At 67.6% G+C, this 57671-nt stretch carries 41 protein-coding genes (1 of these 41 running past the window's edge); 25 read left to right on the forward strand and 16 right to left on the reverse strand.

The window, feature by feature from the left end:
- Positions 1-799 precede the first annotated feature (799 nt).
- Positions 800-1912, forward strand: coding sequence for a PEP-CTERM sorting domain-containing protein (locus FHS02_RS00005; protein WP_137312224.1), 1113 nt, complete (start codon positions 800-802; stop codon positions 1910-1912).
- 106 nt (positions 1913-2018) lie between these two features.
- Here FHS02_RS00005 and FHS02_RS00010 read toward each other — a convergent pair whose 3' ends face one another.
- From FHS02_RS00010 to FHS02_RS00045, 8 genes are all read right to left on the reverse strand, one after another.
- Positions 2019-4676: a WD40 domain-containing protein gene (locus FHS02_RS00010; RefSeq protein ID WP_183444241.1), complete on the reverse strand. Its 2658-nt coding sequence runs from the start codon at positions 4674-4676 to the stop codon at positions 2019-2021.
- A gap of 287 nt (positions 4677-4963) precedes the next feature.
- Positions 4964-6166 carry a pyrroloquinoline quinone biosynthesis protein PqqE gene (pqqE, locus tag FHS02_RS00015; RefSeq protein WP_137317210.1) on the reverse strand — a complete coding sequence of 401 codons (1203 nt, stop codon included), beginning with the start codon at positions 6164-6166 and terminating at the stop codon, positions 4964-4966.
- Positions 6123-6386 (reverse strand): pyrroloquinoline quinone biosynthesis peptide chaperone PqqD, encoded by a 264-nt coding sequence (gene pqqD, locus FHS02_RS00020; protein ID WP_137312226.1) that lies wholly within the window; start codon positions 6384-6386, stop codon positions 6123-6125. The genes pqqE and pqqD overlap by 44 nt, the downstream gene beginning before the upstream one ends.
- 14 nt (positions 6387-6400) lie before the next feature.
- Positions 6401-7093, reverse strand: a complete 693-nt coding sequence (gene pqqC, locus FHS02_RS00025) for a pyrroloquinoline-quinone synthase PqqC (protein WP_137312227.1) — start codon at positions 7091-7093, stop codon at positions 6401-6403.
- Positions 7090-8043 (reverse strand): pyrroloquinoline quinone biosynthesis protein PqqB, encoded by a 954-nt coding sequence (pqqB, locus tag FHS02_RS00030; RefSeq protein ID WP_137312228.1) that lies wholly within the window; start codon positions 8041-8043, stop codon positions 7090-7092. The genes pqqC and pqqB overlap by 4 nt, the downstream gene beginning before the upstream one ends.
- A 67-nt stretch (positions 8044-8110) precedes the next feature.
- Positions 8111-8185, reverse strand: a complete 75-nt coding sequence (gene pqqA, locus FHS02_RS00035) for a pyrroloquinoline quinone precursor peptide PqqA (RefSeq protein ID WP_131149146.1) — start codon at positions 8183-8185, stop codon at positions 8111-8113.
- 342 nt (positions 8186-8527) lie between these two features.
- Positions 8528-9970, reverse strand: coding sequence for a sensor histidine kinase (locus FHS02_RS00040; protein ID WP_137312229.1), 1443 nt, complete (start codon positions 9968-9970; stop codon positions 8528-8530).
- Positions 9970-10659 carry a response regulator gene (locus tag FHS02_RS00045; RefSeq protein WP_137312230.1) on the reverse strand — a complete coding sequence of 230 codons (690 nt, stop codon included), beginning with the start codon at positions 10657-10659 and terminating at the stop codon, positions 9970-9972. Before FHS02_RS00045 ends, FHS02_RS00040 begins: the two co-directional genes overlap by 1 nt.
- Positions 10660-10773: 114 nt before the next feature.
- On the opposite strand from FHS02_RS00045, the gene FHS02_RS00050 reads away from it, so the two are divergent.
- The 14 genes from FHS02_RS00050 (at position 10774) to FHS02_RS00115 (ending at position 32594) form a co-directional block, all read left to right on the forward strand.
- Positions 10774-12075, forward strand: coding sequence for an ABC transporter substrate-binding protein (locus FHS02_RS00050; RefSeq protein WP_137312231.1), 1302 nt, complete (start codon positions 10774-10776; stop codon positions 12073-12075).
- On the forward strand, positions 12072-13352 hold the full coding sequence (locus FHS02_RS00055; RefSeq protein WP_137312232.1) for an ABC transporter substrate-binding protein: 1281 nt from the start codon (positions 12072-12074) through the stop codon (positions 13350-13352). The genes FHS02_RS00050 and FHS02_RS00055 overlap by 4 nt, the downstream gene beginning before the upstream one ends.
- A gap of 328 nt (positions 13353-13680) precedes the next feature.
- Positions 13681-16674, forward strand: coding sequence for a TonB-dependent receptor (locus tag FHS02_RS00060; protein WP_137312233.1), 2994 nt, complete (start codon positions 13681-13683; stop codon positions 16672-16674).
- Between the two features lie 72 nt (positions 16675-16746).
- Positions 16747-18006 carry a glycoside hydrolase family 27 protein gene (locus FHS02_RS00065; protein ID WP_229422478.1) on the forward strand — a complete coding sequence of 420 codons (1260 nt, stop codon included), beginning with the start codon at positions 16747-16749 and terminating at the stop codon, positions 18004-18006.
- 102 nt (positions 18007-18108) lie between these two features.
- Entirely contained in the window at positions 18109-20973 is a 2865-nt protein-coding gene (gene galA / locus FHS02_RS00070) for a beta-galactosidase GalA (RefSeq protein WP_137312234.1), read from the forward strand.
- Positions 20974-21077: 104 nt separating this feature from the next.
- Positions 21078-21929, forward strand: a complete 852-nt coding sequence (locus FHS02_RS00075) for an SDR family oxidoreductase (protein WP_137312235.1) — start codon at positions 21078-21080, stop codon at positions 21927-21929.
- A gap of 231 nt (positions 21930-22160) precedes the next feature.
- Positions 22161-23381 (forward strand): DUF6136 family protein, encoded by a 1221-nt coding sequence (locus tag FHS02_RS00080; RefSeq protein WP_137312236.1) that lies wholly within the window; start codon positions 22161-22163, stop codon positions 23379-23381.
- Between the two features lie 8 nt (positions 23382-23389).
- Positions 23390-24019: an ATP-binding cassette domain-containing protein gene (locus FHS02_RS00085; RefSeq protein WP_137312237.1), complete on the forward strand. Its 630-nt coding sequence runs from the start codon at positions 23390-23392 to the stop codon at positions 24017-24019.
- Between the two features lie 255 nt (positions 24020-24274).
- Positions 24275-25984, forward strand: coding sequence for a lactate permease LctP family transporter (locus FHS02_RS00090; RefSeq protein WP_137312238.1), 1710 nt, complete (start codon positions 24275-24277; stop codon positions 25982-25984).
- An 83-nt stretch (positions 25985-26067) separates the two neighbouring features.
- Complete coding sequence (locus FHS02_RS00095) at positions 26068-26955, forward strand: LysR substrate-binding domain-containing protein (protein ID WP_137312239.1); 888 nt, start codon at positions 26068-26070, stop codon at positions 26953-26955.
- A gap of 115 nt (positions 26956-27070) precedes the next feature.
- Positions 27071-28591, forward strand: coding sequence for an FAD-linked oxidase C-terminal domain-containing protein (locus tag FHS02_RS00100; protein WP_137312240.1), 1521 nt, complete (start codon positions 27071-27073; stop codon positions 28589-28591).
- A gap of 20 nt (positions 28592-28611) precedes the next feature.
- On the forward strand, positions 28612-29679 hold the full coding sequence (gene glcE / locus FHS02_RS00105) for a glycolate oxidase subunit GlcE (protein ID WP_137312241.1): 1068 nt from the start codon (positions 28612-28614) through the stop codon (positions 29677-29679).
- A gap of 2 nt (positions 29680-29681) precedes the next feature.
- The gene (glcF, locus tag FHS02_RS00110; RefSeq protein ID WP_137312242.1) at positions 29682-30974 is read left to right on the forward strand and encodes a glycolate oxidase subunit GlcF; all 1293 of its coding nucleotides are present in this window, start codon (positions 29682-29684) and stop codon (positions 30972-30974) included.
- A 129-nt stretch (positions 30975-31103) separates the two neighbouring features.
- Complete coding sequence (locus FHS02_RS00115) at positions 31104-32594, forward strand: tyrosinase family protein (RefSeq protein ID WP_175424681.1); 1491 nt, start codon at positions 31104-31106, stop codon at positions 32592-32594.
- 44 nt (positions 32595-32638) lie between these two features.
- Here FHS02_RS00115 and FHS02_RS00120 read toward each other — a convergent pair whose 3' ends face one another.
- The 7 genes from FHS02_RS00120 to FHS02_RS00150 form a co-directional block, all read right to left on the reverse strand.
- The gene (locus FHS02_RS00120; RefSeq protein ID WP_137312244.1) at positions 32639-33286 is read right to left on the reverse strand and encodes an NUDIX domain-containing protein; all 648 of its coding nucleotides are present in this window, start codon (positions 33284-33286) and stop codon (positions 32639-32641) included.
- A gap of 303 nt (positions 33287-33589) precedes the next feature.
- The gene (locus FHS02_RS00125) at positions 33590-34363 is read right to left on the reverse strand and encodes a ThuA domain-containing protein (RefSeq protein WP_137312245.1); all 774 of its coding nucleotides are present in this window, start codon (positions 34361-34363) and stop codon (positions 33590-33592) included.
- A gap of 34 nt (positions 34364-34397) precedes the next feature.
- A complete protein-coding gene (locus FHS02_RS00130; RefSeq protein WP_137312246.1) occupies positions 34398-35279 on the reverse strand; it encodes an alpha/beta hydrolase in 882 nt (293 codons plus the stop codon).
- Between the two features lie 21 nt (positions 35280-35300).
- Positions 35301-38330, reverse strand: a complete 3030-nt coding sequence (locus FHS02_RS00135; RefSeq protein WP_229422479.1) for a glycosyl hydrolase family 28-related protein — start codon at positions 38328-38330, stop codon at positions 35301-35303.
- A 178-nt stretch (positions 38331-38508) separates the two neighbouring features.
- Positions 38509-39819, reverse strand: coding sequence for a gluconate:H+ symporter (locus FHS02_RS00140; protein ID WP_229422480.1), 1311 nt, complete (start codon positions 39817-39819; stop codon positions 38509-38511).
- Positions 39820-39831: 12 nt separating this feature from the next.
- Positions 39832-42972, reverse strand: coding sequence for a TonB-dependent receptor plug domain-containing protein (locus FHS02_RS00145; protein ID WP_221403752.1), 3141 nt, complete (start codon positions 42970-42972; stop codon positions 39832-39834).
- Between the two features lie 112 nt (positions 42973-43084).
- On the reverse strand, positions 43085-43618 hold the full coding sequence (locus FHS02_RS00150; RefSeq protein ID WP_229429994.1) for a gluconokinase: 534 nt from the start codon (positions 43616-43618) through the stop codon (positions 43085-43087).
- A gap of 356 nt (positions 43619-43974) precedes the next feature.
- Between FHS02_RS00150 and FHS02_RS00155 the strand changes: the two genes are divergently transcribed.
- The 10 genes from FHS02_RS00155 (at position 43975) to FHS02_RS00200 (ending at position 56106) form a co-directional block, all read left to right on the forward strand.
- Entirely contained in the window at positions 43975-44277 is a 303-nt protein-coding gene (locus FHS02_RS00155; protein WP_137312248.1) for a hypothetical protein, read from the forward strand.
- A 109-nt stretch (positions 44278-44386) separates the two neighbouring features.
- Positions 44387-45793 carry a GntP family permease gene (locus FHS02_RS00160; RefSeq protein ID WP_137312249.1) on the forward strand — a complete coding sequence of 469 codons (1407 nt, stop codon included), beginning with the start codon at positions 44387-44389 and terminating at the stop codon, positions 45791-45793.
- A gap of 120 nt (positions 45794-45913) precedes the next feature.
- Positions 45914-46846, forward strand: a complete 933-nt coding sequence (locus tag FHS02_RS00165; protein WP_137312250.1) for an AraC family transcriptional regulator — start codon at positions 45914-45916, stop codon at positions 46844-46846.
- A 172-nt stretch (positions 46847-47018) separates the two neighbouring features.
- Positions 47019-47573 carry a carboxymuconolactone decarboxylase family protein gene (locus FHS02_RS00170; protein ID WP_137312251.1) on the forward strand — a complete coding sequence of 185 codons (555 nt, stop codon included), beginning with the start codon at positions 47019-47021 and terminating at the stop codon, positions 47571-47573.
- A complete protein-coding gene (locus tag FHS02_RS00175) occupies positions 47573-48667 on the forward strand; it encodes an acyl-CoA dehydrogenase family protein (RefSeq protein ID WP_137312252.1) in 1095 nt (364 codons plus the stop codon). The genes FHS02_RS00170 and FHS02_RS00175 overlap by 1 nt, the downstream gene beginning before the upstream one ends.
- Entirely contained in the window at positions 48664-49449 is a 786-nt protein-coding gene (locus tag FHS02_RS00180) for an ABC transporter ATP-binding protein (RefSeq protein ID WP_137312253.1), read from the forward strand. The genes FHS02_RS00175 and FHS02_RS00180 overlap by 4 nt, the downstream gene beginning before the upstream one ends.
- 77 nt (positions 49450-49526) lie before the next feature.
- Positions 49527-50756 carry an ABC transporter substrate-binding protein gene (locus FHS02_RS00185; RefSeq protein WP_137312254.1) on the forward strand — a complete coding sequence of 410 codons (1230 nt, stop codon included), beginning with the start codon at positions 49527-49529 and terminating at the stop codon, positions 50754-50756.
- Positions 50757-50758: 2 nt separating this feature from the next.
- Positions 50759-51526 (forward strand): ABC transporter permease, encoded by a 768-nt coding sequence (locus FHS02_RS00190; protein WP_175424682.1) that lies wholly within the window; start codon positions 50759-50761, stop codon positions 51524-51526.
- Positions 51527-51725: 199 nt separating this feature from the next.
- Positions 51726-52838, forward strand: coding sequence for a Gfo/Idh/MocA family protein (locus tag FHS02_RS00195; RefSeq protein WP_137312255.1), 1113 nt, complete (start codon positions 51726-51728; stop codon positions 52836-52838).
- 139 nt (positions 52839-52977) lie between these two features.
- Positions 52978-56106: a glycoside hydrolase family 2 TIM barrel-domain containing protein gene (locus FHS02_RS00200; RefSeq protein ID WP_137312256.1), complete on the forward strand. Its 3129-nt coding sequence runs from the start codon at positions 52978-52980 to the stop codon at positions 56104-56106.
- An 18-nt stretch (positions 56107-56124) separates the two neighbouring features.
- Here FHS02_RS00200 and FHS02_RS31285 read toward each other — a convergent pair whose 3' ends face one another.
- Positions 56125-57671, reverse strand: the 3' portion of a protein-coding gene (locus tag FHS02_RS31285; RefSeq protein WP_217496883.1) for a glycoside hydrolase family 95 protein. Its footprint extends 943 nt past the window's final position; the window shows 1547 of its 2490 coding nt (coding positions 944-2490); the start codon falls outside the window, past its right edge — the gene reads right to left on this strand; the stop codon is at positions 56125-56127.

Here is a 57671-nt window from a genome sequence, read left to right on the forward strand (position 1 = left end):
CGATGATAGTGCTGCAACCAGTGTGAAAGTAGGTTATCGTCAGGCTGTTACATAGAAAAACCCCGCTAGCGTGTGCTGGCGGGGTTTTTTGCTTTGGAACGCATACTTAGCATTACGCCGGACCTGGCTCCAAGTCCTGGGTTTTAGTGCTCCGCCGGGCACTGCCCGACGTCGCTCGTCAGGCTGTTATATAGAAAAACCCCGCTAGCGTGTGATGGCGGGGTTTTTTGCTTTGAACTCAGGTTTTGCAATACGCTGCGGACCTGGCTCCAAGTCCCGGGTTTTAGTGCTCCGCCGGGCACTGCCCGACGTCGCTCGTCAGGCTGTTATATAGAAAAACCCCGCTAGCGTGTGCTGGCGGGGTTTTTTGCTTTTGGACCTCAGGTTTTGATGCTCGAAAACCGGCGACGAAAACCGGTGGCGCAGCGGGGACTTCGAGGAGCATCGCTCCTCGCCTGCGCGGCGGAGACGGCCTGCAGGCCGTCTCGCCTTCCAGGCACCGTTTTTTCGGAAACATTTCAAAATATCAGGTGCCTGTCACCGGTTTTGCGGAAACATTTCAAAATATCAGGTGCCTGTCACTGGTTTTGCCAAGCGTCGGCGGGAGCGGCGCGGCGGGTGCGGCAGCCATGAAACGACATGCAGCGCTATCCGTTTCAAACGACAAATAAAGATGTATTTGTAACAGTTTCAATCTTCGTTGACATCGAATTTTCAGTTAGCTAGAGTCGTTAGCATAAAAATATTAACTTGGAGACAACCACCCCACCACCGCTTGATCAACTTAAAGGCTCGACACATGAAGACTTCGGCTCGTTTTGCTTTCGCGGCAGCTGCTTTTGTTTGTAGCGTGACCATCCCTGGCGCTCACGCAGCAGGGAATTTCTGGGATCTTGGTTACGGCATCACGGTGTCGGGTTCTTCAGCTGACGGCAGCGTGATCGGCGCTTATGTCGCAAACGACTCGTATTACATGTGGACGGCTGCCACCGGCGTGACGGCCATCGGCGGGGCATGGCAAGGTGGGGTGGCCAGCGTGTCGGCTGATGGATCACGCATATCCGGCTCGGCCTTCGGAAGCGACGGCCTGAATTACGCGGGCTACTACTCGGTCGGCACCGGCCAGTGGACGACACTGGGTGGCGTTGGCGGCACCCTGGATACCTCGGCCAGCTCCGGCTGGAACATCTCCGGCGATGGGAAGACCGTCGTTGGCCTGGGGTGGGTCGGCGGCGCCACCGCCCATGCGATCGCATCCACTCCGGCCGGCGTCATGACCGACCTTGGCTCGATCGGGGGCTCGTCGCGCGCCAACGGCGTGTCGTACAATGGCAGCATCATCGCCGGATGGGTCGAACAGCCAGAAGGGCAGTGGACCGGTGCATACTGGAAAAACGGCACGTTGCATAACATGGTCGATGATCAGGGGAATGCGCTGCAAGAGGCTGAGGCGGTATCGGCTGACGGCAACTGGATTGTCGGGAACGGTTACTACGGTCAGACCTGGCGATACAACACCGTCACTCAGCAGACAGAGTGGCTGGGTGATCTGGACGTTACGGCAGACCTTCAGGGGGCAACCGGCATCTCGGCAGATGGCCAGATCATCGTTGGCTACGACCGGGGCTTCGGCCCCGCTGGCTTTGGCCAGGGCACCATCTGGATCGAAGGCCAGGGCATGCTCAATTTGACCGATTACATCACCAGTCAAGGGGTTGACCTTGAGGGTCGTACGCTGGCATTGCCGCTTGGCGTTTCGGCCGACGGCAGGACGTTCTACGGCATCGACAATACCGGCAGCGGTTTTGTCGTCACGTTGTCGCCGGTGCCGGAACCGGCCACTTACGCCATGATGGCATTGGGACTGGCGGGGATGGCTGCACGCCGGCGCATGGGTCGCGGCAAGAAATAAATCACTGAACACAGGCCTGAGGTTCGCTTTCCTGGGTGATCGTCAGGCTGCTTACAGAAAAACCCCGCTAGCGTGTGCTGGCGGGGTTTTTTGCATTGGAAGAAGGCTAATCCGAGGCAAGCAGTACGGAACTGATATGAAGCTCGGCACAAACCGCGTGGCTGTCGGGCAATGGAACGTTTGAAAAGGCCAGGCACAGGCTGCGATGGGTCGATGGCAGCGAGATCAACTCGCCGACCCGGCGCCAGGTGTTCGGGGAGACGAGCTGCACTGCACCGCTGTCGCTGGAAAGCGCAAAACGTTCGCCGGTGCTGTCCCAGGCGATGGCCCTGACGCCTGCATCGACCGGTATCTCCGCCACCAGGCGGCCAAAGGCTGCGTCCCAGACACGGGCATGTGTACCGGCACCGGCGCCGACGAGGAATTTTCCGTCCGGGGACCAGGAAAGTACGGCGATTTCGTCAGGGCAATGACCCAGCGGTGTCGATACCAGCCCGGTCCACACCATCAGCTTGCCATCCTCCGTTACCGTGGCAAAGCGGTCCCCTGCCGGCGCCCAGGCCGCGCACAGGATATCGCCGCCGGGCGCGCGGCGCCGCTGATGGGCGCCGTTGAACACTTTCCAGATGATGAGTTCGCTCCCGGAACTGGACACGATCCGGTCGCCGGCCGGCGACCAGGCAACGCAATGGATGGACCGTTCGTGGCAGTCCGCCAGCACGAACGGCGACACTCGCCCGCTGTCTGCATCCAGCACCCGCAACGTCCTGTCGTCGCCGCCCACGGCGATCCATCTGGCGTCGGGGGACCAGGCCAGGCAGCGGATATATTCATCCAGGCCCTGGCGGCGTTTTTCCAGTACCCGTTCCCCTTTGCCGTTGCTGGCCGATACCAGGACATCCGAACTTCCCTCCAATGTCCATCGCTGCGTGGGCGGCTGCATGCGAAACAACATGACCTGCCTACCGACCGAACCGGTGGCGACGTCGCGCGTATCGGGCGACAGGGCGGCGCAGCGCAGCTGGTGTCGATGGGCACGCAGTTCCGCGTTGTCGAACCCGGTCGTGGTGCTGATCTGGATTGACTCGTCGGTGGACCCCGATGCGATTGCCTGGCCATCGGCCGAGCAGTCGACGGCGCGCACCGATCCGCGGTGCGACGCGACAGTGACTCCCACTGTATCGGACCCCACCAGGTCGAACTGCATCCCGCGCGTGCCGCACACATCGATACGCCCGACGTCGACCCGTAACGCGGACCGGTCCGCGGAGCCGCAGACGATACTGCGGCCATCCGGCGTCCACGCGACCGACAGTATCGAATCGCGGCACAGTTTTCTAGCCCTGACGAGACGCCAGGTAAGGGCGTCGAAGATCGTCACGTGACCGGAGACCGTGCCCGCTGCAATGTGTGCGCTGGAAGGAGACCATGCGAGACACAGTACCTGCGCACCATCCTTTGCGCTGGCCGGGAACGCGGCGCTGACATCAACGTCCGCGATCGGCGTGCCGCTGCGCGGGTCGACGATTTTTACCGTGGCGTCGGTGGCGCCGCTCGCCAGCAGGCGCCCGGACGGCGAGATCGCCACGCTCCTGACCCTGCCCTGGTGCAGGACAAGGCGCCAGTGTTCACGCCGGGCCACGGGATCGAAGGTGCGCACGACGCCGTTGGCATAGCCGCATGCGAGCAGGCTGCCGTCACATGCCCATGCGATGGAGCGAGCCCAGTCGTCGGTGCCGTACCAGCGATCGATCTGCTGGCCGCCGGGGAAGTGCCAGGTCGCCACCGTGCCGTCGCTGGAGCAGGATGCCAGTGCGTCGGCCCCAGGGGACCAGCACACGCTCTTGACGCTGCCTTCATGCGCATGGATGGTGAGGATGAGGTTCTTGCATGCCGGGTGCCAGATGCGGATCGTCCCGTCGTCGGAAGCTGCGGCCAGGTAACGGGAACAGGGACTCCAGGCGACCGCGTTGATTTCATTGCGCTTCCAGCCGCCCACATTGCACAGATACGTCGCCGCCGCCGTGACGGGTGGCGATGCCGGCACACCTGCCTCGATGGCGACGCCCCGCGCGGGCAGCAGGTCATCCACGAAGCGCTTCACCTTGAGATATTGCAGCGACCTTGCCGACGCGGGCTTGCAGATGGTGGCGTGGTTTTCATCGAGGGGAATCGGCACGACATTGGGAATCCCCGGATCGGCGGACGCTTCATCGACGACGATGATCTGGCCCATCGGCAGCTTTTCGTAGAAGACCAGCAGGCGGCAGCCCAGCAGATGGACATTGTTCCTGAACCAGAGGTTCAGGTCGCGCAAGCCGGCGCCGTTGTGTTCGAGATCCTTGACCGCCGCCGATGCGCGCGCAAGCGAAAAGAACGTCATCCAGTCGGCGATGCGCGAGCCGCTGTTGGGCGTGGCCAGGAACACGATGCCGGCGGTGGCGCGACTGATGCGTTGCCACGCCGGGTCGCCATACTGCATTGCGTGGCGCAGCATCTGCTTGACCAGCAGCCCGCCCATGCTGTGGACCACGAAGACCACGGGGCGTTCTCCAATACCATGTGCGTCGAGCAGCGACAACACATTGGTAGCGCGGTCAGCCAGCGGCATGGCGCTGCCATTCCACCCGGTCTTGGCCGCCGGGTAGCCCAGCGACCACACGCCCGCGTGCGCGTGATCGAGGCCCAGCGCCTCGGGCCAGAACAGCGCTGGATGCTTCCATGTGCCGAACGGATCGCCATCGAGACCGTGGATGAAGATCACGTCGGCCAGGCGCGATGGCACGCAGCCGGCGATCGGGTGCAGTTCCACTGTCGTTGGCATGTGCACTATCTCCTGTGTCGAACCGGATCGCCTAGCGATACGCTGCCGTGGAGGTGCGTCGCACCCGGTCCCAGCCTATCCCAAAGTGCGCATCGGGGGCACAAAATCTTGTCGAAGCCCGGTGCGTGGCCGGTGCGCGGCCGGGCCGGCCTGCTGCGGCGCTGCGCGATCGCGCCGGCGCGGCAGAGACGCAACCATCGCCATTGGCAGGCAGTCACGTGGCAGTGTTACGGCCCGCTCCCGCCGCGGCGCGAGTTCGCATCCGTGCGGAACACGATCGGCTGGACCTGCTGCCGCCGCGCCGCTTCCTGTGCCGCTTGGGCCTGCATGACGATGGCATGCACGTCGGCGTGTTGCGGCGACCGTGAGCATACCGGGTCGGCATTTGCGGCGTCCCCGGTCAGTGCGTAGGCCTGGCAGCGGCAGCCACCGAAATCCTTGTCTTTCTCGGGGCAAGCGCGGCAGGGTGACTTCATCCAGGCATCGCCCCGGTAGCGATTGAAGGCACCGCTGGCGTACCAGATGTCCTTCACGCTGTGCTCGCGAACGTTGGGAAACGCGATGCCCGGCAGCGAGCGGGCGGCGTGACAGGGCAGGGCGGTGCCGTCCGGGGCGATGCCGAGGAAGACCGAACCCCAGCCGTTCATGCACGCCTTGGGGCGCTCCTCGAAATAGTCGGGCACCACGAACAGGATCCGCACCTTGTTGCCGATCCGGGCGCGATAGTCGTTGACCACGGCCTCGGCACGCTGCAGCTGCTCGCGCGTGGGCATCAGCTGTTCCCGGTTGACCAGGCCCCAGCCGTAGTACTGCGTGTTCGCCAGTTCCAGATAGTCGACGCCCATCTCCAGCGCCATGTCGATGATGCGGTCGACGTGGTCGAGGTTGAAGCGGTGCAGCACGACATTGAGCACCATCGGATAGTCGTACTGCTTGATCAGCCTGGCTACCCGTGCTTTCAGGTCGAAGGTCCGGGTACTGGACAGGAAATCGTTCATTTCCCGGGTCGAGTCCTGGAACGACAACTGGATATGGTCCAGCCCGAGTTCCTTCATGCGGGCCAGGCGCGTTTCGGTCAGGCCGACGCCGGAGGTGATCAGGTTGGTGTAGAACCCGAGCCGGCGGCCTTCGCCAACCAGTTCTTCGAGGTCGTCGCGCACCAGTGGCTCGCCGCCCGAAAACCCGAGCTGGGCCGCACCGAGCTGGCGTGCCTGGCGCATCACGTCGAACCATTGCCCGGTGGAGAGTTCCGCGCGGTCCCTGGCGTAATCGACAGGGTTGTAGCAGAAGGCGCAGTGGAGGGGGCAGCGATACGTCAGCTCCGCCAGCAGCCAGAGTGGCGCCGCGACAGCCTGGCGGGGTTCGGGGGCGTTCACGGCCGCGGGCTCAGGCCAGCCAGCCGCGTGCGCTGGCGGTGCGCAGGAACGCATCGACATCGGCCCCCAGGCCGACGGCCTTGAACGCCTGTTCCAGCTCGTCGACGATGGCCGGTACGCTGCGCTGGCCGTCGCAGCGTTTCAGGATCTCGGCCGCGCTCTGGTTGAGCTTGACCATGCCTTCCGGATAAAGCAGTACATACTGGCCTTGCGCTTCCTCCCACTGCATGCGGAACAGGCGGGAAAGAAGCGGCTTGTCGGGAATCGTCGTCATCGTGGCACCAGAGGTCAAGGGTAGGCTTTTTCGATCGCATCGAGCATGGACCACAGGATGTCGAGCTTGAACTGCAGGATCTCGAGCGCACGCTCCTGCTGGGCGCGGGTCGTGAAATGATCGAGCGTGACCTGCAGGCCGTGTTCGACGTCGCGTTCGGCCAGCGAAATACGTCCGCGAAAATACTGCAGGCCCGCCTGGTCGATCCAGCCATAGTGGGCAGGCCAGTTGGCCAGGCGGTCCTTGTGGATCTGCGGGGCAAACATTTCCGTCAGCGACGAGCAGACCGCCTCCTGCCAGGGCGCCTGGCGCGCGAAGTTGACGTAGGCATCGACAGCGAAACGGACACCGGGCACCACGTGGCGTTGCGACCATAACACCCCGTCTTCGATGCCGACCGCCGCGCCGAGCCGGAGCCAGGCTTCGATGCCCCCATCGTTGCCGTCCCAGCCGTCATGATCGAGGATGCGGCGCACCCATTTGCGGCGGGTTTCCCGATCGGGGCAGTTGGCGATGATCGCGCCGTCCTTCCGCGGGATGTTGACCTGATAATAAAACCGGTTGGCAACCCAGCCGCGGATCTGGTCCTCGCGCAGCAGGCCGCTGTTCATCCTGACGTTGAACGGATGATTGATGTGGTAGCCGGCGCCACGCGCGCGCAATTGCGCTTCGAACTCGGTGCGGCTCCAGGCCGGTGCGCTTGTCACAGGACGATCTCCATGCCGTCGAAGGCGACTTCGATGCCGTGGCGCGCCAGCAGCGCACGCTGCGCCGAGTCGTCGTCCAGGATCGGGTTGGTGTTATTGATATGGATGAGGATCTTGCGCCGTGCTGTCCGGCGCCGTGCATTACCGTGCGCATCCAGGCTGTCCAGCACCGCGATCATGCCGGCCTCGCCCGACTGCGGCAAATGGCCCATGTCGGCCGCGCTTTTGCTGGAAAAGCCCAGTTCGATCATCTCGTCGGCGCGCCAGAACGTGCCGTCGACCAGCACGCAGTCGGCCCGGCGCATCGCGGCATCGACCTGCGGTTCGATCAGGCCCAGCCCCGGCGCGTAGAACAGCGTCTTGCCGCTGCCGGTATCCTCGATCAGCAGGCCGATATTGTCGCCGATGCCCGGCTGCGCGCGATGCGGCGAATACGGCGGCGCCTTGCTGGACAGGGCCAGCGGCGTGAAACGGAGGCCGTCGATGCCCGGTACGTGGACCGCCTGCATGCCGGGGCCGTCGCCGATGGTGTGCAATGGGTGCCAATGCACGCCGCAGTAGTGCGACAGCACCGGTGCCAGGGGCAGGCTGGTGTTGAGATCGTTCCATACCGATGCGGTGCAGTAGAGTGGCAGCGGCTTTCCCTCGCGCAGCATCAACAGACCGGTGACATGGTCGATCTGCGCATCCATCAGCATCACCGCGGCGATGCCGGAATCGCGCTTTGCCCGCGCCGGCTGCAGCGCCGGCGTGGCGCGGATCTGCGCCAGGATGTCGGGAGACGCGTTGATCAGCACCCAGTCGTTGCCATCGCCCGATACCGCGATCGACGATTGAGTACGGGGCGTCGCGGCAATCGTGCCGCCGCGCACGCCTGCGCAATTGCGGCAGTTGCAGTTCCACTGCGGGAAGCCGCCGCCGGCTGCAGAGCCCAATACGATGATTTTCATGGTGTCGTTCAGTGGACGGAAACCTGTGCCCGGCTGACCCGTGCGGCACGGTTTCCTGGGCGCTTTCCTAGCGGTTTGCGATATACATCGTGATTTCGAATCCGAAACGCAGGTCGGTAAATTCCGGTTTGCTCCAGGTCATGATGAGTCTCCTTTAGATTGGTGTGATGAGCAGGCCGGCTGCATGGCCGGATGGCTCAAGGGCTTGCCGCACGGTGCGTGCAGTCACAGGCATAAAGCGATAATCGTGCCAAAAGGGCGAGGCGGGATCTGTCGCCCTGCGGGCACAAGGGGGCAAGCCAGCCGCGCCATCGAATGTGGAGGGGCCTTGACGCTGGCGGGCGCAACACTGTGTCAAAACCGAACAGTGTGGTTGCCACAATGGCGCACTGTGTCACTTGAATCAGGTTCCTGCCGGTCTGCGCCGGCCGGCTTGCTGACAATGGGTCGGTTTACCGGGCAGGGGTTCCTTCCCGGCGTCATGTCACAGCAAGGGCAGCTTGACGACCACTTCCAGGCCGTGCGGGTCGACGTCTCCCAGGCTCACGCTGCCGCCGTGCTGCGTGACGATCTCATGCACGATCGCCAGGCCCAGGCCGCAGCCCAGTCCCTGGTCCGTGGCCCGCACGAACCTGTCGAACACGCGCGCATGGTCGGCGCGGGCGATGCCCGGTCCGTTGTCGCTGACGCTGATGCGGGCGTGCCTGCCATCGCGCCGGACCGCCACGGTGATCTCGCTGCCGGCTCCGGCGTACTCGATGGCGTTGTCGAGGATGTTGACAAGGGCCTCGGCCAGCAGCATCGGATTGGCCTGCACCCACAGGCCGGCCGGGTCGCGCTGCGTGCCGACGCCGAGATCGGCGCCGCCACGCAGCGCCTTCGGGACCGCGTCGGCGACGACCTGCTCGACCAGCGCACCCAGCTCCACCGGCGAGCGCTCCTGCACCATGGCCGCCTCGGGTTCGGTACGCGCCAGCATCAGCATGCGGGCGATCAGGTGGGCACTGCGCGTGGCGCTCTGGTGCAGCATGGTCAGGCGGGCGACCAGCGCGGGGTCGCTGGTGGCGCCCAGCGCCAGTTCCGCATGGCTGATCACGCCCGCCAGCGGCGTGCGCAGCTGGTGCGCGGCATCGGCAATGAAGCGTTTCTGCGCGTCGACGTTCTGGCGTACCGCGGCCAGCAGGTTGTTCAGCGCGCGCACCAGCGAACGCAGTTCGCGCGGCGCCGCGTCGGCGCGCAACGGCGTGAGGTCGTTCGGCGAGCGGTCTTCGACCTCGCGGCGCAGGCGCAGCAGCGGTGCGAGCCCGGCGCCGGTGCCGGCCCAGACGATCACGGTCATCAGCATGATCAGCGCCGACAGCGGCAGCAGCGTGTCGACCAGGATCCGCTTCCAGATGGATTCGCGCGCCGCCACGCCGCGCGCCACCTGCACCAGCATCCATTGCTGGCGTCCATCGAGCTCGCCGTTTTTCAGGAACAGTGCCGCGACCCGCACCTTGGCCGGTCCCGGCGTGGTTCCCGTCTGATCCGGCGGCATTTCACCGTCATAGAAATAGGGATCGTTCGGGCGCGGCCGCATGTGCGCGGGCGGCAGCGGAATGGCGTTGTTTCCCAGGATGAAGCGGCCCGGAGGCGTGCTGACGGTGTACAGGAAACGGTCGTTCGGGTCGGCTTCCAGGATGTTCTGCGCGGCGCGCGGCAGGTCGATCAGCAGGCCGTTGCCGATCGGCTTGACCTGGCGCGCCAGCGTGCGCGCGGCCTGCGACAGGGTCGCGTCGGCGGCCTCGTTCACGTAGTTCACCGCCAGGCGGTAGGTCGCGACGCCGCCGGCAACCCACAGCACCAGCTGCGGCAGCAGCACCCAGGCCACCAGCTGTCCGCGCAGCGACCAGTCGACCGCGCGCCTCGTGCGGCTGGGCCGTGGCATCAGCCGCGCGCGCCGGCGGGTTCGGTTTCCAGCAGATAGCCCAGGCCGCGGACGGTCCTGATCACGACGCCGGAACCATCGAGCTTGCGGCGCAGCCGGTAGATGTGCACTTCCGCCGAATTGCCGCTGCCGTCGTCGTTCCACAACGCGGCGATCTGGTCCTTGCGGACCACCTTGCCGGTGTGGGCCAGCAGCAGGTCGAGCAGGATCGCTTCACGCGGGCTCAGTTCGACCAGCTCGGCATTGATCATGGCACGGCGCGTCTCGCGGTCGAAGCGCAGCGCGCCGGCGGTCAGCTCGGCGAAGGCGCCCGCGCCGCTGCCTGCGTGGCGCGAACGGCGCAGCACCGCGCGCAGGCGCGCTTCCAGTTCGGAAAAGATGAACGGCTTGGTGATGAAGTCGTCCGCGCCGCCGTTCAGGCTGGCCAGCCGCGCGTCGAGCTTGTCGAGCGCCGTCAGGATCACGACCGGCAGTTCCGGCCGCACCGCACGTACCTTCTTCAGCACGCTCAGGCCATCGACCATCGGCAGGCCCAGGTCGATGATGGCGATATCGTAGGGCTGGTTGGTCAGCAGGTATTCGGCGACAGGGCCGTTTGGCGCATGCTGCACGGCGAATCCGGCCTGGGTCAGCTGGGCACTCAGGCCCGCTGCGAGAATCTGGTCGTCTTCGGCGAGTAATAGTTGCATGGCGCGATATTAACGGGTTATGGCAGGCGGTTCAACGCCGGCGCGTGTCCACCGCGCCTTTCCGCAGGCGCCGTTTGCGTGATACTGTCCGGCTCTCTCGATGCAAAGGAGCCGATGTTGAAGCCACCCCGGAAGCCATCCCGGAATCCAGCCCGTTCGTGCACCCGTGCGGCGATCCTCTTCGCCACGCTGATGTGCCGTGGTGTCGGGACGGCCGCAGGCGGCGAGCTCGAGGTCCTGCACTACTGGACCGGCGGCGAGTATGCCGGGGCCATGACGCTGCTGCGCAGCCGCATGGCCGGGCAGGGCCACGACTGGCGCGACTTCGGCGCGAATGGTGGCATTGGCGGCAACGGCGACCAGGGCGACGCCGTGTCGCTGCTGCGCAAGCGGGTATTGGCCGGCAACGCCCCCGCGGCCGCGCAGCTGATGCCGCACGATGCCATCGGCCAGTGGGGGCGGCAGGGCGCGCTGGGCGGTATCGACCGGCTGGCCCGCGCCGAAGGGTGGGACCGGCTGCTGCCCGCCGTGGTCGCCGCCACCCTCAAGTACAACGGCAGCTATGTCGCTGTCCCGGTCCATGTGCACCGCAATAACTGGCTGTGGATGAATGCCGCCGTGCTGGCGCGCGCCGGGGTCCGGGCGCCCGGCACGTGGGAAGAATTCTTCGCGGCCGCCGAGGCGATCCGGCGCGCCGGGTTCGTGCCGCTGGCGCATGGCGCCCAGCCGTGGCAGAACCTGCACCTGCTGGAAACCGTGGTGCTGGGCAGCGCGGGGCCGGCGTTCTATCGCCGGGCACTGGTGGAACTGGAACCGGCGGCGCTGGCCAGTCCCGCCATGGAGCGCGCGCTGCTGACCTTCCGGCGCCTGAAGCAGTACACCGACACGCGCCGGCCGGAACGCGACTGGACCACCGCCTCGCAAGAGCTGGCAAGCGGCCAGGCCGGCATGCAGCTGATGGGCGAATGGGCCGGTCCGCTGTTCGCCGATGCCCAGGCGGCCGGCCGGCTGGACTACGCCTGCGCCGCCGCGCCGGCCACTACGCCGGGCTATATCTTCGCACTCGATTCGGTCGTGATGTTCAAGGTCGCGCCGGCCAAGGCGGCGGCGCAGCGCGATTTCGCGTCGGCGCTGATGTCGGCACCGGTCCAGCGGCAGCTCAACCTGGCCAAGGGCGCGCTGCCGGTGCGCCTGGACGCCGACCTGGCGCCGTTCGGGCGCTGCGCGCAGGCATCCGGCGCGGCGTACCGGAGCGCGGCCCGCGGCGGCACGCTGGTGCCCAGCATGGGCGTGGGCGTGGCGCCGTCCGTGGTCGACGCACTGCGCGACATCGTCACCGATTTCTGGCGCGACGAGCGGATGGCGCCCCGCACGGCTGCGGCGCGCATGATCGGCGCGGCGGGGCGCAAGCCATGACGGTGCATCCAGGGATGCTATTGGCAGTGGCGCTGGCCCTGGCTGCCGGCACTGCCGACAGCGGCGCCACGGCGCTGGAAGTGCTCAATCATCTCGAGACCGGCCCCGACCAGCGGGCCGCCCAGGTGCTGCAGGCCGGGTTGCGCGCGCGCGGGCACGAGTGGATCGATTTCGCGGTGGCCAATGGCGCCGAGGGGATGGCCGCGACCCTGCTCGACTCCCGCATACGGCTGCGCAACCCGCCTGCCGTGGCGCAGATGAAGGGCCCGGTCATCGCCGCCATGGCCCGCCGCGGCCTGCTGCTGCCGCTCGACGAGCTGGCACGCGCCGAACGCTGGGATGAGGCGCTGCCCAGGGTGGTGGCCGACGCCATGAAGCACCAGGGCCGCTATGTCGGCGTGCCGCTCAATATCCACCGCATCAACTGGCTGTGGGTCAACCAGCGCATCCTGAAACAGGCGGGTGCGCGCGTGCCGGCCAGCTGGGACGAGTTCTTCGCCACGGCCGAGGCCATGAAGCGCGCCGGCCATACGGCGCTGGCCTACGGCGGCCATGCGTGGGAAGAACAGCTGCTGTTCGAAAGCGTGGCACTGGGCGTGGGCGGGCCGGCGTTCTACCGCCAGGCCCTGGTCGCGCACGATCCGGCCCACCTCACGGGGATCACGATGGCGCGGGTGCTGCAGACGTTCCGCCGCATCCGCGCCTATACGGGAGCAGGGCAGGCGGTGCCCGAGCAGGGTGCGGCAGAGGCACTGGCGAGCGGCGCGGCGGGCATGATGCTGATGGGCGACTGGGCCAATCCGCAGCTGTATCCGGCGGCCCGCCGGCCGGCAGACACCTTCGCCTGCGCGCCGTCGCCGGGTTCGGCCGGCAGCTTTTCCTATGTGGTCGATTCGTTTGCCATGTTCAAGGGGCCCGGCGAACAGCGCCGCGGCCAGATGGACCTCGCGGCGGTGGTCATGTCGCCTGCCACGCAGCATGGCTTCAACCTGCGCAAAGGCTCGATCCCGGCCCGCACCGGGGTGGCGCTGGATGGCTACGGTCCCTGCGCGCGCCAGGCCGCCGCTGCGTTCCAGGGCGCGGCACGCGACGGCACGCTGGTGCCGGCGCTGGCCATGGTGCTTGCGCCGGAACTGGAACAGGCGTTCAGGGAAGTGCTGAGCGAATTCTGGAACGACGAGCGCATCGCGCCCGCAACGACGATGCGCCGCCTGGTGGCGATCACGCGAAAAGCGGCGACGCCGGCGGCCGCGCCGCGGCCCTCCGGCGCTCCCTGATCTTTATCCGGGGTTCATGCAAAGTTCATCTAGCTGAATAGGGGCGCCGGCGCCGCCTGGCCGGTGCTTCACCTGTTCCCGCATTTTCCCGCATGTTCCCGCATGTTCCCGCATTTTCCCTCCTGCCGAAGCCCAGCGTTGCATTCCGGGCACGCTTGTTTAGTAAGCACCGCGAAATAACTCCCGATCTGTAAGGCGTCCTTGACGCTGCGGATGCCATGATTCATCGTACCACCTGAAATCTTTCGTACATCTGGCGTTCATCTGTATGACGAAAGAAAGGAAGCGGCCGGCATCAGCCAGCCGTAAAAAATCAGGAGGGGACAACATGAAACGAACCAGCAGGACCGTCATCGCGATGGCGGTGGCACAGCTCGCGTGGATGGCCGGCGCGGCGCACGCGCAGGAAGCCGACGCCAGCTCGGTGGTGGTGGTCACGGGCCAGCGCGCCGCGCTCAATTCGGCGCAGAAGATCAAGCAGGATGCCGACGAGATCGTCGATTCGGTGGTCGCCGACGAGATCGGCAAACTGCCCGACCGCTCGGTGACCGAGGTGCTGCAGCGCGTGGTCGGCGTGAGCATCAACCGCCAGGCCGGCGACAACGAACGCTTCTCGGTGGAAGGCGCCGGCGTCAACATCCGCGGCCTGAACTACGTGCGCTCGGAACTCAACGGGCGCGAGGCGTTCGCCGCCAACGGCGGCCGTTCGCTCAGCTGGGGCGACATTCCGCCCGAACTGATGGCCGGCGTGGACGTCTACAAGAATCCGTCGGCCGAGCAGACCGAAGGCGGCATTTCCGGCCTGGTCAACCTGCGCACCGCGCTGCCGTTCGACTTCAAGGGCCAGCGCGTCGGCGGTTCGCTGGAAGTGACGCATTCGACACTGCGCAAGGGCAAGCCGGACCTGTCGGGCTCCCTGCTGTATTCGAACCGCTGGAAGAACAGCCTGGGCGAGTGGGGCGTGCTGTTCGACGTCGCCTCGTCGGACAGCTCGACCCGCACCGACACGTTCCAGTTCGAACCGTTCTACCCGCGCACGGACATCGAGCCGGGGCGCACCGTGTGGATCCCCAAGGGCGCGCAGTGGCGCACCTACGAGTACGACCGCAAGCGCCAGGGTGCCTACGCGGCCCTGCAGTGGCGCATGAAGGACGTGCGCAGCCACCTGACGCTGTTCCAGTCGCGCTACAAGGACAATGCGCTGGAGCAGTCGATCTTCTCGTCGGCCGCCGCCTATGACTTGCGGGTCTCCGATGCCACGTACGACGAGCGGGGCGCGCTGCTGACCGGCACCATCAGCGATCCGGTCAACGGCGGCATCCCGTTCAGCAACGCGGGCGGCTTCAACAAGGGCAATTCGAAAACCACCGACATCGGCTGGAACCTGCAGTGGAAGGTGTCGGAAGACTGGACCCTGTCCAGCGACCTGCAGCGCACCACTTCGAAGGCGGACGCCTTCTCGTCGGCGGTGGGCCTGGGCATGCTGATGCCGAGCCAGCGCCTCGACTACCGCGGCAGCCTGCCCAGCATCGAGTTCAACGATGCGCAGCGCGCCTTCCTGGCCGACCCGGCGAACTACTACTGGGGCAGCACGATGGAACACATGCACCGGAACACCGGCGAGCTGAAGGCGTGGAAGGGCGATGCCCGCTACACCTTCGACCATCCGGTGCTGCGCGACCTGCGCTTCGGCGTGCGCCTGACCGACCGCGAAGCGCTGACGGTCAATTCCGACCCGAGCTACAACTGGAAAGGCGTGACCCAGCCGTGGATGCTGAACTGGGACATCGGCAAGCTGGCGTACCTGAGCGACCCACGCTTCAACGCGCCGACCGTGACGAACAGCTTCCCGAACTTCTTCGGCGGCGACATCAGCGTGCCGGCCGTGGTGTTCCCGGCCCCCAGCGTGGCCAGCGGCTATCCCGACTCGTACCAGCAACTGCACTCCTACCACATGCTGCTGTGCCAGGAGCAGCGGGTGGTCCTCGGCGGCGGCACCTGCGAGGCGTGGACGCCCGCGCGCTTCGGCGGCGACAACCCGGCCGGCACCAACGACCAGCGCGAGAAAACCCGCGCCTTCTATACCCAGCTGCGCTTCGGCTTCGACAACCTGGCCTACCCGGTCGACGGCAACATCGGCGTGCGCTATGTGCAGACCCGTGCGCGGTCGCGCGGCTACACCTCGTTCCGGCCCGGCGCAGCGCCTCCCGAGGGCGCCCAGGTCGGCGGCCTGCCGGTACCGGTCATTCCCGCGTTCGAAGAACGGCGCGACGTGAAGAATGCGTACAACAACGTGCTGCCGACCGTGAACCTGCGCCTGAAAGCCTCCGACCGGCTGCAGTTCCGCGCGGCGTTCGGCACCTCGATGTCGCGTCCGGACTTCGCCGACCTGCAGGCCTACACCAGGATGTCGCAGGACGTCGACTCCGTGTTCAACGAAGCGACCGGCGTCACCACCGTGACCGCGGTGCGCCGCACCGGCACGGCGGAAGGCAATCCGTCCCTCAAGCCGATCACGTCGCGCCAGCTCGACCTCACGGCCGAATGGTACTTCGCCAATTCCGGCTCGCTGACGCTGGCCGTGTTCGGCAAGCGCCTGAAGGACGTGATCATCGACCAGACAGTGTCGATCGCCCTGCCGGACGTGCAGGGCAACCTGCAGCAGTTCCAGGTGACGTCGCCGGTGAACGGCGCGCGCGGCACCGTGCGCGGCGCCGAGATCGCCTACCAGCAGTACTTCGACGGCCTGCCCGACTGGCTGAAGGGCCTCGGCCTGCAGGCCAACTACACCTATGTCGACAGCCATCGCAAGCTGTACAACCCGGTGCGCAGCGAGTACTGCTCGGGCAGCGAAGGCGGGGCCGCCAACATCAACCTGAACATGAACGGCTGCGACATCGACGGGCGCACCTTCGGCGACCTGCCATTGCAGCAGATGTCGAAGAACGCCTACAACCTGGCGATCCTGTTCGACCGCGGCCCATGGTCGGCGCGCCTGGCCTACAACTGGCGCTCGCGCTACTTCCTCAGCACCAATACCAATGGCACGCGAGGCTCGGACGGCACCGATACCAACCCGGCCAGTGCCACCTTCGGCCAGCGCAACGTGGCCTGGGGCCTGCCGCTGTGGGCCGACGACTACGGGCAGCTCGACGGCGGGGTGTCGTACAAGTTCAGCGAGAACTTCAAGATCGACTTCCAGGCGCAGAATCTGAGCGACGCCCGCTATGGCCAGACCATGCACCAGGGCATCGGCGACAAGCGCCGCGCCCACTTCGTCTCGGGTCCGCGCTACAGCCTGCGCGCGGGCTATTCGTTCTGAACCATCTTACCAACTGATGCGGCCAGCGGCGCTCCGGCACCGCGCCGCATCGCTTTACCTAGAAGAGCCACGATGAAAGCACTACTGTCACCACTGATGCTCGGCGCGCTGTTCGCCGCCACGACCCTCATTGCGCCGGAAGCCCGCGCCCAGGCCAGCGTCAAGCCCGCGGCCGCTACCGCGCCGGCCAAGTTCACCGAACTGGCGAAGACCCCGCAGATGGGCTGGAACACGTGGAACACCTTCGCCTGCGACATCAACGAACAGCTGATCCGCGAATCGGCCGATGCGCTGGTGTCCAGCGGCATGCGCGAAGCGGGCTATGTGTACGTCAACATCGACGACTGCTGGCACGGCAAGCGCGACGAGAACGGCTTCATCCAGCCCGATCCGCAGCGCTTCCCGTCCGGCATGAAGGCGCTGGCCGACTATGTCCACGCCCGCGGGCTCAAGCTGGGCATCTACTCGGATGCCGGCGCGCACACCTGCGCCGGCAAGCCGGGCAGCCGCGGCTACGAATACCAGGATGCGCTGACCTATGCGCGCTGGGGCATCGACTACCTGAAGTACGACTGGTGCGACACCGACGGCCTGAACGCCCGCGGCGCGTACACCACCATGCGCGACGCGCTGCGCGCGGCCGGGCGGCCGATCCTGTTCGCGCTGTGCGAGTGGGGCGACAACAAGCCGTGGGAATGGGCGGCCGACGTGGGCCACTCCTGGCGCACCACGGGCGACATCTACCCGTGCTGGGACTGCGACTTCAACCGCGGTACCTGGTCGTCGTGGGGCGTGCTGCCGATCCTCGACAAGCAGGCCGGCCTGCGCAAGTTTTCCGGGCCGGGGCGCTGGAACGACATGGACATGATGGAGGTCGGCAAGGGCATGACCGAGGACGAGGACAAGGCGCACTTCTCGATCTGGGCCATGATGAATTCCCCGCTGATCGCCGGGAACGATATCCGCAAGATGTCGGCAACCACCCGCAAGATCCTGACCAACCGCGCCATTATCGCCCTCAACCAGGACGAGCGGGGCATCCAGGCGTGGCGTTTCATGAACGACGGCCAGCTCGACATGTACGCCAAGCCGCTGGCCAACGGCGAGTGGGCGCTGATGTTCCTGAACCGGGCCGACAAGGCGCGCAGCTACCGGTTCGACTGGGACGAGCACGAACTGAAGGATGAATTCACGCACAACCAGGTCCACTTCGGCAAGGTGCGCCACAGTTTCACCGAACTGTGGAGCGGCGCCACCGGCGATACCGCCAGGCCGTATGCGATGAATGTGCCGGCGCACGGCGTGGTGGTGCTGCACCTGCGCCCCCGCTGACCCCCGGCGCTTACCTTGTCTCCTCTTCGGCGCCCCTCGGGGCGCTATTTTTACGAAGCGGAGCCTGCATCGCCGAACCATCCACTCACTCACGGAGAACGCATGTGGCATTCGTTCAAGCGCGCCTTGCTGGCGCTGTCGCTGTTTGCATGGCTGCTGCCGGCCGGCGCGCAGGCGCCGCGCGAGCGCATCAATATCGACCGGGACTGGCGCTTCGCCCACGGCCACGCCCATGACGCCCGCCAGGACTTCGGCCATGGCCTGCGGGCGTTCTTCTTCGCCAAGGCAGGCTACGGCGACGGCCCGGCCGCGCCCGGCTTCAAGGATGCCGGCTGGCGCCGGCTCGACCTGCCGCACGACTGGGCGGTGGAACTGCCGTTCGATGCGCGCGGCGATACCAACCACGGCTCGAAGGCGATCGGCCGGGCCTTTCCGGAAAACAGCGTGGGCTGGTACCGCAAGACCATCGAGATCCCGGCCAGCGACCGGGGACGGCGCATCGCGCTGGAATTCGACGGCGCGTACCGCGACAGCGTGGTCTGGGTCAATGGCCACTATATCGGCAGGGAACCCAGCGGCTATTCGGGCTTCCGCCACGACATCACCGATTACCTCGACTATGGCGGCACCAACCTGATCGCGGTGCGGGTCGACGCCACGCTGGAAGAGGGCTGGTTCTATGAAGGCGCCGGCATCTACCGGCACGTCTGGCTGACCAAGACCGCGCCGCTGCATGTGGCGCAGTGGGGCACCTTCGTGAAGAGCACCGTGGCCAACGGCCGCGCCGCCATCGAAGTGGACCTGAGCGTGCGCAACGACGCCGGCGCGGCCGCCCGCTTCGCGGTCGAGCACCGCATCCTCGGCCCGGACGGGCGCACGCTGGCGCAGGTCCGCGCCGCCGGCCTGGCTGTCGGTGCCGCCGCCACGGGCGAGTCCCGCCAGCGCCTGGTGCTGGCGCAACCGCGCCTCTGGTCGCTCGACGATCCGCACCTGTATGTGCTGCGCACCACGCTGCTGCAGGAGGGCCGCATCGTCGACACCCATGACACCCGCTTCGGCATCCGCACCGTGTCGTTCGATCCGGACCAGGGCTTCTCGCTGAACGGGAAGGCCATCAAGCTGCAGGGCACCAACAACCACCAGGACCATGCCGGCGTCGGCGTGGCGCTGCCGGACGGCCTGCAGGACTGGCGCCTGAAACAGCTCAAGTCGTTCGGCGTCAACGCCTACCGGACGGCGCACCATCCGCCCACTCCGGAGCTGCTGGATGCCGCCGACCGCCTCGGCATGCTGGTCATCGACGAGCACCGCATGATGGGCACCTCGCCGGAGATCGTCTCGCAGCTGGAACGTGTGGTGCGGCGCGACCGCAACCATCCCAGCGTGATCCTGTGGTCGGTCGGGAACGAGGAGTGGGCGCTGGAAGGCAAGCCGCTGGGCACCCACCTGGCGCGGGAAATGCACGCCATCGTCCGGCGGCTCGATCCGACCCGGCGCACCTCGGTGGCCGCCAGCTCGTCCGGCCGGGGCACCTCGCTTGGCGCCGACGTGATCGGCTTCAATTACGGCGCCCAGCACGACGTCGACGCGTTCCACCGCGCCCATCCCGGCAAGCCGGCCATCATGAGCGAGGAGGGTTCCACGCTGACCACGCGCGGCATCTATGTCGACGATCGCGCCAGGGTGCACCTGAACGCCTATGACCGCCAGGGCCGGCCGGGCAACAGCCTCAGTATCGAGGAAGGCTGGCGCCGCGTGCGCGAGCGCGACTGGATGTCCGGCATGTTCGTCTGGACCGGCTTCGACTACCGCGGCGAGACCACGCCGTTCGGCTGGCCGGCCGTGTCGTCGCAGTTCGGCATGCTCGACACCACCGGGGTACTGAAAGACACCGCCTACTACCTGAAGGCATGGTGGCGCCCGGAGCCGATGGTGCATATCCTGCCGCACTGGAACTGGCCGGGCAGGGAAGGGCAGCCCGTCGACGTGCGCGTCTACAGCAATGGCGACGAGGTCGAACTGCTGCAGGACGGCCGCTCGCTGGGCCGCAAGCCGATGGAACGCGACTCGCACCTGCGCTGGAGCGTGCCGTACGCGCCGGGCAGGCTGGAAGCCGTGGCGTACCGGCGTGGCGCGCGGATCGCCGATACCACGGTGGCGACGACCGGCGTGCCGGCGACCCTGCATCTGTCCGGCGATAGCGGCCGGCTGGCGGCGGACGGGCGCGCCATCGCCGTCGTGTGGGTCAACGTGCGCGACGGCGATGGCCGGCTGGTGCCGACCGCGTCGGACCGCGTGGACTTCGCGGCAAGCGGGCCGCTGCGCATCATCGGGGTCGGCAATGGCGATCCGGGCTCCCACGAAGCCGACCGGCCGGCCGAACGCCACGCGTTCGTGCCGCTGTCGGGCTGGCGCACGCTGGCGCTGGACGGGCCGGATGCCGCGCCAGCTGTTCTTTCTGCGCTGGCGCCCGACGCCGACCTGGCGCGGTGGCGCGACCCGGCGCAATGGCTGCCGCCCGAGCGGCAGCCGGCGCGCACGCCCTACGTGGTACTGCGTGGAGAGTTCGCCCGCCCGACCCTGGCCGCCGGCCAGAGCGCGATGCTGTTCATCGACCAGCTCGATCCTGGCCAGCAGGTCCATCTCAACGGCCGGTCGGTGACCCCGCGGATGGTCGACGGCAGCCCGGCGGTGCAGCTCGACGCGGCACAGCTGCGCGACCGGAACAGCGTGGCCTACGTGTTGCCCACGCCGCCCGACGGCGTGGCCGGGCTGTACGACCGATCGGCGGGCGCCAGCCGCTGGGGCAGCGTGCGCGTGACCACGGCCGCCGCGCCATGGCAGCGCAGCCTGTTCAATGGCTGGGCCCAGGTGATCGTGCAGTCCACCGGCGAGGCGGGCACCGGCACGTTGACGGCGGCCGCGCCTGGCCTTCCTCCGGCAACGCTGCAGTTCGACATGCGCTGACGGGACAGGCGGTGCACGCACTTTCCTGCCCTCAAGCGTGCACCGCTTCTTTGCCAGCGCCTTATAGTGAGGCCCTTCTTTTGATGTCATTAAAGGAGAAGACCATGTCAGAGCAATCGCAGCAACCAGCGCAGCAACAGCAACCACCTGGAACCGAACAGCAGATGCGCCCGGCCGCCGACCACGGCGAAACCACCTACCGCGGCATGGGCAAGCTGCATGACAAGGCCACCGTGATCACCGGCGCCGACAGCTGCATCGGCCGGGCGGTGGCGATCGCCTTCGCCCGCGAAGGAGCGGACGTGCTGATTTCATACCTGAACGAGGACGACGATGCACGCGAAACGGCCAGGTGGGTCGAGGAGGCGGGCCGCAAGGCCGTGCTGGTGCGCGGCGACCTGGCCGACCCGGCGCACTGCCGGGCCGTCATTGCCCGCGCAGTGGAGGAATTCGGCCGTATCGACGTGCTGGTCAACAATGCCGCATTCCAGATGACGCGCGATTCGCTGGACGAGATTCCCGACGAGGAATGGGACTATACGTTCCAGACCAACATCACCGCCATGTTCCATCTGTGCAAAGCCGCCGTGCCGCACATGCAGCCCGGTTCGTCGATCATCAACACCGCATCGGTCAACTCGGATACGCCCAAGCCCAAGCTGCTGGCGTACTCCGCGACGAAGGGCGCCATCGTCAACTTCAGCGGCGGCCTGGCGCAGTTGCTGGCGGAGAAAGGCATCCGTGTGAATTCCGTCGCCCCGGGGCCGATCTGGACGCCGCTGATCCCGTCGACCATGCCGCCGGAACAGGTGGAGAGCTTCGGCCAGCAGGTGCCGATGAAGCGGCCGGGCCAGCCGGCCGAGCTGGCGCCCACCTACGTGCTGCTGGCATCGAACGACGGCAGCTATATTTCCGGCGCGCGGATCGCCGTCACCGGCGGCGTGCCGGTCATCTAGCCGGCTGCCCGGCGCCGGCCGGGTATTAAGGCTGTGTATTAAGGCTGTGTATTAAAGCTGTGTATTAAAGCTGTGTATTAAAGCTGTGTATTAAAGCTGTGATAAGCAGTTTTGTGTTACGTTCTGGCATCCTGCAGCGCCGCCGCGGGATGAACTCTCGAGCGCATTCGCCAACGTGACACTGCAAGCCTTCCGCCGGAACCATCACCCGCCACAGCGTGGCGCCGACCGATGACTTCCGTCCTGCTGCGTAGCCGCTTGCGCTGGTATGCCGTCTCCACTGGCCGGCTGCTGCTGCGGCGCTGGCAGGCGCTGCTCCTCGCGCTGGCGGTGCTTGCGCCGGCCGGCGCATCGGCGCTGTCGCAGGTCCAATCGCTCGGCTGGCCGGTGCTTGCACTGCTGGCGCCGGAGCACGGCAGCTTGTGGCGTTTCTGCTGCCTGTGCCTGTACCAGGCGCTTGCGATGGCCTGGGTGCTGATGCAGCGCGACCAGGTCACAGGCGGTGACTTCATGGGCTATGCGCGATCGCTCCCGGTGCCGCCGCGGCAGGCCCGCGCGGTCGACATGGTCGTCCTGCTCGCCGCGAACAGTCCGCTGCTGTTGCTGCCGGCGGCGGCCCTGGTCTGGGTCGTCGCGCACGACGGCGCTCTTCCGGCAGTGCTGCACGGCCTGTTCGTCGTTCAGCTGGTGATCCTGGCCGCGGCTGCGCAACTGGCCTGCGTCGATCGCCGCTACGCCCGCCTGGGCGCGCTGGCGCTGGCCAACATCCCGCTGGCCGCTGCGCCTGGCGCCAGTCCGGCAGTGCAGGTGGTCCTGCTGGCAGCAACGCTGCCGTGCGCCTGGCTGGCCGACAGGTACCTCGCCGGGCCGCTGTTCGGGCCTCTGCTGGATAGCGTCAAACGCCGCGCTTCCCATTTGGCCGCGCGGGCCGCGCCGGCACGCCTGCACCCGGCCGCGTTCATCCCGCTGAACTACCTGGTCCGCCAGGCACCCGCGGAAACCTTCGGCAAGCTCGCTGTTGCCGGCGTCACCACCGCCGCGGCACTCGCGCTGATGGCGGTGTGGGAGTACGACGACCGTATCGGCGGGCTGTCCGTGATCGCGCTGGCCATCGTCGCGCTGGCGATCAGCGGCCTGTACCGCGACCTGCACACGGCGCATCGGGCGGCGTTGCCGCTGGTGGCCGGACTGCCGCTGCCGCGGCACTGGGCGCGCAAGTTCGACCATATGATCCTGATGCTCGCGGGCCTGCCGTTTGCCGCGATCATTGGCGGCGTGGTGGTGTTCCACCAGCCGCAGCGCCTGGTGCCGGTCCTGCTGCTGGCTGCGGCATTCATCGGCCTGGTCGGCTTGCTGCGCCTGCCGCAGGTGCATGGCGAACGCCAGGCCGTCGTCCTCGGGACGGTCATCGCGGCGCTGTGGGGTACCGCATGCGCATTCACGCTAATTTAGGGGCACACGTGCTGACATTCGGCGGACTGGATAAATCGTTCGGCAACAGGAAGATACTGCACGGGGCGGGCGGTTCCTTCGCGCCCGGCATCCACGCCCTGCGCGGCCCGAACGGGATCGGCAAATCGACGTTGCTGCGCATGCTGGCCGGGATCGTCGAGCCGGACGCCGGCACCATCCGTATCGGCAGCCATTCGCTGGCGGACGCGCCGCTGGCCGCCAAGGCCCGCCTGTCCTACGTGCCGGACGAATGCCCGGGCTACCCGTTCATGCGCGGCAATGAGTTCCTGCGCTTCGTTGCCTGGGCGAAGGGCTGCAAGCTGGAAGCCGGGGTCATGGACATCGCGCAGCGGCTGGGGTTGGGCGCGCACCTGGACACGCGATTTGCGGACATGTCGCTGGGCACGCAGAAGAAAACCATGCTGGCCGCCGCGTGGATCGGCGCGCCACTGGTCATGCTGTTCGACGAGCCCAGCAATGGCCTGGACGCCGCCGCACGCGACGTGCTGATCGGGCTGATGCAAGACATGCGCGAAGGCTGCACGATGCTCGTGTCGACGCACGACGAGTATTTCGTCGACGCGCTCGGCGCGCGGGTGGTCCACTTCGATACGCTCACCGGTGGCGAAAACCGGTGACAGGCTCCAGTTTTCTGGAAACATTTCAAATTAATAGGAGCCTGTCACCGGTTTTGTCACCGGTTTGGTCACCGGTTCTTGCGGCGACCAGGGCCGGGTCCCTGACAGCCAGCTGACAGCGCGTGCCGCCGCCGGTGAAAGATTTTCACTTCAGGCGTCAATTCATTTCACCGCCCGACGCCGGTTTTGACGCCGGGGCCGGCCGTACACTTTCCTCCGACATAACATAAAACCAATCGTCTGGAGGAGCACACCATGCAGGTCTGGAACCAAGTCTATGCACCGCTCGGCAGCCTGGGGCTTTCCGCCCTGGCCGCCGCCGTTCCCATCATCTTCTTCTTCCTGGCCCTCGCGGTGCTGCGGATGAAAGGCCACGTGGCGGGCGCCGTCACGCTGGGGCTCGCGCTGGTCGTGGCGATATTCGCCTACGGCATGCCGGTGCCGCAGGCGCTGGCGTCGGCCGGCTACGGCTTCGCCTACGGGCTGTGGCCCATCGCGTGGATCATCATCACCGCGGTGTTCCTGTACAAGGTCGTCGACCGGACCGGCCAGCTGGCGGTGATCCGGGCATCGATCCTGTCGATCACCGACGACCAGCGCCTGCAGATGCTGCTGATCGGCTTTTCGTTCGGTGCGTTCCTGGAGGGTGCCGCCGGCTTCGGCGCGCCGGTGGCGATCACCGCGGCGCTGCTGGTGGGCCTGGGCTTCAACCCGCTGTACGCGGCCGGCATGTGCCTGATCGCCAATACCGCGCCGGTGGCCTTCGGCGCGATGGGCATCCCCATCATCGTGGCGGGGCAGGTGACGGGCATCGACCCGATGCACATCGGCGCCATGGCGGGCCGCCAGCTGCCGCTGCTGTCGCTGTTCGTGCCGTTCTGGCTCGTCTTCATGATGGATGGCCTGCGCGGCGTGAAGGAAGTGTGGCCGGGCGCGCTGGTGGCCGGCGGCAGCTTCGCCGTCACGCAATACTTCACCTCCAACTTCATCGGCCCGGAGCTGCCGGACATCACGTCCGCGCTGGTCAGCCTCGTGTCGCTGACCCTGCTGCTGAAGGTCTGGCAGCCGGCCACCGCGAAGAACGCCGCCCGCGGCGTGGTGGCGGCGGGCGGCGCGGCCGCGCTGACTGGGGGCGACCTTGGCAGCGGCTTCGGCGGCGGCCGGCTGGTTGGCCGCACCCGGTCGCCGTACACGCTGGCGCAGACGGTGCGTGCCTGGGCGCCGTTCGGCATCCTGACGGCCATCGTCACCGTGTGGAGCCTGCCGTTCTTCAAGGCCCTGTTCGCCAAGGGCCCGCTGGCCTGGACCGTGCTGAAGGTGCACGTGCCTTACCTCGACGGGATGGTCGTCAAGACCGCGCCGATCGTCACCGCGCCGAAGGCCTATGAAGCCGTGTACAAGCTCGACGTCCTGTCCGCGGTGGGCACGCCGATCCTGATCACCGGCATCATCTCGATGATCCTGCTCGGCATGAAGCCGGCCGACGGCCTGCGCGCCTTCCGGGACACGCTGGCCGAGCTGCGCCGCCCCGTGCTGTCGATCGGCCTGGTGCTGGCGTTCGCCTTTGTCGCCAATTACTCCGGCATGTCGTCCACGCTGGCCCTGGTACTGGCCGGCACCGGCGTGGCGTTCCCGTTCTTCTCGCCGTTCCTCGGCTGGCTGGGCGTGTTCCTGACCGGGTCCGACACGTCGTCGAATGCGCTGTTCTGCTCGCTGCAGAGCACCACGGCGCACCAGATCGGCGTGTCCGACACGCTGATGGTGGCTGCCAATACCACCGGCGGCGTCACCGGCAAGATGATTTCGCCGCAGTCGATCGCTGTGGCCTGCGCGGCCACCGGGCTGGTGGGCCGCGAATCGGAACTGTTCCGCTTCACGCTCAAGCACAGCCTGTTCTTCGCGGTCATCGTCGGCATCATGACGGTGTTGCAGGCCTATGTGTTCACGGGGATGATTCCCCATTAGAATGGCTGGCCGGACGCAGGACGCCCGTGCCGGCAAGGACGGGCGTTTTGGCGTTCCCGAAGAACCAACCGCACCGGACCGCCATGCCAAAACGCTTTCCCCCCGTCCACGCGCTGGTCGCCTTCGAAGCCGCCGCGCAAGCCGGCTCCTTCGCGGTGGCCGCCAACCAGCTGTGCATCACGCCGTCCGCGCTGTCGCACCGCATCCGCCTGCTGGAAGAATTCGTCGGCGAGCGGCTGTTCATCCGCGACGGCCGCGCACCCGCGCTGACCCCGTTCGGCCGCAGCTATCTCGAGGTGGTCTGCACGGCGCTGCAGACGCTGACGGATTTCCCGATGCCGGGCCGCACCCCGCCGGCGCAGCCGCGCATCAAGATTACCGTGCCGCCCACCTTTGCCCGCTACCTTCTGCTGCCGCGCCTGGCCGAGTTCACGGGCGCGCATCCGGACATCGCCGTCGACGTGTTCCTGTCGGTGCCGCTGTACGACCTGGCCCTGTCGGAATCGGACCTCGAAGTGCGCTTCGGCGCCGGCAAATATCCCGACCTGGAAACCGTCAAACTGATGGAAGAGCCCGCTTTCGTGGCGGCCAGTCCCGCCTACCTGGAGCGCATCGGCGGCATCGCCAGCCCGGCCGACCTGTCGAAGGCGACCTTGCTGCGCTCCGCGCTGGAACCGTGGAAATCGTGGTTCGAGGTGGCCGGCCTGGACTGGCCGGAGCCCGCCACCGGCGTGCGCATCGACGATCTCGGCCTGCTGCTGGAAGCGGTGCGGCTGGGCCAGGGCGTCGGCCTCACGCGGCAGCACTTCGCGCAGGAAATGATCGACAGGGGCGAGGTGGTCGAGCTGTTCGACATCCGGCTCGACTCGCCGCCGCACGCGTATTACGTGGTGTACGAGCAGGGCACGAAGCTGCGGCCGGAAGTACGGCTGTTCGTCGACTGGCTGCTGGCGTCCTACAGCGGCGGGTGAGCATTAGCGGCGGGTGAAAATTATCGGATGCAGCGGTTAATTCTTTTCACCGCTGGCAGGGGCGCTGTGCCGCTACACTGGTTCCAGTGTAAAAAAGCCAGCAGGAGACCATCCGATGAATGCCCCCGATACCGATAGCGAGCTGCGCGCCGCCGCTGCCGCGCGCCAGCGTGCCACGCTCGCCGCGCTGCGCACCGCATTGCTTGCCGTACTGCCGCCGCACTGCCTGCTGTTCGACGAAGAAGATACCCGCCCCTACGAATGCGACGGCCTGACCGCGTACCGGCAACTGCCGCTGGCGGTGGCCCTGCCGGAAAACGAGGCCCAGGTGGTGGCCGTGCTGCGCGCCTGCCGCGAACTGCGCGTGCCGATCGTGCCGCGCGGCGCGGGCACCGGGCTGTCCGGCGGCGCCATGCCGGTCGCCGAAGGCATCGTGCTGTCCACGGCGAAGATGAACCGCATCGTCGCCATCGATGCGCAGGCCCGCACGGCCACCGTGCAGCCGGGCGTGCGCAACCTGGCCATTTCCGAAGCCGCCGCCGGCCACCGGCTGTATTACGCGCCCGATCCTTCGTCGCAGATCGCCTGCACGATCGGCGGCAACATTGCCGAGAACTCCGGCGGCGTGCATTGCCTGAAGTACGGCCTCACGCTGCATAACGTGCTGCGCGTGCGCATGGCCACCGCCGACGGCGACATCGTCGAACTGGGCAGTTGCGGCCCCGACGCGGCGGGGCTCGACCTGCTGGCCGTGTTCGTCGGCTCGGAAGGCATGCTGGGCGTGGTGCTGGAGGCCACCGTGAAGCTGGTGCCGAAGCCGCCGCAGGCCAGCGTCATCATGGCCTCGTTCGACAGCGTGGTGCGCGGCGCCGACCCGGTGGCCGACGTGATTTCGGCCGGCATCATCCCGGCCGGCCTGGAAATGATGGACCGCACCAGCGCGCGCATGGTCGAGCCGTTCGTGCGCGCCGGCTACGACACTGACGCGGCCGCCATCCTGCTGTGCGAATCGGACGGGCTGCCGGAAGAAGTGGAAGAAGAAATCGCCCGCATGAGCGCCGTGCTGGCGCGTGCCGGCGCCACGGCCATCGCCGTGTCGCGCGACGAAGCCGAGCGGCTGCGCTTCTGGTCGGGCCGCAAGAACGCGTTTCCCGCCGCCGGCCGCATCTCGCCCGACTACTACTGCATGGATGGCACGATCCCGCGCCGCAGGCTGGCCGAAGTACTGACGGGGATCGATGCGCTCGCCGTCGAGTACGGGCTGCGCTGCGCCAACGTGTTCCACGCTGGCGACGGCAACCTGCATCCGCTGATCCTGTTCGACGCCAACGCGCCCGGCGAATTCGCCCGTGCGGAAAAGTTTGGCGAAGCGATCCTGGCGTTGTGCGTGGCCGCCGGCGGTACCATCACCGGCGAACACGGCGTGGGGATCGAAAAGCTCGATTCGATGTGCGAACAGTTCACGGTCGAGGAAATCGCCGCGTTCATCGCCGTCAAGCGCGCCTTCGACCCGGCCCGGCAGCTCAATCCGGACAAGGCGATTCCCACGCTGGACCGCTGCGCGCAATATGGCCGGCGCAAGGTCGATGCCGGCCTGTTCAAGTTCGCGCACGTGCCCGTTGCCCGCCATGCATGAAGGGATGAGAGGATAGACACATGAACGACCTGCTTGATACATTCCGCGCCCGTGTGCTCGAGGCCACCGTGAACGGGCAGCCGCTGCGCATCCGTGGCGGCGGCAGCAAGGACTGGTATGGCCGCATCCCTCAAGGTGCTCTGCTGGACACGACTTCCCACCGCGGCATTACCAGCTACGAACCCACCGAACTGGTGGTCACGGCGCGCTGCGGCACGCCGCTGCGCGAGATCGAGGCCGCGCTGGCCGCGCAGGGGCAGATGCTGGCCTTCGAACCGCCGCATTTCGGCGCCGCCGCCACGGTCGGCGGCGTGGTGGCGAGCGGCCTGGCCGGGCCGCGCCGCCAGGCCGCCGGCGCAGTGCGCGACTTCGTGCTGGGCGCCACGCTGATGAACGGGCAGGGCGAAGTGCTGCGCTTCGGCGGCCAGGTCATGAAGAACGTGGCCGGCTACGACGTGTCGCGCCTGCTGGCCGGATCGCTCGGCATGCTGGGGCTGATCCTGGACGTGTCGCTGAAAGTGCTGCCCCGGCCGGCCGCGGAAAGCACGCTGCGCATGGCGCTCGACGAGGAAACCGCGCTAAGGCACCTGAACGCGTGGGCCGGCCAGCCCCTGCCGGTATCGGCAAGCGCCTGGCACGCAGGCGTGCTGACGGTGCGCCTGTCCGGCGCCGGCGCGGCGGTGGCGGCCGCCGCGCAGCGCCTCGGCGGCGAGACGGTGCCGCAAGCCGCCGCCGAAGCGTTCTGGCATGACGTGCGCGAGCAGCGCCACGCCTTCTTCGCGGCAGATCCCGTCACGCCGCTGTGGCGGCTGTCGGTACCCACGATGGCGCCCGCGCTGGCGCCAGGCACGGAACAACTGATCGAATGGGGTGGTGGCCAGCGCTGGCTGCTGACGGACGATGCGCCGGAATCCGTCCGCGCGCTGGCCGCGCGGCACGGCGGCCACGCCACGCTGTACCGCGGCGCATCGCGGCACGACGTGTTCCACCCGCTGGCGCCCGCGGTGCACGCCATCCACCGCAACCTGAAGAACGCTTTCGACCCGGCCGGCATCTTCAATCCGGGCCGCATGTACGGAGACCTGTAACCATGCAAACCAATCTCGCCACCCAGTACCAGGGCACGCCGGAAGGGCAGGAGGCGGAAGCCATCCTGCGCAGCTGCGTCCATTGCGGCTTCTGCACGGCCACCTGTCCCACCTACCAGCTGCTGGGCGATGAACTCGACGGTCCGCGCGGCCGCATCTACCTGATCAAGCAGGTGCTGGAAGGCAGCCCCGCCGGACCGGGAACACAGCTGCACCTGGACCGCTGCCTGACGTGCCGCAACTGCGAAACCACGTGCCCGTCCGGCGTGCAGTACGGCCGGCTGCTCGATATCGGGCGCGCGATCGTCGAGCGGCAGGTGCCGCGGTCCGCCACGCAGCGCGCCGCCCGTACGCTGCTGCGCGAGGTGCTGCCGCGCGGCTGGATCTTCAGGCCGGCGATGAAGGCCGGGCAGTGGCTGCGGCCCGCGCTGCCCGCCGCGCTGCGCGGCAAGGTGGCGCGGCCGGCGCCCGCGGGCCAGTGGCCGGCGACCCGGCACGCCCGGCAAATGCTGCTGCTCGACGGCTGCGTGCAGCCGGCGATGGCGCCGAACATCAACGCCGCCACCGCGCGGGTGCTCGATGCGCTGGGGATCGGCCTGGTCGTCGCGCCGAAGGCCGGCTGCTGCGGCGCGATCCGCTACCACCTGAACGACCAGGCCGGCGGGCTCGACGACATGCGGCGCAATATCGATGCGTGGTGGCCGCTGGTCGAGGCGGGCGCCGAGGCGATCGTGATGACGTCGTCCGGCTGCGGCGTCACCGTCAAGGAATACGGGCACCTGCTGCGCCACGATGCGGCCTACGCGGCCAGGGCCGCCCGCATCTCGGCGCTGACGCTGGACGTCAGCGAGGTCCTGTGCGGGCTCCAGGCCGAACTGGTTGAAAAGATCAATGGACCTACCGATGCCGGCCACGCGCACAAGGTGGCGTTCCACCCGCCGTGCACGCTGCAGCACGGCCAGCAGATCCGCGGCAAGGTGGAGGGGCTGCTGCGCGCAGCCGGCGTGGATGTGCGGCTGTGCGCCGACAGCCACCTGTGCTGCGGTTCGTCCGGCACCTATTCGCTGCTGCAGCCGGAACTGTCCGCCCAGCTGCGCGACCGCAAGCTGGCGGCGCTGCACGCGACGGGAGCCGGCGAGATCGTCTCGGCCAACATCGGCTGCCAGAGCCACCTGCAGGGCGGCACCGCCACGCCGGTCGGGCACTGGATCGAATTGCTGGACCGGCTGCTTGCGAAGGCTGTGCCCGCTAGCACCGGCATGTCGTCTTGTCAAACCTCAATGCAGCAAGTTTGATCTGGCGCAATCCGAAGCGAACGCTGACGCTGCTCAGCTTGCATGCTGCGCGCTACCGAGGATGATGGAGCTTCATGCTTGCCAGCGGGTGGCGCTGCACGTCACCGACATCATTCGAACGGGAGCGATATGTCGATATTTTCACGCCGGAAGTTTCTCGCCGCGGGCGGGGCGGCCGCAGGCCTGGCATTGCTGCAGTCGAGCAACGTGTCCCCGGCGCAAAGCTGCGTCGCCACGCGCTACAACCTGGATTCCGCGAAGGGCAAGAAAATGCTGCAGATCTATGCCGACAGCGTGCGCAAGATGAACAATCCATTGCGCTATCCGGAGTTCACCCCGCTGTCATGGATGTTCCAGTGGTACACGCACATGGTGCGCGGCGACCGCAGCAAGGCTGCCGAGATGGCGCGCGTCTTCCCGCTTGGCGGCAGCGCGCTGGCCGATGAAATGTGGGATACCTGCCAGTCGCATCTCGGGCAGCCCGAGCAATACTTCCTGCCGTGGCACCGGATGTACCTGAACTTCCTGGAGCAGATCGTCCGCACGGTTTCCGGCGATCCGTGTTTCACCCTGCCGTATTGGGATTACACCAATCCGGCCCGGCAGGCGCTGCCTTCCGAGTTCCGGCAAAGGAACAGTAACCGCTGGGGCCCGCTGTACCGCGCGGAGCGCTATCCCGAAATCAACGCAGGCACGCCGCTGCCGCAGGGCCAGGTCGGATTGCGGCTCGATCTGGAATGCATGAAGTCCGGCAGCTACAATCCGTTCAACGGCGACGCCGGCTTTTGCGCCAACATCGACGCGATGGTGCACGGCGCCGCCCATCTCGACATCGGAACCCCGCTCGGCATGGCGTCCGTGCCGTGGGCTGCCAGGGACCCGATCTTCTGGGTACATCACTGCAATATCGACCGGATCTGGGCCAGCTGGAACCGCGCCGGCGGCAGCAATCCCGCGGATGCGCCTTTCCTGGACAAGACGTTCGTGTTCGCCAATGGAAGCGGCGAGCGGGTCGCGCCCCGGATCGGAGATGTCCTGTCCGTCGCGCCGGCGGCCTACGATGTCTATCTGGCCCGGCCCGCGGGGGGGCTGCCGTTCCAGCCTGCCGCGAGCGACGCCGCGGCAAGGGAAATGGCACCGGCTGCACTGGAGTCGAACGACGCAGGCGTCGATGGCGACATCCGCCTCGGCGGCGAAGCGGTGACCGTGCCGCTGGGAGCGGGGGCCGGCCGCGCGGCGTTGTCGGCCCGGGCGCCGAGGACAGGCTCCACCGGGCAGCCGATCCTGTTGATCGAAGGGCGCAGCGTCACCGGCTTTGCCGCGTCCGGGTTCAATGTGTACGTGCACGCCGCGCGCCACAGCATCCTGCTGCCCGGCAGCCCCGCCCATGTCGGGCAATTGCACTTCTTCGGGCTGGAAATGCAGCACGACCACGCGGACGGCGCGCACGACCCGTCCGCGATGTCGGGGCGGGATGCCAGCTTCGTGCTGCGCGACGATACGCGCAGGATGCTTGCCACGCTCGATCCCGCGAACTTGGCAGTCACCTTCGTGCCCATCGGTGCGTGGGACGAATCCGTCGGAGCCGCGGTGCGGCGCGTGGCGCTGGTGCTGCGTTGAGGTGATTATTGCCGCGTTGAGGTGGCTGGTGCAGTGCCCAGCCGTCAGCGCAGGTGCGCGTCGATCCACTCCCGCGCGGCCTTGATCACCGGGAAATCGTTGTGGTGCGTGGCCACGCGGTCCAGCTGCCCGATGGGAACCAGGTGCACGGCCTGGGTTTCCCAGCCCATCGCGGCCGGCGTGCCGCCGATGCGGCGGGCGATGTAGTACCGCGTGTAGGTCAGCGTGCGGCGGCAGTCGGTCAGGAACGCCACCAGCCGGACCTGCAGTCCCGCTTCCTCGAACGTCTCGCGGATCGCCGTGCAATGCAGGCTGTCGCCGGAATCGGCACGCCCTTTCGGGAACGTGGCGGTGTAGCCGCCGAACCGGTTCGACGGGGCGACCAGCCACACCCGTCCGTCATCCTCGACGATCACCGCGCCCGCCGCGGCGCGCATGCCGGCCGGCAGCACGAACGGCGGCTCGTCGAGCAGCGCACGGTCGGCCAGGTCCGCCCATCCCGCCGCGCTGTCCGGCGCGGACGCCCATGGCGCCAGCGGAATGCCGTGGATCGCCCCGGGCAGTTCGCCGCCGGGAGTGACCGTCGCGAGCCGCGCCGGTTCCTGCCATGCGGCGAGCGGCGTCGGCGTGGACGGCATGCGGATGACAACGGGGTTGCCATCGTCGTCGGGGCAGGGGTGCAGTTGGGGCATGGGGGGCGCGTGCTCAGGTAAAGGTTTACTCCAAGCGTCAGATAGTAGCAAAAACGATTAACTTGCGGAAAATTATGCTGCCTTTGAAGAAAGTTGCTCCAAAAATGGGGACGGACCCTTGTGCTGTTCGGTTAGCGATGCCCGATGCAGTCAGCGGCGGCAGCGCACTGGTGTCGGACACCGGCGTCCTGGTGTCGGACACCGGTTTCGCGTGTGATGGGCGTCGGAAAAGTACCGAAAACCGGTGTCCGACACCCAAGGGTGTCCGACACCAGCGTCATCTGCCGTCCGGCACATAACCAACTACCGGCTTGCCGCCTGTCCCTTGCCCGTGACCGCCCAGTAGATCCCGCCCAGCAGGTGCCCCAGGTACTGCGGGTCGCGGTACATCTCGCCGTTGTGCCCCAGCGTCGTGACGAACACGCGGCCCTTTTCGACGTGGTGGTACCAGGCGATCGGGTGGTCCTTGCCCATGCCCTGCACGGATTGCCCGGGCCAGATCCTGGTCGGGTCGTAGCTGGCCTCGTCCACGCTCAGCACCGTATTGATCTTCACGTTGTACGGATTGGTGGTGACGTAGAACTCGTCGCTCCAGATCCACCGGTCGGGCAGGCCGAAGGTGGCGGGAAAGCCCTTGTCGGCGACGGTCACGACCCCCGTCTGCAGCATCGGGTGGGGGCCGACGCTGCGGCCCACCAGTTTCTCGTACCACACCCACCCGTTCGGCGGGGTGATCGCCGCGCGGTGCACGACGATGGCATTGCCGCCGCCGCGCATGTACGCCTCGAATTTCGCGCGCTGCGCCGGGTTCAGTTCCTCGCCCGGCGTGTTCAGGAACATCACCGCGCCGTACTGTTGCAGGTCGCCGTCGAACACGGCGGGCTTGTTCGTGTACGTGACGTCGAACGCATGCAGTTTCGCCAGCCGTTCCAGGCTGTCGCGGGCGATCGGGATGTATTCATAGTGGTACTTGCCGGGCATGGCCAGCACCAGCAGCTTGAACTGGCTGTCGGCGTGGCTGGCGCCGGCGGCCAGCAGCAGGCAGGCCGCGGCCAGGGTCGTCAACGCAGGTTTCATCGGTTTCCTTCCATGGTGGACAAGGCGGCGCCGCTCACGGTGCCGGCACGCCTTCCGGCGCGCGGCCGCCGCGCGGCACCAGCCAGCCGCCGTCGGCCAGCCAGTCGGCCAGGCGGTCGGGCCAGTGCTGCAGCGAGATGCGCTCGCCGCGCTGGCCGACATTGAATGCGTGGTCGGTGTCGGCATACAGGTGCAGTTCGGCCGACACGCCGGCCGCCACCAGCTGCTGGTACAGCGCGACGGTCGGCGGCATGCAGCAGGTGTCGCGCGAGCCGGCCACCAGGAAGGCCGGCGGGGCGCCCTTGACGGCCCTGGCGGGCACGCCCAGCGGACCGGGGTAGACCAGCACCTGGAAGTCCGGCCGCGCGCTGGCCCGGTCCACCGCGTCGCGCGCCACGAAGCCGGCCGGTTCCGGATTGTCGGCCACCAGCGAGACCAGTTCGCCGCCCGCCGAAAAGCCCATCACGCCGACGCGGGCCGGATCGATGCCGTATTCGGCCGCGCGCGTGCGCACCCAGCGCACGGCGCGCCGCAGGTCGGCTGCGCCGTGGCCTTCGATCGTGTAGCCGGAATCGCCGTCGCGCGCCAGCCGGTACTTCAGCACGAACGCGGTGACGCCGACCCGGTTCAGGTTCTTCGCCGCGGCCATGCCTTCGTTCTGGAACACCAGCATCCGGTGCCCGCCGCCGGGAACCACGATGACCGCCGCGCCGTTCGCATGGCGCGGATCGGCGCGGGCCACCGTCAGCGACGGGTCGTGCACGTTGCTGAAGTAGACGCCTTCCTTCACGGTTTCCGGTTCGCCGCGGCGTTCCTCGGAGCCAGGCGCGCCGTCCGGCCACAGGGGCAAGGAGCCCTGCTGGGCCAGCGCGGCGCTGCACGCGAAGCCCAGCAGGAGGGCAGGGAAGAGCTTCATCGGGAGCTTCAGTGGCATCGGTCAGATCCGCGTCGAGTACAGGCTGTGGTGCGTGAGGATGTACAGCGTGCGCTTGTCCGGCCCGCCGAAGATCAGCTGCAGCGGCCGTTCCGGCACGTCGATGCGGCCCGTCGGCTTGCCATCCTTCCCGTAGACGAACACCTGGCCGTTGGCCACGTACACGTTGCCGGCACCGTCCACAGCCGCGCTTTCACCGCCGCGGTCGGCCACCTGCTTCAGGTCCGTCAACGCGCCGCCGGCACCCAGCAGGGCGCTGAACGTGCGGTTCTCGGAACCGTTCGTGAACACCACCCGTTCGCCGATCCGGCCGCTGACGAAGCCGTGCGTGTTCAGCGCATCGGACCAGCGCCAGCCCAGGTGGTCGGGCGGTCCCTGGCGCAGCACGCGATACGCCGGCAATGCCAGCGAGCCGTCCGGCGACACGTATTCCTGCGCCTTCGGGATGGCCACGTCGCGGGCGAACATCTCGGCCAGCGTGGTGAACTCGTACGTCTGCGGGTTCAGCTGGTCGCGGAACTCGCCGTTCTGCCAGAAGTTGACGGGCACCGCCACGCGCGCCTTCGACCCCGCCTTGGCGCCCGCCGCCACGGGTGTCGGCTTGATCATCGTGACGTCGGTACCGGGCGTGCCAGGCTTGAACGCGTAGACCGACGCCTGCGGGCCGAACGACGACTGCACGATCACGTTGCCGCTGCCGTCGATGGCCAGGTTGACCGGGTCGAGCGGGGCGTCGCGCACGATTTCCAGCCCCCGTTCCGGGCTGTAGGCATGGATGCGGCGCCAGTGGCGGTCGACGAAATACAGCTTGCCCGCCGCATCGACGGCCGCGCCGGCGATCGACCAGAAGCCCGTTTCCAGCTTCTCGACCTTGCCCTGTGCCGGCGGCGCCTCCTTCTGGCCGCCGGTATAGTCGAACACGGCGAACTCGCGCTCGCGCACCTCGAGCCGGTTCGTCACGTCGCGGATGGCGTTCTCGTACGGGTATTTCGACGCGCGCAGGTACGTGGTGCAGCCATTGTCGTCGCAGGTGGAAAAGCCGCTCTCGCCGTTCACGTGCACGTTGCGGAAGCGGATGTCGGACGAATTGCTGATCGTCACCGCGGCCGGCATGGGCTTGAGCGAACGCGTCACGCGGTAGCCGTGGTAGTTCGCGAACAGGATGTTCTTCGAATTGCGGATCTCCAGCGATACCGCATCCATGCCGTCGCGCACTTCCTCCTCGGTCTGCGGCGCGAGGAATTCCCAGTTTTCCACGCCATCGAGCACGATCTCGGCGCGCACGTGGTGCTCGGCCGACAGCTCGTACACATGACCGGGCGTCTTCGTGTTGGAAACATGGAAGCCGGACTGCGCGTAGCCACTGGGCGACCAGATGCCCGAGAACGTGCCGCCGCCGCCATCGGTCACCCACACGCTGGGGTACTGGCGGTCCCAGTGGGCGGTGGTGTCGAACTTCGCATCCTTCTTGTACGGGTCGGCGCGGCTGCCGTCGTACAGGCGCGTGCCGTGGCCGCCCTGGATGCGCACGTCGTCGACAAGCGAGCGCTCGCCGGCGCGCCACAGCAGTGCCACCGCGCGCTGGTTGACCTCTCCGGTGGCCAGGCCGATGCCGGAGACGATGGGGTCGCCGCCGCGCGCGCTTTCCAGCAGTGCCAGCGGACTGCCCACGCCCTGGTACTTCGTCGACCCGTTCGGGATCAGCAGCTGCGTCAGGCCCGGGTGCAGGCCGACCAGCACGGTGTCCGGCTTCAGGCGGATCGTGTCGTTGACCACGTAGAAGCCCAGCGGCAGGTACACCACGCGGTGGCTGTCGATGGCTTTCTGCAGCGCCGCGGTATCGTCGGTGGTGCCGTTACCGGCGGCACCGAGGGTTTTCACGTTGACCCATTCCTTCGCCGGGGGCAGCAGGCGCAGGGCCCGGTCGCGTGGCGGCGCGGCGGCGGCCAGCGCCGAGGTCTTGTAGTTGGTGGCGAACTTGCCCGGTTCGCCCAGCTTGTCCAGCGTAAGCCCGTAGTTGAACGCGTCGACCCGGTAATCACGGCCCTTGCCGTCGAGCGCCTTGCCGCTGTCGCGGAAGCGGGCGAACACGGGCACGTTGCGGGCGATGGCGTTCTCGAAGCCGACCTGCGTATACACATTGTTCTCGTTGCTGACGATGAGCGCCGCCTTCGACACGTTCTCGAAGCGAACGTCCTTGCCCCACAGCCAGTCGCCGTAGCCCCGGTTGATTTCCACGCCGACCGGAGTGTTGCGGATATCGACGTTGACCATCGTCAGCCCCGCCTCGTGCTCGCGGATCGCCGCGTCGCGCTGGCCGTCGAAGGTGGAATCGAGCAGCGTGAACTGCCATGCCGGCGACGTCTTCTCGGCCAGGATGCCGTAGCGGCCGCCGTAGAAGCGCAGGTTGTAGGCGACATTGCCGACGTGATAAACCCCGGCCAGGCCGGAGCCGGTGTGGAAATCGATGTGCGACAGGTTCGAGTGCTGCGCCGTATGCATGCGCACCGCGGCGGCGGCCGGGTTGCCGTCGCCGATCTCGAAGTCCACGTTCGACAGCGCCGAATAGAACGTCGACGAATTGGCGTCGCGCACCGGCTTGTTCTGCGGATCGAAGGGCACGGCGCTCGGCACCGGCATCGGCACCTTGCCGACCCGGTACTGGTCGCCGCCGGTGAAGATCACCATGTTCGCCACGCCCTTCTGGAAGCCGGGCGTGTTCGGCGCCAGCACGAACACGGGGCGGGTGGGCCCCACGCCGTACAGCCTCACCGCCAGCGGGATCGTCAGCGTGCGGGTCAGCCGGTAGCGCCCGGACGGCAGGAAGACGACACCGCCCTGTTCATCGTTGGCGGCCTTGTCGAGCGCCGCCTGCAGCGCCGCCGTGTCGTCGGTCTTGCCGTCGCCTTTCGCCTTCGCGACGACGGCACGGGGATCGTCCGGCATCGCCTGGTAGGCGGAAACCGATGCGCCTTGCGCGGCCGATGCCGCCAGCGTGGCGGCAAGGGTGGTCAATATCAGCTGGGTTTTCAATGCCTGTCTCCTGTTGTTGTCATTCAATCGACGGCGGCAGATGCCTGGTGTCGGACACCGGGTTCTCGGTGTCGGACACCGGTTTTCTGCGCGGGCGCCAACTGTCGTCAGCGAAAACCGGTGTCCGACACCCGAAGGTGTCCGACACCAGCGCCCTCTTGTTGCATGCCTTCAATCATCATCCAAGCGCCGCCGACAGCAGCAGCACGAACAGCAGCCCGAACGTGCCGACCAGCGTTTCCATCAGCGTCCACGAACGGAACGTGTCGCGCAGCGACAGCCCGAAATATTCCTTGAACATCCAGAACCCCGAGTCGTTGACGTGGCTGCACATCAGGCTGCCGGCGCCGACGGCCAGCACCATCAGGTTCGGGTCCACGCCGGTGCTGCGCACCAGCGGTTCGACGATGCCGGCCGCCGTCACACCGGCCACCGTGGCCGAGCCGAGGCAGATCCGGATCAGCGTGGCCACCAGCCAGCCGAGCACCAGCGGCGGCACCGGCGTATCGGCCAGCAGGGCGCCCAGTTGCGCGCCGACGCCCGTCTCCACCAGCACCTGCTTCAGCGCGCCCGCGCCGGCAATGATCAGCAGGATCGGAGCGATCTCCCGCATCGCCTCGCCCGGCCCCTGCATCACGCGCGCCAGGCTCCAGCCGCGCGCCAGCCCGAGCGTGACGATGGCGACGCCGTACGACAGCAGCATCACGATCAGCGGGTTGGACAGCACGGCCAGCGACGGCGCCAGTGCCGGTCGCGCCATCGTCAGCAGCGTCGTCGCGCCCAGCAGCACCACCGGCAGCAGCGCGGTGGCGAAGCTGTTGAAGACGCCCGGCAGTTCGGCCTCCGGCACCTCGGCGCTGCGGAAGATCTGCGCCGGTTCGCCGCGGATGCCCTTCAGCGTCGTGGCGAACACGGGGCCGGACAGGATCAGCGTGGGTATCGCCACGATCAGCCCGTACAGCAGCGTGGTGCCCATGTCCGCATGCACCGCCGCCACCAGCGCCACGGGCGACGGGTGGGGCGGCAGGAAGCCGTGCGCGATCGACAGGCCGGCCAGCACCGGGATCGCCAGCGCCACCGCCGGCCGCCCCGACTGGTACACCAGCGAGAAGATCAGCGGTACCAGCAGCACGAAGCCGACGTTGTAGTACAGCGGGATGCCGACGACGAAGCCGGTGATCGTCAGCGCGACCGGCAGCCGCCGCGGCCCCAGCGAGGCGATCAGGCAGGTGGCGATGCGCCGCGCGGCCCCGCTGTCGGCGATCAGCTTGCCGAACACGGCGCCCAGGCAGATGATCACCACCAGGGAGCCGAGCAGGTCGCCGATGCCTTTCTCGATCATCGCCGGGATGCGCGCCGGCGGCACGCCCAGCAGCAGGGCGGCCACCAGCGCCGCCACCACGAAGGCCAGCAGCGGCTGCACCTTGCCCCAGGCGATCAGCACCGTCAGCAGGCCGACCGCCAGCAGCACGGAGAGCAGGTTCGTCACGCTCGCCGGCCGTCAGTACGTGCCGCGCAGGCCGATGCGGTAGGTGCGGCCCACCACGTCGTACAGCGTCGGGTTGATCGCGAAGCTGGCATTGGCCTGCGGCGCCGGTTCCGGGTCCCGGTCGGCCAGGTTGTCGATCTTGAAGTAGACCTGCAGGGCTTTCGAGAAGTTGTAGCTGCCGCCGAAGTCGACGTAGGTGGCACCCTTCATCTTGTTGTCGAAGATCGTCGGATGGATGATCGTCGACGCCGGGCAGCCGGTCTGGCACTCGATGTACTCGTTGCTGTACACGCCGTCGGAGAACCAGCGCTGGCTCAGCGTGAAGCTCATGCGGTCGTTTTCCCAGGTCTGCTGGGCCAGCAGCTTCCACTTCGGCGTGCCGCCCAGGTTGACGCCGGCCCCTTCGCTGGGGATCGTGCCGACCACGCCCGTGTTGGTGATGAAGTTCAGCGTGCGGGTGGCCAGTGCGCGCACCGTGAAGCGGCCCGGCAGGTTCCAGTCCTTCAGGTTGGCGCGGTAGGCGCCTTCGATGTCCACGCCCTTCGTGTGCAGCGACGCCAGGTTGAAGTTCTGCAGCGTGACCGCGTTGCTGCCCGGGCTGTCGAGCACCACGGCGCCGCAGATTTCCTGGTTGCCGGCCACGCACAGGTCCACTTCCTGCTGCGCCGTCAGTGCCGAGATCACGTCAGTCACCTTGATGTCGAAGTAGTCGACGGAGGCCGAGAAGCCGCGCGCCCACGACGGCTGCGACAGCACGACGCCGAACGAACTGTTGCGTGCCACTTCCGGGCGCAGGTTGGTATTGCCCACGGTGCGCTGCTGGACCGAGATCGTGTTGCCCTGGTACTGCACGACGTTGTTGATGACAACCGGGGCCGCGAACAGTTCGGAAAGGTTGGGCGCCCGCACGTCCTTCGACGTGACGGCGCGCAGCCGCAGCCCGTCGACCGGGGTCTGCCACGTCGCGCCGGCCTTCCAGGTATTGACGCTGCCCGCCGTGCTGTACTTCATCGGCCGGTCGGCCAGGTTCAGGTTGATTTCGCCCCAGCGCTCGGACTTCAGCAGCGGCATGTTCAGTTCCAGGTACGCCTCGCGCACGCTGTAGCTGCCGTCGCCGTTGTGGTAATTGCCGGCGTACCAGTTGTTGCCGACGGTGCTGTTCAGGATCGGGTCGGCCGGGTACAGCGCGCTGTTGGGCGACAGGTCGTCGACGCCGGCGCCATACGGATCGCCGCGCACCTGGTATTTCTCGCGGCGGTATTCGGCGCCGAACGCCATCAGCACCGGTCCGGCCCAGCCCTGGAACGCTTCGCCGTTCATGTTGAAGCTGGCCACGTCCTGGCTTTGCGTGGTGTGCTGGCGCGGCCCGTTCGGCGGCGCGATATAGGCCCATGCGGCCGGATCCGCCGGATTGTCGCCGATGATGTTGAACGGTACGCAGCCCGACGCCGCGGCCACCGGGTTGCGGCAGACGATGCGGCCGTCCGGCGCGCGCACCGCGTCGATGGCGTTGTTATAGCGCGCGTTCAGCGTGATGTCGTGGACATTGATGGTGGTGGTGTTCTCGCCACGCGTCAGGTAGGCGTCGTACGACCATTCCTTGCCGAACAGCGGCACCTTGCCGTCCGCGCCCAGCACGAAGCGGCGCTGCGTGCGGGTCGGGTGCACGTTGATGTTGGCCGGGAAGTTGGCGTTCGCGGTGCCGTACTGGAAGCTGGTGATGTTGTTCGCCGCGCAGGCGGCCTGGATCGACGCGGGCACGAACGGGTTGTCGCACTGGATCGTCAGGTTGGCATTCTTGGCCGCCCCCGGATTCGGCGTGAAGTGCGATTTCACCTGGGCCCAGTTGGCGGTGAAATAGATCTCGTTGTCCGGGTTCAGGTCCCACGACACGCGGGCATAGCCGACCTGCCGCTTCAGGTTCATGGCCAGGTTGGTGCCGGCGCCCACGCTGCCGGACAGGTCGCCGCCGACGCAGAACGGATTCACGCAGTTGGTCACGGCGCCGGTCCCGGTGGGCACGCCGCCCGAACCGTACTGGAACTGGTACGGCACGCCGCCGGGGCCGAACGCGGTGCCCTGCAGCGGACCATTGGTGATCAGGCCGTACTTCGCGTACTGGAACTGCTGCGCGTGGTGGATCACCGTGTACTGCGGCAGGCCGTCGGTGGTCTGCGCCAGCGGGCGGATCTGGTAGGCCGAGTTCTTGAACCACGTGCGGCCGTTCGGGCCCACTTCGCCGAAGCCCGGCGAATCGATGCCGTTTTCCTTCATGATCTCGGCCGACAGGGTGACGTGCAGGCGGTCGTCCATGAACGCGCGTCCCCAGGCGCCCTGCAGCGTGCCGTGTTCGTCGTCGTGGTATTTCGTCTGGCCGCCTTCGGCGTTGAACTTGAAACCCTTGAATTTCTTGTCGGTGATGAAGTTGACGGCGCCGCCGATGGCATCCGAACCATACGAGGCGGACGCGCCGCCCGTCACCACGTCGACCCGCTTGACCAGCAACTGCGGGAACTGGCTCACGTCCGTCACGCCGGTGACGTTGGCGCCGACGACGCGCTGGCCGTCGAGCAGCGTCAGCGTGCGGATCGTGCCGAGGCCGCGCAGGCTCAGCGACGACAGGCCCTGGATGCCGCTGCTGGTGCTGTTGGTGCTGGTGGTGCGGCCCGTGCTGCCCTGCAGGGCGGGCAGTTCGGCCAGCGTGTTGAACAGGTTCGGCTTGGCCGCGCGCTCCAGGTCCGCCGTGGACAGGCTGGTGGTCGGCGTGGGCTGCGTGAAGCCGCGCGCGGCGATGCGGGTACCGGAAATCTGCACCACGGTGGTCGGCGCGGAGGCAGGGGCGCCGCCTTGCGTCGAACCTTGCGCTGCGCTCTGCCCGGACGTCTGCACGGGCTCGGCCGCAGGATCGGGCTGCACGGCTGCGGGCTGTCCGGGCTCTGGCTGTACGGCGACGGCCGGCACTGGCTCGGGCTGTACGGCGGTGGCCTGCGCGGCCGGCGTGGCCGGAACCGCTTCGCCGCCGGGGCTGGCGGGAGTATCGGCCGCACTGGTGGCGGCACCGGCGGCCTGCTGGGCATGGCCCGGCAGCGCCAGCAGCGCGCAGGCACTGGCGACGGCGAGGTTGATCAGGGTCCTCTGGGTAGGTGTACGCATGTCTGTCTCCATTCTTTTGATGAGCGGGGCGCTGCCCCTGGCAAAGGGCGCGCCGCCTTGGCGTGTCATGACTGCTTGCGATAACTGTTTCGCGAATCCGGCATCGGACCGGTCAGTCCTGTTCGATGATGCGTTCCACCAGCCCGTCCGGCGGCAGCGCGATATCGAGGCGGATGCCACCCTCGTCGTCCTGCAGAGCTTCGAGGTCGCGCAGCTGGCTGTCCAGCAGCGTTGGCGGCATGTAGTGGTCGGTGCGCCGGCCGAGGCGGTCGGCGATCAGCTCGCGCGGACCCTGCAGGTGGGCGAAGCGCAGCTCCGGGTCGGCCTGGCGCAGCAGGTCGCGGTAGCGCCGCTTCAGCGCCGAGCACGACACGACGAGCCCCTCGCCGCGGTCGCGGGCTCTGCCGATCTCGTCTGCCAGCGCCCGCAGCCAGCCGGCCCGGTCGGCGTCGTCCAGCGGGAATCCGGCGGACATCTTGGCCACGTTCTCGGCCGGGTGAAACTTGTCGCCTTCGATGAAAGGGGCGCCGAGCCGCTCGGCCAGGGCCGCACCGACGGTGCTCTTGCCGCAGCCGCAGACGCCCATGACCACCCAGCGGGAGGCCTTGGGGGAATGTGTCGGCGGTGTGGTGCTGGATAGGGTCATCAAGGTCTCCGGATGTTTGAATTGATTAGTTAGCGCTATCATCGCGCCGCTTTCCTGTTCCGGTAAAGAGCTTATTTATGCTGCATTGCAGCATGGTTTGTCGTGCCAGCCCGGCGACTAGCCGTGATGATCGATGGATTTCCCCTCTGGAGATGCCTTGAGATCTGATAGCGCTATCAGTTGTGCGAAGCGGAAATGGGGTGTGGCGGATGTGGTTTTTACAACACGAGCACGGCTGTGAGCCGGGAAAATGTTGCTCTAGAAATGGGGTACGTCCCCATTTTTGGAGCAATGTTCTGGTCTGCCCGGCCCGGTGCTACCATGGCTGCTTCGACACCAAATTCCCGGAGCCCACCATGAAAAGCACGCCTGGCAGCCCGTCCGTCAAACCGTTCTCGACGCGCAACGTCCTGCGCGTGCTGTACGTCACCGGCGCCTTGCTGCTGATTCCACTGGCGTCGATGCTGCTCGGCGGCGCTTTCAATTGGGGTGTCTTCGACTTCGTGGCGGCCGCCGTGCTGCTGGCCGGTACCGGGGTGGCGCTGGAATTCGCCCGCGCCAGGCTGCGCAGCCGCACGTCGCGGATGGCCGCCGGCGCCGTGATCGTGCTGGCCCTGCTGATCGTCTGGGCGGAGCTGGCGGTCGGCATCTTCCACTGAGCATGGTGCTGGCCGGAAGTGGCTTGCCGCCCGCAAGCCGCTTCCGGTGCGGGCAGTGAATCGCGCAATTCGTTAGCATGGCGGCATGCAAACCCGACTATAGCCGACCATGTCCTTCCTGATCGTTCTTGCCGCCCTGGCATTCCTGATGTTCGCCGCCTATCGCGGCTACAGCGTCATCCTGTTCGCTCCCGTGGCCGCGCTGGGCGCGGTGCTCCTGACGGAGCCCGCCGCCGTCGCTCCCGTCTTTTCCGGCATCTTCATGGACAAGATGGTGGGCTTCGTCAAGCTGTACTTCCCCGTGTTCCTGCTCGGCGCCGTGTTCGGCAAGCTGGTCGAGATGGCCGGCTTCTCGCAGTCGATCGTGCATGCGGCGATCCGCTACATCGGCAGCACGCGGGCCAACGCGGTGATCGTGGCCGTGTGCGCGCTGCTCACGTATGGCGGTGTATCGCTGTTCGTGGTGGTGTTCGCCGTGTATCCGTTCGCGGCGGAGCTGTACCGCCAGAGCGGCATCCCGAAGCGGCTGATGCCGGGCGCCATCGCGCTGGGCGCGTTTTCGTTCACGATGGACACGTTGCCCGGCACGCCGCAGATCCAGAACATCATCCCGACGACGTTCTTCCAGACCACCGGATGGGCCGCCCCGTCGCTCAGCATCGTCGGCGCGATCGCCACCGTCATCGCCGGCCTGGCGTACCTGGAGTGGCGCCGCCGCAGCGTGATGGCGACCGGCGAGGGCTATGGTGCGGACGACGGCAAGCAGGGTAGTGGCCCTTCGCCGACCGCGGCCGACCTGCCGCATCCGCTGCTCTCCGTGGCGCCGCTGGTGCTGGTGGGCGTGGCCAATTTCGTGCTGACCGCCGCCATCGCAAAGTGGTACGGCACCAGCTACACGCTGACGTCCGACCTGCTGCCCGGCCTGAAGGCACCGGTCGAAACGCCGATCAAGACCGTGGTCGGCATCTGGGCGGTCGAGGGCGCGCTGCTGCTGGGCATTTTGCTGGTGTGCGTGACGGCGTTCCGGCGCATCCGCGCCTCGTTCGCCGAGGGCACCAAGGCCGCCGTCGGCGGGGCACTGCTGGCGGCGATGAATACCGCGTCCGAATACGGCTTCGGCGGCGTGATCGCCGCGCTGCCGGGCTTCATCGCCGTCAGCGAGGCGCTGCGCAAGATTCCCGACCCGCTGGTCAACGCGGCCATCTCCGTCACCACGCTGTCCGGCATCACCGGTTCGGCGTCCGGCGGCATGAGCATCGCGCTGGCCGCGATGGCGGACAGCTTCATCGCCGGCTGCAACGCCGCCGGCATCCCGCTCGAGGTGCTGCACCGGGTGGTGGCGATGGCCAGCGGCGGCATGGACACTTTGCCGCACAACGGCGCCGTGATCACGCTGCTGGCCGTCACCGGGCTGACGCACAAGCAGTCATACAAGGACATCTTCGGCATCACCATCATCAAGACGCTGGCCGTGTTCTTCGTGATCGCCGTGTATTACCTGACGGGGCTGGTGTAGGGTTGCCGCGGGCGTCCCGGTGGCGCTGGACGCTGTGCGCATTTGCTTATGCGCTTTCCGTCGTGGCCCGATGGCCGCGCGTACGGCATAATCGCGTGCCCTTTTGCAACCCGGACACGCATGGAACGCCCCGCCGACACCGACCGCCTCGTGCACTGGCTGATCGACAGCATCGAGCTGGAAGCGGCCGCCTTCCATGTCGGCCAGTACTGCGGCCGCTGGCGCGCATCGACGGCGGGCCGCGGCCTGGGCAGCTTCCACCTGGTCCTGCACGGCACCTGCTGGCTGCACGTCGAAGGGCGCGCGCCGCTGCGCCTGGGCCCGCGCGACGGCGTCTTCCTGCTGCGCGACATTCCCCATTTCCTCAGCCCCGATCCCGATCCGCAGGCGCCGTTGCCGCCGGGCGGCATGCAGCCGCTGGCGGCGCATGTGGCGGACAGCACGGGGCTGGCATGCGGTTTCTTCCAGTTCCATGGCGCGCTCAGCGCGCTGATCGTGGACTCGTTCCCGGCCGTGGTGGAACTGCGCGCCGACGACGAATCGATCCGTGCCGCCGGCACCGTGTTCGACCTGATGCTGGCCGAGGCGGGCAGCGACCCGGACCTACCGCCGCCGCTGGTCTCGCGGCTGGCCGCGCTGCTGTTCTTCTATGTGACGCGGCACGTGGCGCGGCGGCATGAAGTGCTGTCGGGATTGCTGGCGCTGGCGCGCCGGCCGGAATTCGCGGTGCTGCTGGAGCGCATGATGGCCGACCCGGGCCACGACTGGTCGACGGACGCGATGGCGCGCGCGGTACACATGTCGCGCTCGAGCTTCTACAAGCATTTCGTCGATGCCAGCGGCCAGCCGCCGGCCCAGTTCCTGCTGCTGTTGCGGATGAAGATCGCGGCCCAGCGGCTGAACGGCGGCGAGACGATCGAGCGCGCCGCGGAGCACGTCGGCTACCGTTCCCACGCCGCGTTCTCGCGGGCCTTCCACAAGGTGATCGGCGAACCGCCAGGCGCCTTCCGGCGGCAACGGCGTGCCCGCGACGCGGCGCCGCAGCTGAACTGACCCGGCTCCACAGTGGTCCGTCATGGCCCGCCCGAGGTGGACGATCGAAGTGGACGGCCGAAGTGGACGATCGAAGTGGACGATGGAGCAGAAAATCGCGACGTGCGCGTCTTTTCGTCCGCCGGATGTGCCCCATATAATGCCAGGTCAATTTTCCTACCGAGAGCTCATCATGTCCCGTCTCACACTGCATACCGTCGATACCGCACCCGAAGCGAGCCGCCCGTTCGTCGAGAAGGCGCTGGCCAACAACGGCTTCCTGCCGAACCTGATCGGCGTGCTGGCCAATTCGCCGCAGGCACTGGAAATGTACATGACGGTGTCGGGCATCAATGCCAAGACCAGCCTGACGCTGGCCGAGCGCGAAGTGGTGCAGATCACCGCCGCGCGCATCCACGGCTGCGATTTCTGCGTGGCCGGCCATACCGCCGTCGCGCTGAAGAAGGCACAGCTGCCGGTGGAAAGCGTGCGCGCGCTCCAGCAGGGCACCGCCACCGGCGATGCAAAGCTCGATGCGGTGGCCGATTTCGCCAAGGCCGTCATCGCCACCCGTGGTGCGGTCGACGACGCCGCGCTGCAGGCCTTCCTGGCCGCCGGCTACAACGAACAGCAGTCGCTGGAAGTCGTGCTGGGCGTGGCGCTGGCCACGCTGTGCAACTTTGCCAACACGCTGTCCGGCAGCGCGATCAACCCCGAACTGCAGGCTTACGCGCCCGGAGCCATCTGATGGCGGGCGCACGTTCCATCGAGCTGCCGGCCGCGCTGGCGGACTGGCTGGCCAGCCATGCCGACGCGCTGGACACCACGCAGGCACTGGCATCCGAGGTGGTGCCGCGGCTGGCCGAAGCGCGGCTGTTCGCCATCGGCGTGCCCGAGGCGCTGGGCGGCAGCGGTGGCGACGTGCGCGATGCCATCGAAGCCATTGCCGCCGTGGCGGAACGCTCGCTGACGGCGGCGTTCGTGTTCTGGGGGCACCGCACCTTCATCGAATACGTGCTGCAAAGCCCGAACGGCGCGCTGCGCGAACGCTGGCTGGCGCCGCTGCTGCGCGGCGAGATCGCCGGCGCCACGGGGCTGTCGAATGCGATGAAATTCCTGTCCGGGATCGAGTCGCTGCAGATCGCCGCGACGCAGGCCGATGACGGCTGGCGGCTGGACGGCGGCCTGGCCTGGATCACCAACCTGCGCAAGGAAGGTTTCGTTGCCGCGGCTGCGGTGACGTCGCCGGCCGGTGGCCCGCCGGCCGTGGTTGCGTTCCGCAGCGATGCCGCGGGCGTGGCGCGCAGCGATGACCTCGACCTGCTGGCGCTGCGCGGCAGCAATACCGCCGCGGTGAAGCTGCATGCCGTGCCGGTCGACGAGGCCGACGTGATCACCCACGATGCCCTGAACTGGCTGCCGGCCGTGCGCCCGGCCTTCCTGGGCATGCAATGCGGCATGTCGATCGGCCTGGCGCGCGCCAGCCTCGCCGCCGCGCACCGGCTGTGCACCACCACCCGCAGCGGCCTGCTGGACCGCGTCGAAGCGCTGCAGGGCGAGCTGGCCGACGCCGTCGAGCAGCTGCAGGAGGGCGTGGCCGATGGCCGCTTCAAGACGGCCGCCGCGCCGATGTTCCGGCTGCGCATCGCGCTGGCCGACATCGTGCAGCAGGCCGCGCTGCTGGAGCTGCAGGGCAGCGGCGGCCGCGCCTACCTGATGAACCACGACCGCAACTTCGCCCGCCGCTGGCGCGAAGCGGCGTTCGTGCCGATCGTGACGCCGAGCCTGACGCAGCTGCAGATGGCATTGCAGAAGCAGGCCGCCAGCGCGGGCGCGCCATGATCGCGCCCGATCCTGCGCTCGACGCGCACGGCCTGCGCTTCGGCTACCAGGGCAGCACGGTGGTGGACGGCGTATCGCTGGCCATCGGCAAGCGCGAGATCGTCTGCCTGCTGGGCGGCAGCGGCAGCGGCAAGTCCACGCTGCTGCGCGGCCTGGCCGGGCTGGCCGTGCCGGACGCCGGCACCGTCCACTTCCTCGGCGAGCCGCTGCTGGCGCCCCATCCGCGCGCGGCGCTCGTGTTCCAGCAACCGAGCCTGCTGCCGTGGCTCGACGTCAGCGCCAACGTGGGCTTCGGCCTCGATTTCTCGCGGCAGCCGGCGATCGGGCGGGCCGCGCGCGACAAGCGCATCCTCGATGCGATCGAGGCGGTCGGGCTGGCGTCGCATGCCCATGCTTACCCGGCGCAGCTGTCCGGCGGGCAGGCGCAGCGCGTGGCGCTGGCGCGGGCCCTGGCGCGCGAACCGGAGCTGCTGTTTGCCGACGAACCTTTTTCGGCCCTCGATGCCATCACCCGCGCGGAGATGCAGTCGCTGCTGGTGGACCTGGTGCACCGCTGGCATACCGCCGCGCTGCTGGTGACCCACGACATCGACGAGGCGATCCTGGTGGCGGACCGCATCCTGCTGCTGGCGGGACGGCCGGGCCGCATCGTGCGCGAGTGGCGCGTGGATATCCCGCGGCCGCGCGAAGAGCATGGCGACGAGATCGTTCGCCTGCGGCTGGACATCGTCGCCGAACTGCGCGCAGCCACCCGGCGCGACACCAATAGTCTTCCGGCATGAAAACAGCTGCGCGCCGCTGCCCGGCGCGATACCGACAAGCTTCCGGCATAAAACAGGGATAACAGGGATAAAACTCGATGAAACAAGAAAACCTCCACATCTGCGCCTCCTCCGACTGCGACTGCGGCATGACGCGCCGCGACTTCCTGCGCATGTCCGCACTGGCCTCGGCCGGCGCCGCGGCACCGCTGCTGTTCGCCGGCGATGCCCGCGCGCAGGCGTTCAAGGGCGACGACCAGCCGGTGAAGATCGGCTACCTGCCGATCACCGACGCGACGCCGCTGCTGGTGGCGCACGGCCGCAAGCTGTTCGAGGCCCAGGGCCTGAAGACCGAGGCGCCGCGGCTGTTCCGCAGCTGGGCGCAGATCGTCGAGGCGTTCGTGTCCGGCCAGGTGAACGTGATCCACCTGCTGTCGCCGGCCACGCTGTGGGTGCGCTACGGGTCGAAATTCCCGGCCAAGGTGGTGGCGTGGAACCACGTCAACGGTTCCGGGCTGACGGTGCTCAACGAGATCAACTCGGTGGCCGACCTGGGCGGCAGGACGGTGGCGATCCCGTTCTGGTATTCGATCCACAACATCCTGCTGCAAAAGCTGCTGGCCGCGCACAAGCTGACGGTCGTCACGCGTGCCCGCGGCGCGGAACTGAAGAAGAACGAAGTGAGCCTGGTGGTGATGGCGCCGTCCGAGATGGTGTCGGCGCTGGCGTCGAAATCGATCGCCGGCTACATCGTCGCCGAGCCGTTCAACGCGCTGGCGGAAACGGCCGGCGTCGGCAAGATCCTGCGCTTCTCCGGCGACGTGTGGAAGAACCATGCCTGCTGCGTGACGTTCCTGGCCGAACGCGACCTGGCCGAGAAGCCGGAATGGTCGCAGCGCGTGACCAATGCGATCGTCAATGCGCAGCTGTGGTCCCGCTCGAACCAGGTGGAGACGGCCAAGCTGCTGTCGTCGTCCGGTCCAAACAGGTACACGCCGCACCAGTTGCAGCCGCTGACCAAGGTGCTGGCCGTGACCGATTATTCGGACTACCAGAAGCGCGGCATCATCGCGCACCCGCAATGGCAGCAGCGCCGCATCGACTTCCAGCCGTTCCCGTTTGCCTCGTATACCGAGGAGATGGTGCGCGCGCTGGTGCAGACGAAGGTAGAGGGCGACAACAAATTCCTCACCGGGCTCGATCCGAAGTTCGTCGCGCGCGACCTGGTCGACGACCGCTTCGTCCGTAAATCGATCGCCGCCGCCGGCGGGCCGGGCGCGTTCGGGCTGCCGGCCAACCTGCTGCGCACCGAGACGGTGGCCGTTTGACGATGCTGGCAAGGTTACTGCTGCCCGTGGTGGGCATCGCGCTGGCCATCGTGCTGTGGTCGGCCGGCGTCGCCGTCCTGGAAGCGCGCACGCCGATCGCCGCGGCCTTCGCGCCGCTGGCGACGGCGCAGGCCTTCGTCGAGATGGTGAAGGGGCCGGACATCTGGGTGCACGTGGCCGTGAGCCTGAAGCGGGTCGGCATCGGGCTGCTGTGCGCGATCGTGGTGGGCGTGCCGCTGGGGATCCTGGTGGCGCTGTCGCGCGGCTTCGCGCAGGCCAGCACGCCGCTGTTCCAGCTGCTGCGGATGGTGTCGCCGCTGTCGTGGATGCCGCTGGCCGTGATGGCGCTGGGCGTCGGCGATGCGCCGGTGTACTTCCTGCTGGCGTTTGCCGCCACGTGGCCGCTGATGCTCAACACCGTGGCCGGCGTGGGGCAGCTCGACCCGAACTGGATGCTGCTGGCACGCAGCCTGTCCGCCACGCGCGCCGAGATGGTGTGGCGCGTGGTCCTGCCGGGCATCACCGCCCACATCCTCACCGGCGTGCGCCTGGCGATCGGCATCATCTGGATCGTGCTGGTGCCGGCCGAAATGCTGGGCGTCTCGGCCGGCCTCGGCTACTTCATCCTCGACACGCGCGACCGGCTGGCCTACTCGGAGCTGACCGCGGCGATCATCCTGATCGGCCTGCTGGGCTACGCCCTCGACTACCTCGCCCGCGCCGCCCACGCCCGCTGGCTGCATGCCAAGCCCGCCACGCAGGGCGGGTGAACTGACCGTATCTCCGAGCCCGCTTCCGGAAATGTTTCTTCAAAAATGGGGACGTACCCCATTATTCGAGAAACATTTCCTGGAAAATGGGGTACGTCCCCATTTTTCGGGAAACATTTCATGGGAAATACCGTACGCGTTGAGATAGAATCGCCGACAGCCTGAAATCGTTGTCACAACAACTGGAGAGGAGCTGGGCATGACTGTGGATCTGGATCGACGTGGTTTCGTTATTGCCGCCGGCGGCGCCATCGCGGCATCGGCAATGGGATCATCGGCGCTGGCGCAAACGCCTGGGCGCAAGGTGGGGTATGCGATCGTGGGACTGGGCGGCTACGGCCTGGGCCAGATCATCCCGCAGTTCAAGAATTGCGAGCACAGCCGGCTGGTGGCGCTGGTGAGCGGCGATCCGGTGAAGGCGAAGCGGGTGGCGGCGGAGTACGGGGTGCCGGAAAAGGGCATCTACAACTACGAGAACTACGACAGCATTCGCGACAATCCGGACATCGACATCGTCTACGTGTGCCTGCCCGTGTCGATGCACGCCGAGTATACGATCCGCGCGGCGAAGGCCGGCAAGCACGTGCTGTGCGAGAAGCCGATGGCGCTGTCGTCGAAGGAGTGCGAGGCGATGATCGCCGCCTGCCGCCAGGCCGGCAAGAAGCTGATGATCGGCTACCGCTGCCATTTCGAACCGTACAACCTGGAGGCGATCCGCCGCGCGCGGGCCGGCGAGATCGGCAAGCTGCGCTACTTCCGTTCCGAACATGGCTACACGGCCGGCGATCCGACGGCATGGCGGCTGAAGAAGGCGATGTCGGGCGGCGGCTCGATCATGGACATCGGCATCTACGCGCTGCAGGCGGCGCGCTACATGACGGGCGAGGAACCGGTCGCCGTGTATGCGAAGGAAACCACCGACCGCAAGGATCCCCGCTTCCGCGAAGTGGAAGACATGATCGAATTCCAGCTGGAGTTCCCGTCGGGGGTGATCGGCTCGTGCATGTCGATGTACAGCGCCAACCGCAACCAGATCCTGCTGATGGGCGACAAGGGCCGCATCGAACTGGAGCCGGCCACCAACTACAGCGGCCAGCGGATGTGGGTCGGCAAGGGGCGCGAGAACGAGATCACGCCGCCACCGGGACCCGGCAAGAACCAGTTCGCCGGCCAGCTCGACCACCTGGCCAGGTGCGTGCTCGAGAACCGCGAGCCGATCGTGCCCGGCGAGGAAGGGCTGCGCGACATCCGTATCATCGAAGCCGTGTACCAGTCGGCGCGGGAGAAGCGGCGCGTCGTGCTGAAGGCCTGACGCCGCCGGCAGCAAACCCGAAAACCGGTGACAGGCTCCATTTTTTTGGAAACATTTCCTGGAAACCGGAGCCTGTCACCGGTTTTTCTGCAAAGTTTCCGTTAAGCTAACGTCTCCGACAACGATAACAGTGGAGACCATGCTGAAACGATCGACCCTGTCTGCCGCCATCGCGGCAGCGCTCGCCTTTCCCGCGGCCGCGGCCGACCAGCCGAAGGCCGAGTGGGAGCTGCCCGAGGTGGTGGCCGTCAACCGCGAGCCGATGAAGGCCACTTTCTTCAACTTCGAATCGCTTGAGAAGGCGCTGGCGGGCGACAAGGCCGCGTCGGGCCGTTACCGCTCGCTGGACGGCGCGTGGAAATTCGCCTATTCGCCGACCCCGGAAGCGCGCCCGAAGGATTTTTTCAAGCCGTCGTTCGACACCGGCAAGTGGGTCACCGTGCAGGTGCCCGGCATGATGCAGGCGCAGGGCTACGGCAAGCCGATCTTCACCAACATCAAGTACCCGTTCCCGGCCAACGAGCCGGCCATCTCGCACGAACTCAACGAGGTGGGCTCGTACCGCCGCGACGTCGACGTGCCTGCCGACTGGAATGGCCAGGACGTGTTCCTGCACATCGGCGCCGCCGGCGCGGCGTACTACGTGTGGGTCAACGGCGAGCGGGTCGGCTACTCGGAGGATTCCAAGCTGCCATCGGAATTCGACGTGACGCGCTTCGTGCACCCCGGCCGCAACACGGTGGCGATCGAGGTCTACCGCTGGGCCGACGCTTCGTACCTGGAAGACCAGGATTTCTGGCGCGTCTCCGGCATCGAGCGCAGCGTCTACCTGTATGCCGAGCCGAAGACGCGGCTGCGCGACTTCAAGGTGACGGCGTCGCTCGACAAGCCGGCCTACCGCGACGGCCGCTTCGAACTGGCGGCCGAGGTGGCCGGCCAGCCGGCAGCGGTCGTGGTGCGCGCGCGCGTGCTGGACGGTACGCGCACCGTGCTGGAAACGAATGGCTTGCCGGGCACCGACCGCAAGGCCATGCTGGGCGGCACGGTTCCCGGCGTCAAGCCGTGGTCGGCCGAGACGCCGAACCTGTACACGCTGGTCGTCGAACTGGTGGACAGCGAAGGGCGGGTGCTGTCCGCCACGTCGCGCCGCATCGGCTTCCGCAACGTGGAAATCGCCGACGGCGAGGTGCGCGTCAACGGCAAGCGCGTGATGATCCGCGGCGTGAACCGGCACGAGCACGATCCCGTGACCTACCGCGTGATGTCGATGGAATCGATGCGCCGGGACGTCGAGCTGATGAAGCAGGCCAACGTCAACGCCGTGCGCACGTCGCACTACCCGAACGACCCGCGCTGGTACGACCTGGCCGACGAATACGGCCTGTACGTGATGGACGAGGCGAACATCGAGTCGCACGAGTACATGGAAAAGGGCGACCGCGCGGGCAGCCCGGAAGAGCGGGCGAAGATCCAGCTGGGCTACAAGCCGCACTGGCGCGTGGCGCACCTGGACCGCGTGAGCCGCATGGTGGAGCGCGACAAGAACCACCCGTCGATCATCTTCTGGTCGCTGGGCAACGAGGCCGGCACGGGGCCGAACTTCGAGGCCGCGGCGGCATGGATCCGCCAGGCCGACCCGACGCGGCTGATCAGCTACCTGGGGCACGGTACGCTGATCGAGAAGCACGCGCCGAACGACTACGTGGACATCTACGCGCCGATGTACGACGACATCACGAAGATGATCGACTATGCGCAGGACCCGACCTTCCGCCAGCCGATGATCCAGTGCGAATACGCGCACGCGATGGGCAATTCGCTGGGCAATCTGGAGGACTACTGGGAAACCATTCGCGCCCACCGCAAGCTGCAGGGCGGTTTCATCTGGGACTGGGTCGACCAGAGCGTCTTCGCGAAGGATGCGCAGGGCCGCCAGTACTGGGCTTCCGGGTTCGACCTGAACCCGGAGCGGGGTGACAACAGCGTGATCGGCGACGGCGTGGTGCGCGGCGACCGCACGCCCGATCCGGAATACTACGAGCTGCAGAAAGTGTACTCGCCGGTGGTGTTCGAAGGCCGCCCGGAAAAGGGCACGGTCACGGTCGTCAACCGCTACGACATGCGCGGCCTGGATCACCTGGACTTCGACTGGGAACTGCTGCGCGACGGGAAGACGGTGGCCAACGGCCGGCTTGCCGGCGTGAAGGCCGCCGCCGGCGCGCGGCAGGACGTGAAGCTGGCGCTGCCATCCCGTTCGCGCGGCGATGGCGAATACGTGCTGACGGTGCGTGCGAAACAGCGCGCGGCGGGGCAGGGCGTGGCCGCCGGTGCGGTCGTCGGCTGGACCCAGTTCGTCCTGCCATCGGCCGGCAAGGGCGCCGCAAGCCGGGCCGGCGCAGGCGGCGTCAAGCCACAACGCGATGGCGATGCGATCGTGCTGGCGACGCCGGCGGCACGGCTGGAGCTCGACGCGAAGACCGGTACCGTCAGCTACAGCGTGGCCGGCCAGCCGGTCCTGGCGGGCGGCACGCCGAACTTCTGGCGCGGCCTGACCGACAACGACGAGGGCACCGGCACGATGAAGACCAACTCGGTGTGGGGCGACTTCACGAAAGAGCGCACGGTGCGCGACGTCAGGGTCGACGGCAATGCGGTGAAGGTGCTGTACTCGTTCGGTGCCGGCGCGGCGCACTGGGAGAACGTGTACCGGATGCGGGCAGACGGCAGCGTCGACGTGCAGGCCACGTTCACGCCGCTGCGGGACGACCTGCCCGACCCGCTGCGCCTGGGCCTGCGCTTCGACAGTGCGCCGAAGCTGGACACGGTGAGCTGGTACGGCCGCGGCCCGCACGAGTCGTATTCGGACCGCAAGACCGGCGCCGCCCTCGGCATCTATACCGGCAAGACGGCGGACCAGTACCACGACTACATGCGGCCGCAGGAAACCGGCAACAAGACCGACGTGCGCTGGTTCTCGCTGGCCGGCAGCGGCGTGCCCGGCATCACGGTGAAAGGTGCCCGGCCGCTGGCCTTCAACGCGCTGGCGTTCCCGTACGAAGACCTGAACCTGCGCCCGCGCGGCACCTGGAAGAGCTCCGAGATCCGCCCGGAGGGAGACGGAAAAAGGCCGGGCAGCGTGCTGATCGACCTGGCCCAGGCCGGCGTCGGCGGCGACGATGGCTGGAGCAGCCACGGGCGGCCGCTGGTCAAGTACCGCATCCCGCTGGCGCCGGCCAGCTACGGCTTCACGCTGTCGCCGAAGCCGTAAGGAGCGGGCCGCCGCCGCTCAGGCGCTTGCCTTCAGCTCCGGGCCGGTGGCGCGGAAACTGCCGCCGGCATCGAGTTTCACCCGCACGGCCTTGCCCTGGTGGCGCAGCGTCACCGCGTCCCCGGGCTTGCCGCCGATCCGCAGCGCGGTCAGCTGCCCCTGTTCCCATGCCAGGTCGACCGTCAGCCCGCCGCGCGCGCGGATGCCGGTGACGCGCCCCGACGGCCAGGCCGCCGGCAGCGCCGGCAGCAGCAGCACTTCGCCGCCCCACGATTGCAGCAGCATTTCCATGATGCCCGCCGCGCCGCCGAAATTGCCGTCGATCTGGAATGGCGGATGGGCATCGAACATGTTCGGGTAAGTGCGCCGCGGCCCGGTCAATCCCTTCAGCACGGAATACGCGTGTTCGGCGTCGCCCATGCGCGCCCACAGGCACAGGCGCCACGCGGTGCCCCAGCCGGTGGCCAGGTCGCCCCGGTCGAGCAGCGTCTGGCGCGCCGCGCGCACCAGGTCGGGCGTGTCGCGCAGGTTGACCTGGGCGCTGGGGTAGACGGCGTACAGGTGCGACACGTGGCGGTGCTGCCGGTCCGGCGCGCGCGCATCCCAGTCTTCCAGCCATTCCTGCAATTGCCCCTGCCCGCCGATCCGGTCCGGCGCCAGCCGCGCCCGGGCATCGGCGATGCGCGCCATCAGCGCGGCGTCCTGCCCCAGCAGCCGGCCCGCCTCCAGCGTGTGGGCGAACAGGTCGCGCACGATCTGGCGGTCCATCGCCGGGCCGGCGGCCAGGGACGATCCGTACGGATGGCTGTTCTCCGGCGACATCGATGGCGACGTGACCAGCCCGCGGCCCTGCGGATCCTCGACCAGCGTGTCGAGGAAGAATTCGGCCGCGCCGCGCATCACCGGATACAGGCGCCGCAGCACACCGGCATCGCGGCTGTAGTCGTAGTGGTCCCACAGCGAATTGCACAGCCATGCGCCGCCGCACGGCCACATGCCGTATTTCGCCGCGTCGATCGGTGCGGCGGCGCGCCACAGGTCGGTGTTGTGGTGGGTCACCCAGCCGCGTGCGCCGTACATGGTCTGCGCGGTCCGCGCGCCGGTCTGCGCCAGTTCCTCGACCATGCGCAGCAACGGTTCCACGCACACGCCCAGCCCGGCCGGATCGGCCGGCCAGTAATTCATCTGCGTGTTGATGTTGATGGTGTACTTGCCGCCCCACGGCGGGTTGGTGCCCTCGTTCCAGATGCCCTGCAGGTTGGCCGGCTGCACGCCGGGGCGCGACGACGCGATCAGCAGGTAGCGGGCGTACTGCAGGTACAGCGCGTCGAGCGCCGGATCGTCCTGCTTGCCGACCAGGGCGATGCGGCTGTCGGTCGGCGTTTGCGCGGCGGCGCTGGTGCCCAGGTCGATCGACATCGTGCCGAACAGGCTGCCGTGTTCGCGCACGTGGTCACGCTTCAGGGCCGCATACGGCTTGCGCGCTGCCGCCGCCAGCTGGCGGCGCACGATGGCCACCGGATCGCCGCTGACGTCGCGATAATTGATGTAGCTGGTGGCGGCGG

This window comes from Pseudoduganella umbonata, assembly GCF_014192225.1.
Lineage (GTDB): Bacteria > Pseudomonadota > Gammaproteobacteria > Burkholderiales > Burkholderiaceae_D > Rugamonas > Rugamonas umbonata.

Coding starts and splice junctions, on each gene's coding strand:
- FHS02_RS00175 (WP_137312252.1), top strand. CDS start 47,573: ATGGCGGGCGCACGTTCCATCGAGCTGCCGGCCGCGCTGGCGGACTGG.
- FHS02_RS00125 (WP_137312245.1), bottom strand. CDS start 34,363: ATGAAACCTGCGTTGACGACCCTGGCCGCGGCCTGCCTGCTGCTGGCC.
- FHS02_RS00065 (WP_229422478.1), top strand. CDS start 16,747: ATGAAAGCACTACTGTCACCACTGATGCTCGGCGCGCTGTTCGCCGCC.
- FHS02_RS00190 (WP_175424682.1), top strand. CDS start 50,759: ATGCTGGCAAGGTTACTGCTGCCCGTGGTGGGCATCGCGCTGGCCATC.
- FHS02_RS00145 (WP_221403752.1), bottom strand. CDS start 42,972: ATGCGTACACCTACCCAGAGGACCCTGATCAACCTCGCCGTCGCCAGT.
- FHS02_RS00100 (WP_137312240.1), top strand. CDS start 27,071: ATGAATGCCCCCGATACCGATAGCGAGCTGCGCGCCGCCGCTGCCGCG.
- FHS02_RS00160 (WP_137312249.1), top strand. CDS start 44,387: ATGTCCTTCCTGATCGTTCTTGCCGCCCTGGCATTCCTGATGTTCGCC.
- FHS02_RS00080 (WP_137312236.1), top strand. CDS start 22,161: ATGACTTCCGTCCTGCTGCGTAGCCGCTTGCGCTGGTATGCCGTCTCC.
- FHS02_RS00195 (WP_137312255.1), top strand. CDS start 51,726: ATGACTGTGGATCTGGATCGACGTGGTTTCGTTATTGCCGCCGGCGGC.
- FHS02_RS00115 (WP_175424681.1), top strand. CDS start 31,104: ATGTCGATATTTTCACGCCGGAAGTTTCTCGCCGCGGGCGGGGCGGCC.
- galA (WP_137312234.1), top strand. CDS start 18,109: ATGTGGCATTCGTTCAAGCGCGCCTTGCTGGCGCTGTCGCTGTTTGCA.
- FHS02_RS00130 (WP_137312246.1), bottom strand. CDS start 35,279: ATGAAGCTCTTCCCTGCCCTCCTGCTGGGCTTCGCGTGCAGCGCCGCG.
- FHS02_RS00200 (WP_137312256.1), top strand. CDS start 52,978: ATGCTGAAACGATCGACCCTGTCTGCCGCCATCGCGGCAGCGCTCGCC.
- FHS02_RS00165 (WP_137312250.1), top strand. CDS start 45,914: ATGGAACGCCCCGCCGACACCGACCGCCTCGTGCACTGGCTGATCGAC.
- FHS02_RS00120 (WP_137312244.1), bottom strand. CDS start 33,286: ATGCCCCAACTGCACCCCTGCCCCGACGACGATGGCAACCCCGTTGTC.
- FHS02_RS00095 (WP_137312239.1), top strand. CDS start 26,068: ATGCCAAAACGCTTTCCCCCCGTCCACGCGCTGGTCGCCTTCGAAGCC.
- pqqE (WP_137317210.1), bottom strand. CDS start 6,166: ATGCGTTCCTGCGCACCGCCAGCGCACGCGGCTGGCTGGCCTGAGCCC.
- pqqB (WP_137312228.1), bottom strand. CDS start 8,043: ATGAAAATCATCGTATTGGGCTCTGCAGCCGGCGGCGGCTTCCCGCAG.
- pqqD (WP_137312226.1), bottom strand. CDS start 6,386: ATGACGACGATTCCCGACAAGCCGCTTCTTTCCCGCCTGTTCCGCATG.
- glcF (WP_137312242.1), top strand. CDS start 29,682: ATGCAAACCAATCTCGCCACCCAGTACCAGGGCACGCCGGAAGGGCAG.
- FHS02_RS00055 (WP_137312232.1), top strand. CDS start 12,072: ATGACGGTGCATCCAGGGATGCTATTGGCAGTGGCGCTGGCCCTGGCT.
- FHS02_RS00075 (WP_137312235.1), top strand. CDS start 21,078: ATGTCAGAGCAATCGCAGCAACCAGCGCAGCAACAGCAACCACCTGGA.
- FHS02_RS00155 (WP_137312248.1), top strand. CDS start 43,975: ATGAAAAGCACGCCTGGCAGCCCGTCCGTCAAACCGTTCTCGACGCGC.
- FHS02_RS00185 (WP_137312254.1), top strand. CDS start 49,527: ATGAAACAAGAAAACCTCCACATCTGCGCCTCCTCCGACTGCGACTGC.
- FHS02_RS00040 (WP_137312229.1), bottom strand. CDS start 9,970: ATGCCACGGCCCAGCCGCACGAGGCGCGCGGTCGACTGGTCGCTGCGC.
- FHS02_RS00170 (WP_137312251.1), top strand. CDS start 47,019: ATGTCCCGTCTCACACTGCATACCGTCGATACCGCACCCGAAGCGAGC.
- glcE (WP_137312241.1), top strand. CDS start 28,612: ATGAACGACCTGCTTGATACATTCCGCGCCCGTGTGCTCGAGGCCACC.
- FHS02_RS00090 (WP_137312238.1), top strand. CDS start 24,275: ATGCAGGTCTGGAACCAAGTCTATGCACCGCTCGGCAGCCTGGGGCTT.
- FHS02_RS00045 (WP_137312230.1), bottom strand. CDS start 10,659: ATGCAACTATTACTCGCCGAAGACGACCAGATTCTCGCAGCGGGCCTG.
- FHS02_RS00060 (WP_137312233.1), top strand. CDS start 13,681: ATGAAACGAACCAGCAGGACCGTCATCGCGATGGCGGTGGCACAGCTC.
- FHS02_RS00050 (WP_137312231.1), top strand. CDS start 10,774: ATGTTGAAGCCACCCCGGAAGCCATCCCGGAATCCAGCCCGTTCGTGC.
- FHS02_RS00005 (WP_137312224.1), top strand. CDS start 800: ATGAAGACTTCGGCTCGTTTTGCTTTCGCGGCAGCTGCTTTTGTTTGT.
- FHS02_RS00150 (WP_229429994.1), bottom strand. CDS start 43,618: ATGACCCTATCCAGCACCACACCGCCGACACATTCCCCCAAGGCCTCC.
- FHS02_RS00180 (WP_137312253.1), top strand. CDS start 48,664: ATGATCGCGCCCGATCCTGCGCTCGACGCGCACGGCCTGCGCTTCGGC.